The organism is Bradyrhizobium sp., from assembly GCF_027451485.1.
Classification (GTDB): domain Bacteria; phylum Pseudomonadota; class Alphaproteobacteria; order Rhizobiales; family Xanthobacteraceae; genus Bradyrhizobium.
Window position 1 is genome coordinate 1 of the sequence record NZ_DAIDJE010000114.1, and the last position, 55,121, is coordinate 55,121.

Annotated in this window: 59 protein-coding genes (1 of these 59 running past the window's edge); 26 read left to right on the forward strand and 33 right to left on the reverse strand. The window is 62.2% G+C overall.

The features are described from left to right. On the reverse strand, positions 1–1,643 hold a 1,643-nt coding region (locus NEZ08_RS14820), incomplete at its 3' end, for a TadE/TadG family type IV pilus assembly protein (protein ID WP_298108116.1). A 171-nt stretch (positions 1,644–1,814) separates the two neighbouring features. Here NEZ08_RS14820 and mutT point away from each other — a divergent pair. Continuing rightward, positions 1,815–2,225 (forward strand): 8-oxo-dGTP diphosphatase MutT, encoded by a 411-nt coding sequence (mutT, locus tag NEZ08_RS14825; protein WP_298108119.1) that lies wholly within the window; start codon positions 1,815–1,817, stop codon positions 2,223–2,225. Positions 2,226–2,352: 127 nt separating this feature from the next. On the opposite strand, the gene NEZ08_RS14830 is transcribed toward mutT, so the two are convergent. The 3 genes from NEZ08_RS14830 to NEZ08_RS14840 all read right to left on the reverse strand — a co-directional run bounded on the left by NEZ08_RS14830 (position 2,353) and on the right by NEZ08_RS14840 (position 4,634). Beyond that, on the reverse strand, positions 2,353–2,991 hold the full coding sequence (locus tag NEZ08_RS14830) for a TadE/TadG family type IV pilus assembly protein (RefSeq protein WP_367278418.1): 639 nt from the start codon (positions 2,989–2,991) through the stop codon (positions 2,353–2,355). Then, a complete protein-coding gene (locus NEZ08_RS14835; protein ID WP_298108121.1) occupies positions 2,988–3,515 on the reverse strand; it encodes a TadE/TadG family type IV pilus assembly protein in 528 nt (175 codons plus the stop codon). The genes NEZ08_RS14830 and NEZ08_RS14835 overlap by 4 nt, the downstream gene beginning before the upstream one ends. Before the next feature lie 249 nt (positions 3,516–3,764). Beyond that, positions 3,765–4,634 (reverse strand): methyltransferase domain-containing protein, encoded by an 870-nt coding sequence (locus NEZ08_RS14840; protein ID WP_298108124.1) that lies wholly within the window; start codon positions 4,632–4,634, stop codon positions 3,765–3,767. Positions 4,635–4,720: 86 nt separating this feature from the next. Between NEZ08_RS14840 and NEZ08_RS14845 the strand changes: the two genes are divergently transcribed. Together NEZ08_RS14845 and NEZ08_RS14850 are read left to right on the forward strand one after the other, a co-directional pair. Continuing rightward, on the forward strand, positions 4,721–4,921 hold the full coding sequence (locus NEZ08_RS14845; protein WP_298108127.1) for a hypothetical protein: 201 nt from the start codon (positions 4,721–4,723) through the stop codon (positions 4,919–4,921). An 81-nt stretch (positions 4,922–5,002) separates the two neighbouring features. Further along, complete coding sequence (locus NEZ08_RS14850; RefSeq protein ID WP_298108130.1) at positions 5,003–5,470, forward strand: GcrA family cell cycle regulator; 468 nt, start codon at positions 5,003–5,005, stop codon at positions 5,468–5,470. 5 nt (positions 5,471–5,475) lie between these two features. Here the strand turns inward: NEZ08_RS14850 and NEZ08_RS14855 are convergent, their stop codons facing one another. Continuing rightward, complete coding sequence (locus NEZ08_RS14855) at positions 5,476–5,754, reverse strand: hypothetical protein (RefSeq protein WP_298108134.1); 279 nt, start codon at positions 5,752–5,754, stop codon at positions 5,476–5,478. Positions 5,755–6,048: 294 nt separating this feature from the next. Here NEZ08_RS14855 and NEZ08_RS14860 point away from each other — a divergent pair, with 294 nt between their 5' ends. Genes NEZ08_RS14860 through NEZ08_RS14880 form a run of 5 tightly spaced genes read left to right on the forward strand, consistent with a single transcriptional unit; the run spans position 6,049 to position 8,984 of the window. Next, on the forward strand, positions 6,049–6,852 hold the full coding sequence (locus NEZ08_RS14860) for a ComF family protein (protein ID WP_298108137.1): 804 nt from the start codon (positions 6,049–6,051) through the stop codon (positions 6,850–6,852). 41 nt (positions 6,853–6,893) lie between these two features. Continuing rightward, positions 6,894–7,169 (forward strand): glutaredoxin 3, encoded by a 276-nt coding sequence (gene grxC, locus NEZ08_RS14865; protein ID WP_298108140.1) that lies wholly within the window; start codon positions 6,894–6,896, stop codon positions 7,167–7,169. Next, positions 7,166–8,044 (forward strand): carbon-nitrogen hydrolase family protein, encoded by an 879-nt coding sequence (locus NEZ08_RS14870; protein WP_298108144.1) that lies wholly within the window; start codon positions 7,166–7,168, stop codon positions 8,042–8,044. The genes grxC and NEZ08_RS14870 overlap by 4 nt, the downstream gene beginning before the upstream one ends. Further along, positions 8,041–8,526 carry a DUF1178 family protein gene (locus tag NEZ08_RS14875; RefSeq protein ID WP_298108148.1) on the forward strand — a complete coding sequence of 162 codons (486 nt, stop codon included), beginning with the start codon at positions 8,041–8,043 and terminating at the stop codon, positions 8,524–8,526. Before NEZ08_RS14870 ends, NEZ08_RS14875 begins: the two co-directional genes overlap by 4 nt. Before the next feature lie 17 nt (positions 8,527–8,543). Next, positions 8,544–8,984 carry an EamA family transporter gene (locus NEZ08_RS14880; protein WP_298108150.1) on the forward strand — a complete coding sequence of 147 codons (441 nt, stop codon included), beginning with the start codon at positions 8,544–8,546 and terminating at the stop codon, positions 8,982–8,984. Here the strand turns inward: NEZ08_RS14880 and NEZ08_RS14885 are convergent. The 3 genes from NEZ08_RS14885 to NEZ08_RS14895 all read right to left on the reverse strand — a co-directional run bounded on the left by NEZ08_RS14885 (position 8,981) and on the right by NEZ08_RS14895 (position 11,241). Beyond that, positions 8,981–9,880 (reverse strand): DMT family transporter, encoded by a 900-nt coding sequence (locus NEZ08_RS14885; protein ID WP_298108152.1) that lies wholly within the window; start codon positions 9,878–9,880, stop codon positions 8,981–8,983. The two genes, NEZ08_RS14880 and NEZ08_RS14885, sit on opposite strands and share 4 nt — an antisense overlap. Positions 9,881–10,008: 128 nt before the next feature. Then, the gene (ubiG, locus tag NEZ08_RS14890; RefSeq protein WP_298108155.1) at positions 10,009–10,764 is read right to left on the reverse strand and encodes a bifunctional 2-polyprenyl-6-hydroxyphenol methylase/3-demethylubiquinol 3-O-methyltransferase UbiG; all 756 of its coding nucleotides are present in this window, start codon (positions 10,762–10,764) and stop codon (positions 10,009–10,011) included. A 9-nt stretch (positions 10,765–10,773) separates the two neighbouring features. Next, positions 10,774–11,241 (reverse strand): PH domain-containing protein, encoded by a 468-nt coding sequence (locus tag NEZ08_RS14895; protein ID WP_298108157.1) that lies wholly within the window; start codon positions 11,239–11,241, stop codon positions 10,774–10,776. 150 nt (positions 11,242–11,391) lie between these two features. Between NEZ08_RS14895 and NEZ08_RS14900 the strand changes: the two genes are divergently transcribed. The 3 genes from NEZ08_RS14900 to prfA all read left to right on the forward strand — a co-directional run bounded on the left by NEZ08_RS14900 (position 11,392) and on the right by prfA (position 16,367). Next, positions 11,392–12,648 carry an aspartate kinase gene (locus NEZ08_RS14900; RefSeq protein ID WP_298108159.1) on the forward strand — a complete coding sequence of 419 codons (1,257 nt, stop codon included), beginning with the start codon at positions 11,392–11,394 and terminating at the stop codon, positions 12,646–12,648. Positions 12,649–12,948: 300 nt separating this feature from the next. After that, complete coding sequence (gene ptsP, locus NEZ08_RS14905; RefSeq protein ID WP_298108256.1) at positions 12,949–15,216, forward strand: phosphoenolpyruvate--protein phosphotransferase; 2,268 nt, start codon at positions 12,949–12,951, stop codon at positions 15,214–15,216. A gap of 65 nt (positions 15,217–15,281) precedes the next feature. Then, on the forward strand, positions 15,282–16,367 hold the full coding sequence (gene prfA / locus NEZ08_RS14910) for a peptide chain release factor 1 (RefSeq protein WP_298108161.1): 1,086 nt from the start codon (positions 15,282–15,284) through the stop codon (positions 16,365–16,367). Between the two features lie 25 nt (positions 16,368–16,392). Here prfA and NEZ08_RS14915 read toward each other — a convergent pair whose 3' ends face one another. Both NEZ08_RS14915 and NEZ08_RS14920 read right to left on the reverse strand, forming a co-directional pair. Beyond that, positions 16,393–16,878, reverse strand: coding sequence for a MarR family transcriptional regulator (locus NEZ08_RS14915; protein WP_298108163.1), 486 nt, complete (start codon positions 16,876–16,878; stop codon positions 16,393–16,395). Positions 16,879–16,984: 106 nt separating this feature from the next. Then, the gene (locus NEZ08_RS14920; RefSeq protein WP_298108165.1) at positions 16,985–17,446 is read right to left on the reverse strand and encodes a hypothetical protein; all 462 of its coding nucleotides are present in this window, start codon (positions 17,444–17,446) and stop codon (positions 16,985–16,987) included. Between the two features lie 276 nt (positions 17,447–17,722). Here NEZ08_RS14920 and NEZ08_RS14925 point away from each other — a divergent pair, with 276 nt between their 5' ends. From NEZ08_RS14925 to NEZ08_RS14940, 4 genes are all read left to right on the forward strand, one after another. After that, entirely contained in the window at positions 17,723–19,078 is a 1,356-nt protein-coding gene (locus NEZ08_RS14925) for a substrate-binding protein (protein WP_298108166.1), read from the forward strand. Between the two features lie 89 nt (positions 19,079–19,167). Then, on the forward strand, positions 19,168–20,043 hold the full coding sequence (locus tag NEZ08_RS14930) for a branched-chain amino acid ABC transporter permease (RefSeq protein WP_298108168.1): 876 nt from the start codon (positions 19,168–19,170) through the stop codon (positions 20,041–20,043). Positions 20,044–20,056: 13 nt separating this feature from the next. Beyond that, positions 20,057–21,925, forward strand: a complete 1,869-nt coding sequence (locus NEZ08_RS14935) for a branched-chain amino acid ABC transporter ATP-binding protein/permease (protein WP_298108170.1) — start codon at positions 20,057–20,059, stop codon at positions 21,923–21,925. Then, a complete protein-coding gene (locus tag NEZ08_RS14940; RefSeq protein WP_298108172.1) occupies positions 21,922–22,620 on the forward strand; it encodes an ABC transporter ATP-binding protein in 699 nt (232 codons plus the stop codon). Before NEZ08_RS14935 ends, NEZ08_RS14940 begins: the two co-directional genes overlap by 4 nt. A 25-nt stretch (positions 22,621–22,645) precedes the next feature. Here NEZ08_RS14940 and NEZ08_RS14945 read toward each other — a convergent pair whose 3' ends face one another. Beyond that, positions 22,646–23,071 (reverse strand): HIT family protein, encoded by a 426-nt coding sequence (locus tag NEZ08_RS14945; RefSeq protein WP_298108173.1) that lies wholly within the window; start codon positions 23,069–23,071, stop codon positions 22,646–22,648. A gap of 126 nt (positions 23,072–23,197) precedes the next feature. Here NEZ08_RS14945 and prmC point away from each other — a divergent pair, with 126 nt between their 5' ends. Next, positions 23,198–24,079 (forward strand): peptide chain release factor N(5)-glutamine methyltransferase, encoded by an 882-nt coding sequence (gene prmC / locus NEZ08_RS14950; RefSeq protein WP_298108175.1) that lies wholly within the window; start codon positions 23,198–23,200, stop codon positions 24,077–24,079. A 520-nt stretch (positions 24,080–24,599) separates the two neighbouring features. Further along, a complete protein-coding gene (locus NEZ08_RS14955; RefSeq protein ID WP_298108177.1) occupies positions 24,600–25,334 on the forward strand; it encodes a DUF4167 domain-containing protein in 735 nt (244 codons plus the stop codon). Positions 25,335–25,377: 43 nt separating this feature from the next. Here the strand turns inward: NEZ08_RS14955 and NEZ08_RS14960 are convergent, their stop codons facing one another. Further along, positions 25,378–26,121, reverse strand: a complete 744-nt coding sequence (locus NEZ08_RS14960) for a class I SAM-dependent methyltransferase (protein WP_298108179.1) — start codon at positions 26,119–26,121, stop codon at positions 25,378–25,380. Between the two features lie 117 nt (positions 26,122–26,238). On the opposite strand from NEZ08_RS14960, the gene gloB reads away from it, so the two are divergent. Continuing rightward, a complete protein-coding gene (gloB, locus tag NEZ08_RS14965; protein WP_298108181.1) occupies positions 26,239–27,006 on the forward strand; it encodes a hydroxyacylglutathione hydrolase in 768 nt (255 codons plus the stop codon). 17 nt (positions 27,007–27,023) lie between these two features. Continuing rightward, positions 27,024–27,455: a cupin domain-containing protein gene (locus NEZ08_RS14970; protein WP_298108183.1), complete on the forward strand. Its 432-nt coding sequence runs from the start codon at positions 27,024–27,026 to the stop codon at positions 27,453–27,455. A gap of 6 nt (positions 27,456–27,461) precedes the next feature. Here the strand turns inward: NEZ08_RS14970 and NEZ08_RS14975 are convergent, their stop codons facing one another. From NEZ08_RS14975 to NEZ08_RS14985, 3 genes are all read right to left on the reverse strand, one after another. Next, positions 27,462–28,331 (reverse strand): EamA family transporter, encoded by an 870-nt coding sequence (locus tag NEZ08_RS14975; RefSeq protein WP_298108185.1) that lies wholly within the window; start codon positions 28,329–28,331, stop codon positions 27,462–27,464. Between the two features lie 185 nt (positions 28,332–28,516). Beyond that, positions 28,517–29,242, reverse strand: a complete 726-nt coding sequence (phbB, locus tag NEZ08_RS14980; protein ID WP_298108186.1) for an acetoacetyl-CoA reductase — start codon at positions 29,240–29,242, stop codon at positions 28,517–28,519. A 221-nt stretch (positions 29,243–29,463) separates the two neighbouring features. Continuing rightward, positions 29,464–30,642, reverse strand: coding sequence for an acetyl-CoA C-acetyltransferase (locus tag NEZ08_RS14985; protein WP_298108187.1), 1,179 nt, complete (start codon positions 30,640–30,642; stop codon positions 29,464–29,466). Positions 30,643–30,926: 284 nt separating this feature from the next. Here NEZ08_RS14985 and phaR point away from each other — a divergent pair, with 284 nt between their 5' ends. Further along, positions 30,927–31,508, forward strand: a complete 582-nt coding sequence (phaR, locus tag NEZ08_RS14990; RefSeq protein WP_298108188.1) for a polyhydroxyalkanoate synthesis repressor PhaR — start codon at positions 30,927–30,929, stop codon at positions 31,506–31,508. A 1,296-nt stretch (positions 31,509–32,804) separates the two neighbouring features. On the opposite strand, the gene NEZ08_RS14995 is transcribed toward phaR, so the two are convergent. The 4 genes from NEZ08_RS14995 to NEZ08_RS15010 all read right to left on the reverse strand — a co-directional run bounded on the left by NEZ08_RS14995 (position 32,805) and on the right by NEZ08_RS15010 (position 35,808). Continuing rightward, positions 32,805–33,230, reverse strand: coding sequence for a GFA family protein (locus NEZ08_RS14995; protein ID WP_298108258.1), 426 nt, complete (start codon positions 33,228–33,230; stop codon positions 32,805–32,807). Positions 33,231–33,408: 178 nt separating this feature from the next. Continuing rightward, on the reverse strand, positions 33,409–33,621 hold the full coding sequence (locus NEZ08_RS15000) for a hypothetical protein (protein WP_298108190.1): 213 nt from the start codon (positions 33,619–33,621) through the stop codon (positions 33,409–33,411). A gap of 49 nt (positions 33,622–33,670) precedes the next feature. After that, the gene (locus tag NEZ08_RS15005) at positions 33,671–33,955 is read right to left on the reverse strand and encodes a hypothetical protein (protein WP_298108192.1); all 285 of its coding nucleotides are present in this window, start codon (positions 33,953–33,955) and stop codon (positions 33,671–33,673) included. Between the two features lie 161 nt (positions 33,956–34,116). Further along, positions 34,117–35,808: a bifunctional diguanylate cyclase/phosphodiesterase gene (locus NEZ08_RS15010; protein ID WP_298108194.1), complete on the reverse strand. Its 1,692-nt coding sequence runs from the start codon at positions 35,806–35,808 to the stop codon at positions 34,117–34,119. 288 nt (positions 35,809–36,096) lie between these two features. On the opposite strand from NEZ08_RS15010, the gene NEZ08_RS15015 reads away from it, so the two are divergent. After that, positions 36,097–36,369 (forward strand): hypothetical protein, encoded by a 273-nt coding sequence (locus tag NEZ08_RS15015; RefSeq protein WP_298108196.1) that lies wholly within the window; start codon positions 36,097–36,099, stop codon positions 36,367–36,369. Between the two features lie 14 nt (positions 36,370–36,383). Here NEZ08_RS15015 and NEZ08_RS15020 read toward each other — a convergent pair whose 3' ends face one another. From NEZ08_RS15020 to NEZ08_RS15030, 3 genes are all read right to left on the reverse strand, one after another. Then, a complete protein-coding gene (locus NEZ08_RS15020; RefSeq protein ID WP_298108198.1) occupies positions 36,384–36,995 on the reverse strand; it encodes a hypothetical protein in 612 nt (203 codons plus the stop codon). Positions 36,996–37,099: 104 nt separating this feature from the next. Continuing rightward, positions 37,100–37,282 carry a 50S ribosomal protein L32 gene (gene rpmF, locus NEZ08_RS15025; RefSeq protein WP_298108200.1) on the reverse strand — a complete coding sequence of 61 codons (183 nt, stop codon included), beginning with the start codon at positions 37,280–37,282 and terminating at the stop codon, positions 37,100–37,102. Positions 37,283–37,426: 144 nt separating this feature from the next. Further along, positions 37,427–38,104, reverse strand: a complete 678-nt coding sequence (locus NEZ08_RS15030) for a transglycosylase domain-containing protein (RefSeq protein WP_298108202.1) — start codon at positions 38,102–38,104, stop codon at positions 37,427–37,429. 252 nt (positions 38,105–38,356) lie between these two features. Between NEZ08_RS15030 and NEZ08_RS15035 the strand changes: the two genes are divergently transcribed. The 4 genes from NEZ08_RS15035 (at position 38,357) to NEZ08_RS15050 (ending at position 42,231) form a co-directional block, all read left to right on the forward strand. Then, positions 38,357–39,283 (forward strand): polyprenyl synthetase family protein, encoded by a 927-nt coding sequence (locus NEZ08_RS15035; protein ID WP_298108204.1) that lies wholly within the window; start codon positions 38,357–38,359, stop codon positions 39,281–39,283. Positions 39,284–39,289: 6 nt separating this feature from the next. Further along, on the forward strand, positions 39,290–39,973 hold the full coding sequence (locus NEZ08_RS15040; protein ID WP_298108206.1) for a DUF1345 domain-containing protein: 684 nt from the start codon (positions 39,290–39,292) through the stop codon (positions 39,971–39,973). A gap of 81 nt (positions 39,974–40,054) precedes the next feature. Next, the gene (locus NEZ08_RS15045) at positions 40,055–40,429 is read left to right on the forward strand and encodes a nuclear transport factor 2 family protein (protein WP_298108208.1); all 375 of its coding nucleotides are present in this window, start codon (positions 40,055–40,057) and stop codon (positions 40,427–40,429) included. Positions 40,430–40,626: 197 nt separating this feature from the next. Further along, positions 40,627–42,231: a Na+/H+ antiporter gene (locus NEZ08_RS15050; protein ID WP_298108210.1), complete on the forward strand. Its 1,605-nt coding sequence runs from the start codon at positions 40,627–40,629 to the stop codon at positions 42,229–42,231. 270 nt (positions 42,232–42,501) lie between these two features. On the opposite strand, the gene NEZ08_RS15055 is transcribed toward NEZ08_RS15050, so the two are convergent. From NEZ08_RS15055 to NEZ08_RS15090, 8 genes are all read right to left on the reverse strand, one after another. Continuing rightward, entirely contained in the window at positions 42,502–43,245 is a 744-nt protein-coding gene (locus tag NEZ08_RS15055; protein ID WP_298108212.1) for an alpha/beta fold hydrolase, read from the reverse strand. A gap of 172 nt (positions 43,246–43,417) precedes the next feature. Beyond that, positions 43,418–44,788: an MmgE/PrpD family protein gene (locus NEZ08_RS15060; protein ID WP_298108215.1), complete on the reverse strand. Its 1,371-nt coding sequence runs from the start codon at positions 44,786–44,788 to the stop codon at positions 43,418–43,420. 100 nt (positions 44,789–44,888) lie between these two features. Further along, positions 44,889–45,377 carry a DUF2867 domain-containing protein gene (locus NEZ08_RS15065; RefSeq protein WP_298108217.1) on the reverse strand — a complete coding sequence of 163 codons (489 nt, stop codon included), beginning with the start codon at positions 45,375–45,377 and terminating at the stop codon, positions 44,889–44,891. Positions 45,378–45,722: 345 nt separating this feature from the next. After that, positions 45,723–48,278: a TonB-dependent receptor gene (locus NEZ08_RS15070; protein WP_298108219.1), complete on the reverse strand. Its 2,556-nt coding sequence runs from the start codon at positions 48,276–48,278 to the stop codon at positions 45,723–45,725. Between the two features lie 16 nt (positions 48,279–48,294). Further along, entirely contained in the window at positions 48,295–49,017 is a 723-nt protein-coding gene (locus tag NEZ08_RS15075) for a TonB family protein (RefSeq protein WP_298108221.1), read from the reverse strand. Next, entirely contained in the window at positions 49,014–49,448 is a 435-nt protein-coding gene (gene exbD / locus NEZ08_RS15080) for a TonB system transport protein ExbD (RefSeq protein WP_298108224.1), read from the reverse strand. The genes NEZ08_RS15075 and exbD overlap by 4 nt, the downstream gene beginning before the upstream one ends. A gap of 3 nt (positions 49,449–49,451) precedes the next feature. Further along, complete coding sequence (gene exbB / locus NEZ08_RS15085) at positions 49,452–50,219, reverse strand: tonB-system energizer ExbB (RefSeq protein WP_298108226.1); 768 nt, start codon at positions 50,217–50,219, stop codon at positions 49,452–49,454. A 220-nt stretch (positions 50,220–50,439) separates the two neighbouring features. Next, complete coding sequence (locus NEZ08_RS15090) at positions 50,440–50,814, reverse strand: DUF2946 family protein (protein ID WP_298108228.1); 375 nt, start codon at positions 50,812–50,814, stop codon at positions 50,440–50,442. A 440-nt stretch (positions 50,815–51,254) separates the two neighbouring features. Here NEZ08_RS15090 and NEZ08_RS15095 point away from each other — a divergent pair, with 440 nt between their 5' ends. Next, complete coding sequence (locus NEZ08_RS15095; RefSeq protein ID WP_298108232.1) at positions 51,255–51,506, forward strand: hypothetical protein; 252 nt, start codon at positions 51,255–51,257, stop codon at positions 51,504–51,506. A gap of 209 nt (positions 51,507–51,715) precedes the next feature. Here NEZ08_RS15095 and murA read toward each other — a convergent pair whose 3' ends face one another. The 3 genes from murA to gyrB all read right to left on the reverse strand — a co-directional run. Then, on the reverse strand, positions 51,716–53,011 hold the full coding sequence (gene murA / locus NEZ08_RS15100; protein WP_298108234.1) for a UDP-N-acetylglucosamine 1-carboxyvinyltransferase: 1,296 nt from the start codon (positions 53,009–53,011) through the stop codon (positions 51,716–51,718). Positions 53,012–53,068: 57 nt separating this feature from the next. Then, positions 53,069–54,388, reverse strand: a complete 1,320-nt coding sequence (locus tag NEZ08_RS15105) for an LLM class flavin-dependent oxidoreductase (RefSeq protein ID WP_298108236.1) — start codon at positions 54,386–54,388, stop codon at positions 53,069–53,071. A 306-nt stretch (positions 54,389–54,694) separates the two neighbouring features. Next, positions 54,695–55,121: the 3' end of a DNA topoisomerase (ATP-hydrolyzing) subunit B gene (gene gyrB, locus NEZ08_RS15110; protein ID WP_298108238.1), read on the reverse strand. The gene runs 2,009 nt beyond the window's last position; 427 of the gene's 2,436 nt are visible here — the last part of the coding sequence; the start codon falls outside the window, past its right edge; its stop codon occupies positions 54,695–54,697.

The window sequence follows — 55,121 nt, forward strand, 5'->3', positions numbered from 1 at the left end:
GATGTGGCCGTGAAAAAGAAGTTCGGCGATGCGCAGGACTGAAGGCTGGGTGGAATATTGGGAATATTCGCGTTCGCGACGTTATCCTCGTTATTGTAGATCGTCGTTGGATTCTGAATCGGCTCGTAGGGAATATAGAGCACGGCAACGGTGATGCCGCGGTTCTTGAGCGGTTGGCAGGGAGACGATGTCCCCGAAGCCATCACGGTGGCGCTGTTGCTTCCCGAGAAACCGCAGCAAGTTTGAAAGTTCTGCGCGCCGTCAGTCACGAGAAAAACGAATGGCTTCGTATTCGTGGGTGAGCTGCCGTCTCCGACTTGGCCGCCACCGGAGGGTGGGATCGTCGTATTCATGGAGGGAAAGGCGTTTTCAAAATGCGTCCCGCCGGAGCCGAGGCCGAGGTTCGGGCTGTTTCCGGTATCAAGCAGCGTGGCAAGGTTGGCCGCCGCATAGTTGATCGTGCCCGGAGTGGTGGGCGAGGCATTGATGGCGGAAGTGAGCGGAGAATAGGCGTAGAGATATCGAATGAACGGGTAGAGCCCGATGCGGAATTGATCGGGGACAACCTCGTTCTTGTTGGCCGTCGCGAACAATCCGTCTACGCCTTGCGTAGCCATTGTGGCGTTCAAGGCGGTGCCGACCGCGTCGGCGCGCAACTGGATGCAGGCGTCCGTGCCTTCCGTGGGGCAGGATGTAACTGCCGTCAGACTATTCGACATGCTCTTGGAATTGCCAGTCAGGAGCGAATTCGGGCCAGTAAGCGACGAGGTCACGTTCGGAAGCATCGCAGACGGCAATACCTGGCCGCCCTTCATGGGATATTGGGTTTTTGTCTGGGAAGTAATTGATGAGTTGAGAAGAGCTTGGTACCCGGACTGACTGACGCGCGTGATGAGATAGCCCAGACAATAGCCGTTCGTTGGATACGCTGAATATGCGGGGAGGACGCCAGAACTGGCCGTTTGGCCAACAGGCGGAGCGGTGCACGATCCTTGCGACTGGAAATGGCACGCGAAGGTACAGCCATTGGGGTAGGAGCGGAAGTTGTCCGGGTTGATCGCGGCCAGCCGGGTTTGTTCAGCATTGGTCGACGGCAACCCCATCGACCCCGAAACATCCAGCATGACGTAGAAATCCAGATACATGGGCAGCGACGAGCTTGCGCTCGAGCTGCCCGATACCGTCAGCGACTTGAACCCAACCACGTTCATGAAGATGGTTGGCACCGTGGCGTTGAAGGTAACCGTCGAGGTCAGGTTCACACCCGTCTTTGTGACGACGGCTGTGGTCGGCGGCATGTTCAAGGTGAACAAATTTGCGCCGGGATTGGGATTGCCGGGATTGTAGACGTTGTTGATGTTGCCTAAAAAGATATTCATGGCGTCCGTCTGAGCGGTAGCGACGGTGCCGTTGCCGCTCATCTGCGATGCGGCTAGCCAGCCTTGCGAGTTCTTCGAGATCGATGCGACCGCCGCAGCGTCCGCCGCTGATTGCAGCTTGGCCCTCATTCGTGACGCTTCCGAATAGTCGACGCCGCAGCCGACGGCCGCGAGAACCGGTAGGCAGGCGATCCCGAAGATCACGGCGATATTGCCGCGCTTGTCCTTGCAGAAGCGGTTGATCAAGGCCGAGAGGGTGCGCATGGGTCATGCCTGTGTCGATTGACTCCCGTACTGATCTATTGGCGGAGAATTAAATTCGGCTTATTGCGATTGAAGAATCGCGCGCCTAATAGAGTTAACAAACCCTTCCCGCGCTCATCGAGCCAGCGGGCTCGGCTCTTCTCAATCAATGGCCAGTGAACGCCGGCAATCATGAGCGACATCAAACTGACCCTGGTCGTGGCTTGCGCCTTGATCGACACCGACAACCGCGTGCTGATCGCGCAGCGGCCGGAAGGCAAGGCAATGGCGGGCCTGTGGGAATTTCCCGGCGGCAAGATCGAGCCCGGCGAACGGCCGGAAGCCACGCTCATTCGCGAACTTCACGAGGAACTCGGCATCACCGTGAAGGAAGCTTGCCTCGCGCCGCTGACCTTCGCGAGCCACGCCTATGAGGCGTTCCATCTCCTGATGCCACTTTACATCTGCCGGCGCTGGGAAGGTGACGCGATCGCGCGCGAGGGACAGAAGCTTGCATGGGTCCGCGTCAACAAGCTGCGCGACTATCCGATGCCGCCTGCGGATATTCCCCTGATCCCGCATTTGGTCGATCTCTTGATGTGACCGACGCTGCAGGCTTGAGCCGCGCAGACATCATGTTCGAAAAGGGCTCTTGCGAAGAGAACGGATTGCCGGGTCAAGCAGGCAACAAAGCTTGTCTTGCCTTGACGGGGTTCAATTCAGGCCGCAGTCAGGATGTCGGGCAGGTCGCAGGCGATGGCGTCGAAGGATAGAACACGCAGGTCGACTGCCGCGGCAAGGCATAGGCGACATCGCTCAGCGTTATGGCCGCAGTCATGGTCCCAAAACTGCCAAGTGACGGCGTGTAAACGGTGTTGACCTCGCTGAAAATGATATATTGGTTCGCTATGATCGCGTGCGTCGTCGGATCCGTTGCGATCATGCTCTGCGGAATCGGAACCTGGGAGCTGATGGAACGCGGTGCAGATCCCACGCTCCATTGAACCCGTGCGATGCCCGACGAGGGATCAATGTACAACTCCGAAATCGTCATGTTCGGCGCGGGATAGGCGGGTTGCACATAGGGCACCATGATCAGGTTGGCCGCGCCAAAGAAATTCGTCAAATCGGTATCGGAAGCGCTCGCCCCCTGCGACGTCAGGTTCGCGATGGTACGTGCCACCAGTGAAACCTTGCGATCTACCGCCAGGCCAGAACAAACTTCCACCGTGCTGAACAACAGCACCAGCATGATCGGGACAATCACGGCGAACTCGGTCGCTGCGATGCCGCGGCAATCACGAAAGAATGCGGCGATCACAGAGCACCCGCGAATACGGCGTTTCATCGGTCCTTTGGCAAGGCTCATGTCGAGCAGGCCCCCGCGTAAGGCTCGTTGCGGAACGCCGCCGTTGCACTGAGCAAGCGGATATTGCCCTTCAGATTTGAGATGTTGTAGCCGAGCCCGGTGACGAACATCTGCCATGGATAGTACAAAGTGAGCGTGACGACGCTGCAGGATCCGCCAGGATTGAATTTAAGCTTGGTGGGATCGAAACTTCCGTTGGTCACCGGGTAGGCGATATTCAGATTGGAGAATTGGGAGGGATCGCTCTCGACATCGACACCTATGCTGTTGCAGTTAAGCACTGGCTGGGACTGGTTGCAGACGACGTTAGTTATGAACGTTGCCGCAGTGTTCCCGGCGGCCTGGGATTGCCCGGTCATAATCTGGCGAGCCGACTCCTGCGCAACGGTCTCGAGGATTTGACTCGCAAAGAACATCAATCCCGTCTCGATGATCGCAAACAACAATGCGAAAAAGACCGGCGCGACCAGCGCAAATTCGACAGCTGCCGAACCGCGGCGGTTGCGGCCAAATCGGCGAAGCATATCTCTGGCAAAGGCTGTTCGTGCAGCGCGTGACGACATCAAGAGAACTCGCACAGGTGACGGTTGGCCGGTCATCCAACAGTAGTGAAGAGTTATTGTCGAAATGTTTGCGGCAATGACGCGGGGCCGAAAGTCCCGTTAACGGCGCGTTAATCTTTTGCGCCGCGTAGCGTGGGCGGCCAGCCTTGATGCGCTCGTCACATGCGGGCATAGCCCTTTGAAGAACCGCCTCGCTTCCGCGATCCGGAGTCAGGTCCTGGTCGCGTTCCTCACCGCCTCTTCCAAGCTGACTTTGGCCGATCCCGGCTTGAGCGGCTTGGGCTGGCTTTCATGCGGCGCCCAGCCTGACAGCCAGACGATATCGAAGGTGGCGCGAATGCGGCCATCGGGATCGGCAAAGCGTTCGCGGTAGATTTCCGCCATTCGCAACATCGTGGCCCGGCGGGTCGGCGTTCGCCGGCGTTCCACCAGGACGTTGGTCGCGCCCATCCTCCGCAGGTCCTGCATCAGGTCGAATGCGCTGTCGTAGCGCACGACGATGCGGTCGACATCGGCGACGGGAAGAGCGAATCCTGCGCGCTGCAACAGCGCGCCGACATCGCGCAGGTCGGCAAACGGCGCGACGCGCGGCGAGACGCCGCTCTCCAATTCGGATTCCGCTGCCGCGAAAGACTGCCGCAACTCGACGAGCGTATCGCCGCCCATCATGGCCGCCATCAGCAATCCGTCCGGGCGCAACGCGCGGCGGATCTGCACCAGAGCGCCGGGCAGATCATTGACGAACTGAAGGGCGAGCGCGGAAACCGCAAGGTCGAGCGATCCCGCATCAAGAGACAGCGGCTCGGACTCGCGCTCCGGCAGATCAATGCGCGCATAATGATCGAAGCGGTGGGCGAGCGCGCGACCGACCTGCTCACCTTGCGTTCCGACCTCGGCGACGTCTCTGAAATCCCGCAACACCGCACTCAGCCGCTCCGCCATGTCGCCGGCGACGCGGTCGAGCAGAAAGGTTGCCGGCCCCAGCCGCTCTGCCCGGTCAAGTCGGGCACGCAGCAAGGCGCGGTCGAACAGGACAGGGGAAGCCGGGGCGGAAACCATACCGGTAGGTACGCGCACCATCCCGGGCTGACAAGCGGCCCCTTTTTGGTGTAAATAGACTCTTAATAGATACTTTTCAGTACCCGCGTGAGAGGCTAGCGTTTTGCATGGCCACAGAAAAAGCCGAAACCGACCGCGTTCCAGTCACGTTGGCCCTTTCGACCATCGCGTATCTTGAAAAGCTGGTCAGACAGGGAACCCACGGAACAAGTGTACCTGGCGTAGCGAGGACCCTGATCGAGGAAGGCATCCGTCTCGCCATCAAGGACGGGCTGCTTTCGATCCGCGACAACGGCAAGACCCCGTAAGAAGCGGCATTCGGGACGGTTTGGCGACTGGGAGGCCTATGGGGAAGCCGGCGTGACCGGCTCATAGTTTGGGACTTTCAAATGCCCGCCAACGAACCGACCTGGACCACGGAACGCATCGAACTTCTGAAAATTCATTTCTCGGCCGGCCTGTCCTGCCGTGAAATCGCCGGCGAAATCGGGGTGAGCCGCAATGCCGTGATCGGCAAGCTCTCGCGCCTCAACCTGACCCGGGAAAAGAAACCCGAGATACGACGGGCGAGCAGCAAGACAAATCGCCCGCGCTCGGTACCGCGGCTGCAATACCGGATCCTGCGCAAATTGTTTGCCGAACCGGTGCCGGCGGAAGACGGCGAGGCGATCCACAGCGAACGGCACTGCTCGTTGCTTGAACTGAGCGAGGAAAGGTGCCGCTGGCCCATTAACAGTCCCGGCGAAGAGGACTTCTGCTTCTGCGGCAACCGGCCGCTCGGCGGATTGCCCTATTGCGCCGGCCATAGCCGGCTTGCCTATCAGGCCAGCTCCCGCCAGCGTGTCGCGCGGGGATAATCGTCCTAAATTGACGAGACGCCCCAGGCGAGAAATACCCGGGTGGCCCGCCAGAACCACGTCTTGCCGTCGCGGGCCGCTTGCAGGCTGAGGACTCGCGTATTCCAGGCGGGGTCATGGCGGAAGCGGATGTTTTCAATCCTGAAATCATCCTGCCTTCGCTTCCACTCCGTCACCCAGGCCAGGTGCACCTCATCGAGGTGCCGGCGAAGCTTGACGAATTCGGTCTGACGAAGACTGGAGACTTCGATCTGGTAGGGGCGAGGAAAAATAACCCTGAGCATGGCGATCCGGCTTCACGGCAGATCATTCACGACCCCAGTTCAGCTAACGGCAGACAATGGGTTCAGCAAGGCCGCCCGATGTCTTCTAGTGGTCCGATTCTAACATTCGCTTTCCTTCTCAGCGGCCACTTTTGCGAATGTTAGAATCGCAGGACCACTAGCAAATATACGTTTCTAGTGGAGTTCAGGATTTGACATTCGCTTTTTTGAACTCGCGGCCAGGTGGGTAGCGAATGTCAAATCCACTCCACTATCCGCTTGAGCCTTCGCCGGGTCGACGATAGCGTTTGGTCCATGGACGCTGAGCCCTCCCGTTCCATCGCCTCGCATTTCCTCGGCGCGTTCTCGGCATGCCGGGGGGCACTGGCGCATGCGGCCAAGCTCGCACTCGACATCGCATTGCCAACCCTGTGCGTGGCCTGCCGCGAGCCGGTCGAAGGCGAAGGCGTCTGCGCCACTTGCTGGGCCAAGCTGTCGTTCATCGCGCCGCCGTTTTGCCCGCGCCTCGGCATTCCCTTTGTCTACGATCCCGGGCCCGACATGCTCTCGATGGAGGCGATCGCCAATCCGCCAGCCTATACACGGGCCCGCGCCGCCGTGCGCTATGACGACGTCGCGCGAAAGCTGGTGCACGCGTTGAAATACCAGGACCGCACGGACCTGGCGCCGCCGATGGGCCGCTGGATGGCGCGGGCTGGGCGGGAACTGCTGGACGGCGCCGACGCACTCGTGCCTGTCCCGCTGCATTGGCGACGCGGCTGGAGCCGCCGCTACAATCAATCGGGGGCGCTGGCCCGCATCATCGCACGGCAGTCTGGCGTTACGGTCGCTACCGAGGCGCTGCGCCGGATCCGTCCCACCGAGCAGCAGATCGGCCTGTCGCGGCCGCAGCGCGCCAGCAATGTGCAGGGCGCATTCAAAGTGGCACCCGATCGGGAGCACCTGATCGCCGGCCGCCGGGTGGTGCTGATCGATGACGTGCTGACGTCAGGCGCAACGGTGGATGCCTGCGCGCGGGCGCTCCTGCGCGCGAAAGCAGCCGCTGTCGACGTGCTGGTCTTTGCCCGGGTTGTGGATAGCCACCGAACTCCCATATAATCCATCATTCTGGTCACCTTTTGCATCGGTCCCAACGCGACATGCCTGCTGCGATCGAAATCTACACCCGTCCCGGCTGCGGATATTGTACCGCGGCCAAAAGCCTGCTGGCGCGGAAGAATGCCGCCTTCAAGGAGCTGAGCACCGCGTCCGACCCGGACGTTCGCCAGCAGATGTACGACCGCGTCGGAAATGGCGCGACCTTCCCGCAGATTTTCATCGGCAAAACCCATGTCGGTGGCTGCGACGAATTGTATGCGCTCGATCGCGCCGGCAAGCTTGACGCGTTGCTCGCTGGCGAAGGGGCCAGCTTATGAGCGCCGATCGCTCCTTTACCGCCGCCATGGTGCAGATGCGGACGGGCCTGTTGCCTGAGCCGAGCCTTGAGCAGGGCATTAAATTGATCAGGCAGGCCGCGTCCCAGGGCGCCGATTATGTGCTCACCCCGGAAGTGAGCAATATGATGCAGCTGAACCGAAAGGCGCTGTTCGATCATCTTGCGGAGGAGGCCGACGATCTTTCCCTGAAGGCTTATCGTGCCCTCGCCGCCGAACTGAAAATCCATCTGCACATCGGATCGCTGGCGCTACGCGCCTCCCCAGAGCGCGCGGTCAATCGTTCGTTCCTGATCGGTCCGGACGGCGGCGTGATCGCCAGCTACGACAAGATCCACATGTTCGACATCGATCTGCCGGGCGGCGAAAGCTACCGCGAATCCGCCAACTACCAGCCTGGCGAGACCGCCGTGATTGCCGACCTGCCCTGGGGGCGCATCGGCTTGACGATCTGTTACGACGTGCGTTTTCCCGCCCTTTATCGCGCGCTCGCCGAAAGCGGCGCCTCGTTCCTCAGCGTGCCGTCCGCCTTCACGCGAAAAACCGGAGAGGCGCATTGGCACACGCTGCTGCGCGCCCGCGCCATCGAGAATGGATGCTTCGTGTTTGCGGCCGCCCAATGTGGTCTGCACGAGAACAAGCGCGAGACGTACGGCCATTCGCTGATCATCGCGCCCTGGGGCGAGGTGCTGGCCGAGGGCGGCGGCGAGCCCGGCGTCTTCATGGCGAAGATCGATCCTTCGCTGGTCGAGACTGCACGCAAGGCGGTGCCGTCGCTGCAACACGGGCGGCGCTTTTCGGTCGCCGACCCGAAATCCGGCCCGGATTATCTGCACCTGGTGCGGGGATCGGCATGATCCATTACAATTTGTGCTGCAAGAAGGGCCACGCCTTCGAGAGTTGGTTCCAGAGTTCGTCTGCCTACGAGTCTCAGGAGAAACGGAAGCTCGTGAGTTGCCCGGTTTGCGGCTCGACAGACGTCGAGCGCGCGATCATGGCGCCGCGCATCGCCCGCAAGAAGGGCCGCGAGAAAACGGCTTCCGAATCCTTGCCGGTGCCGGCGCCGGCCGCTGAAGTGATCCCGCCTTCCTCGCCGACGCCGCTTTTGATGGCGCAGGAGCGTGAGCTCCGAGCCAAGCTCAAGGAGTTGCGCGACCATATCGTCAGCAATGCCGACAATGTGGGCGAGCGTTTTCCGAACGAAGCGCGCAAGATGCATTACGGCGACATCGAGCATCGCCCGATCTATGGCGAAGCTTCTCCTGATGAAGCAAGGGCCCTGCTCGAAGAAGGCGTCGAGGTCATGCCGCTTCCGACGCTGCCGGACGACCGGAATTAACGCGCAGGAAAACGTCCTTGCCGCCCGTTTCGCTTTCATCCTGGCAAATCTGGGCGCTGCTATCGGCGGTATTTGCGGCACTCACCGCGATCTTTGCCAAAGTCGGGGTCGAGGGCATCAACTCCGATCTCGCGACGTTGATCCGCACCGCTGTCGTGCTGATGACTCTGTCGCTCATCCTCTTCGCCACCGGACAACTCACCAACGCCGGGCCGATATCGGGGAAAAGCTGGCTCTTTCTGGTGCTCTCGGCGCTTGGCACGGGAGCATCCTGGCTCTGCTACTTCCGCGCCCTGAAACTCGGACCGGCCACGTTGGTCGCCCCGATCGACAAATTGAGCGTCGTGCTGGTCGCGCTGTTCGGCGTGACCTTTCTCGGCGAGCGGCCATCGATCCAGGGTTGGCTCGGCATCGCCATGATCGCTGCCGGGGCCGTTCTGATTGCCTTCAAGGGTTAGGCGGCTACGAGCAGTCCAACCCCGATCACGATCAGCACAATCCCGAAGAGTTCTCGCGCCGAAAACGGCTGCTTGAACGAGTAATAGGCCACGCCCTGCGCGAACAGCACCTCCACGAGCGCCAGTGTGCGCACATTGGCGGCCGCCGTCAGCGCAAATGACAGGAACCAGAACTGCGAGGCGAACGCCCCCATGAAGCCCGCGAGCAGCGAAGGCTTCCACATGCGCAGGATCGATTTCAGAACGTCCGGCGCGCGCACCAACAGATAGATGGTCAGGACCAGCGTTTGCACGAACAGCCCGAACACCAGCGTGTACGTCGCGGCTGTCACGAACGAGGCGCCGTGGATCGTGATGATCGCCCCGCGGTAGCCGTTGGCCGATAGCGCGAACGCCGCGGCGGAGACCAGCCCGATCAGTGTCGGCCGGAGATCTGTAAAGCTCTTATCGCCGCCCGGACGCAATGCCGTGATGACGACGCCAACGGTCGCGATCAGGATCGCGAGCACCTTCAGGGCCGTCAGATCGTCGCCGAGGAAGACGAAGCCGAAGATCGCGGTCTGGATCGCCTCGGTCTTGAGATAGGCCGTCGTCACGACGAAGGAACGCTCGTTCATCGCCACCAGCATCAGTCCGGTCGCAACGATCTGGCAGATCGCACCTAGCAAAAGCCACGGCCAGAAGGCGGTGGTCGGGCGCGGCAAGGCATCCCCAGTGCCGGCCAGCACGGCGGCGAAGAACAGGATGGCGAAGGGAAAGCCGAACAGGAAGCGGATGTTGGTCGCGCCCCAGGTCCCGAGCGGCCCGGTCAGTTGCCGCTGCATGGCATTGCGCGCGACCTGGCCCGCGGCGGCGGTGAAGGTGAAAGGAATCCAGAGCGAGGCGACGGTGAACATTTGGAGGGAATGGAGCCTTGAAGGACGTGTGGCACCGTGCCGGGCGCACTACGTGTGGTCAACCCACGCCGTGCATGACAGAGCTGCGCCCCGATAGCGTGCGTCCGTGCGGAAACAGCGCGATGCGATCACACCATGCCTTCCGCCACCACCATGTAGTTAACATCCATGTCGGGCGACAAACTCCAGCGGTCGGCGAAGGGACTGTACACCACGCCGGTCTGCTCGGTGATCGTCAAACGATTGTCGAGCAAATGACGTGCAAGCTCGTCGGGCGTGACAAATTTTTCCCATTGATGGGTGCCGCGCGGCAGCCAGCGCAGGATGTATTCGGCCCCGACAATCGCCAGCGCAAAACTCTTCCAGTTACGATTGAGGGTGGAAACCACCATCAACCCCCCGGGCTTGAGCATGGCGGCGCAGCGGCCGAGAAACAGGCCGATATCGCTGACATGCTCGACCACCTCCATCGCCAATACGACGTCGAAGCGCTCGCGCACGTCCATTTCCTCGACCGTGGTGCAGCGGTAGTCGATCGACAGATGACCTCTGTCAGCGTGCAATTTGGCTGCCGCGATATTGCTGGGGGAAGGATCGAGGCCGATCACCTGGGCCCCGAGCCGCGTCAACGGCTCGCAAAGCAGACCGGCGCCGCAGCCGATATCGAGGATGCGCAGACCCGACAGGCAGTTCAAGCTTTTCGCATTGCGCTCGAATTTCCGGCAGGCGGCATCGCGAATATAAGTGAGCCGCAGCGGATTGATCTTGTGCAGCGGCGCCATCTTGCCCTTCGGATCCCACCACTGCTCGGACAGTTTGGAAAATTTGGCGATCTCGGTCGGATCGACGGTCGAGGCGGCGGGAGGATTTGGCTGCACAACCATCTGCTGCTCCTAGCGCGCCGTGATGGCGCTGCGAAACGCCAGCGGGGACGCAATGGTTGAAATCGTTTGCCTGCCCTCGCCGACGCCCATGATGGTGACGTCGCCGTAATTGAAGATGCGGCCTGCAATGCTCTGTTCCACGTCGACGCTCTCGATTTTATCGAGCGCAATCTCGAACGTATGGCGGTTGATAAAGCCGGTCTTGTGTACCACCCGGCGATTGGTGACGTCGGTTTCGGTGGTGAGCCGGTGGAACCAGCCCCTTATCGCCCAGTAAAGCCCTGCCAGGGCGGCGATGGCGGAGGCGGACAGGCACAGGAGCACGATGCCGTCTGTCGTGGTCGCCCGCGACAGGATCAGGAGTGCCAGTGCCACGATCCAGGACACGATCGCCGGCAGGTAGAAGATCCAGTGCGCATTGGTCGAATACAGCACGTTTTCCCCCGGCTGCAGGATCTGGTCGATATAGCGCCCCATACAAACAGCCTCAATTAACTCAATTAGACGACGCGGAACCGGTTGCTTGCCCCCAACCGCGTCGCTATGTATACGCGCCTTTCAGGATAGGCGCCTGCGAACGTTTGCGCGGGCTACATTAATAATCCGCAGGGGAATAAACCAGTCGTCATGGGTCGCCTCGTGATGAAATTCGGCGGCACGTCCGTCGCCAATATCGAACGCATCCGCAACGTCGCCCGTCACGTCAAGCGCGAGGTCGATGCCGGCCACGACGTCGCCGTCATCGTCTCGGCGATGGCCGGCAAGACCAATGAACTGGTCGACTGGTGCCGCGAAGCCTCTCCGATGCACGACGCCCGCGAATATGACGCGGTGGTGGCCTCCGGCGAGCAGGTCACCGCGGGACTCCTGGCAATTGCCCTGCAGGCGATCGGCATTCAGGCCCGCTCCTGGCAGGGCTGGCAAATCCCGATCAAGACCAGCGATGCCCATGCCTCGGCGCGAATTCTTGACATCGATGGCACTGAACTGCTCAACCGCTTCAAGGAGCGCAAGGAGGTCGCCGTCATCGCCGGCTTCCAGGGCATCAATCCGCAAACCAACCGGATCACCACGCTGGGTCGGGGCGGCTCCGACACGTCGGCGGTTGCGGTCGCGGCCGCCATCCACGCCGATCGCTGCGACATCTACACCGATGTCGACGGTGTCTACACCACCGACCCGCGGGTGGTTCCGAAGGCCCGCCGGCTCGACCGGATTGCATTCGAAGACATGCTCGAACTGGCTTCGCTGGGCGCGAAGGTGCTTCAGGTCCGTTCCGTGGAACTCGGCATGGTCCACAACATGCCAATCTTCGTGCGTTCCAGTTTCGACAAGCCCGAGGATATCGACCCGCATGCCAACCAGCCGCCGGGAACGCTGATCTGCAGCGAGGAGGAGATCATGGAAAGCCACGTCGTCACCGGCATCGCCTTTTCCAAAGACGAGGCGCAGATTTCGATTCGCCAGATCGAGGACAAGCCGGGGGTGGCTGCTTCGATCTTCGGTCCGCTGGCGGATGCCAATATCAATGTCGACATGATCGTGCAAAACGTCTCCCAGGACGGCAAGACCACCGACCTGACCTTCACGGTGCCGGCCTCCGACTACGCCCGCGCCCGCGACACCATCACCTCGGCGAAGGACAGGATCGGCTACGCCCGGCTCGACACGGCCACCGATGTCGCGAAGGTTTCGGTGATCGGCAGCGGCATGCGCAGCCATGCCGGCGTCGCCGCCAAGGCGTTTGCGGCCCTGGCTGCGCGCAGCATCAATATCCGCGCCATCACCACCTCCGAAATCAAGTTTTCGGTGCTGATCGACACAGCCTATACCGAACTCGCGGTCCGGACCCTGCACACGCTCTACGGCCTCGATCAAGCTTAGAAGAGAGCAGCTTCTCTTAGCGGCCGCAACATGAGTTGGCCTAGCGCTACCGGCTGCGGTGTGCGGGTCTGTTGGCCATCTCGGCTGGCAGGCCTTTTGCTTGGCAAAATAAAGCCCAATTCGGTATACGGCCTGAACGCGAGCCCGATTGTGAACTGTGCCACTGATTTAGTGGCGCGATTCGCGCCATTAGCTCAGGGTCGGGATGCCGTAGAATAAATAAAATTGTTGCGTTTTAAGTCTAACGCCAGCCCCCGCCCTCACGGGTAGGCCGGCCTGGAGGAACAGGATTTGAACCCACTGCGAAGCGCATCGGGAGGCCCCCGCGTCCTGTTGAGACGGCTTCGCGAAACAATGGCGGAGCAGGTTTCAGCACAGGAGCGATTGGACAAGATCGTCGTGCTGATCGCCGCCAACATGGTGGCGGAGGTGTGCTCCGTCTACGTGCTGCGCGTTGACAACACCTTGGAGCTATACGCCACCGAAGGTCTCAATCGCGATGCGGTGCACCGCACCGTCTTGAGCGCGCATGAAGGTCTGGTCGGCCTCGTCGCGAGCGAGGCGACGCCGCTCAATCTCAACGACGCGCAAAGCCATCCGGCGTTCTCGTTCCGGCCCGAGACTGGCGAAGAGATCTACCACTCCTTCCTCGGCGTGCCGATCCTTCGCGCCGGCAACACGCTCGGCGTCCTGGTGGTGCAGAACCGCGCCAAGCGCACCTATGTCGAGGAGGAGGTCGAGGCGCTCCAGACCACCGCGATGGTGCTCGCGGAAATGATCGCCTCCGGCGAATTGTCGGCGCTTGCCGAACCGGGCGCCGAGCCGGCCGCTCGGCATTCCCAGCACAAGACCGGCGCGATCCTGTCTGACGGCATCGCGCTCGGCCATGTCGTGCTGCACGAGCCCCGCGTCGTTATCACCAACTACATTGCCGAGGACCTGCCGAAGGAAATCAAGCGGCTGGACGCGGCCTTGGCCAAATTGCGTGCCGACCTCGACCGCATGCTGGAACGCGGCGATGTTGCCGACGGCGGCGAGCACCGCGACGTGCTTGAGGCCTACCGGATGTTCGCCAACGATCACGGCTGGTCGCACAAGCTACACGAAGCCGTGGCCACCGGCCTGACGGCGGAGGCTGCCGTCGAGCGCGTCCAATCCGACACTCGCGCACGCATGCTGCGCTCAACCGATCCTTATTTGCGCGACCGCCTGCACGATCTCGAGGACCTCGGTTACCGGCTGATGCGGCAACTGGTCGGACAGGACCATGCGCCCTCGCGCGAGCAATTGCCCGACAACGCCATCCTGATCGCGCGCGCAATGGGCCCGGCGGCGCTGCTCGACTACGACCGCAAGCGCCTTCGAGGCCTGGTGCTGGAGGAAGGCACCGCCAACTCGCACGTCTCGATCGTGGCACGCGCGCTCGGCATCCCGGCGGTCGGCGAAGTTCCGAACGCGCCGGGTATCGCCGATCCCGGCGATGCCATCATAGTCGACGGCACGTCCGGCTCGATCTACGTCCGTCCATCGGCCGAGATCGAGTCGGCCTACGCCGAGCGCGTGCGCTTTCGCGCCCGGCGTCAAGCCCAATATCTGGCGTTGCGTGAAAAGCCCTGCGTGACAAGGGATGGCCAGCCGATCGAACTCTTGATCAATGCGGGGCTTGCGATTGACCTGCCGCATATCGACGACACCGGTTCGGCCGGTATCGGCCTGTTTCGCACCGAATTGCAGTTCATGGTCGGCCAGAGTCTGCCGCGCACCAGCGACCAACTCGCTTTGTACCGCACCGTACTCGACGCCGCCGGCTCCAAACCGGTGACGTTCCGAACGCTCGATATCGGCGGAGACAAGGCGCTGCCCTATATGGAGAGCGTGGTCGAGGAAAATCCTGCGCTCGGCTGGCGGGCGATCCGGCTGGGACTCGACCGCCCGGGGCTTCTGCGCGGCCAGATTCGTGCGTTGCTGCGCGCCGGCGGCGGCCGCTCCTTGCGCATCATGTTTCCGATGATCACCGAAGTTGCCGAATTCGATGCCGCCAAGAGCATCGTCGAGCGCGAACTGACCTATCTGCGCCAGCACGGGCATTCGCTGCCCGAACGAATCGACATCGGAACCATGCTGGAAGTACCTGCCCTGCTCTACCAGCTCGACGAACTCCTGAAGAAAGTCGATTTCATCTCGGTCGGATCCAACGACCTGTTCCAGTTCCTGTTTGCGGTCGATCGCGGCAATGCCAAGGTTTCGGAACGCTTCGATACCTTGTCGGCCCCGATCCTGCGGGTCCTGCGCGAGATCGTGCAGAAGGCCAACGCAGCAAAGAAATCCGCGTCGCTTTGCGGAGAGATGGCGTCAAAGCCGATCGGCGCGCTCGCCCTGATCGCGCTTGGCTACCGCTCGCTCTCGCTATCGGCAACCGCGCATGGTCCTGTCAAGGCCATGATCCTCGATCTGGATGCCAAAAAGGCCGAAGCCATGATGAACGCGCTGCTCGATGCACCCTCGGGCAGCGTGTCTATCCGCCAAAAACTGACCGAGTTCGCCGAGGCCGAAGGATTGGCGTTGTAGCGGGCCTGCTGCCCGACTCCGCCACCCCGTTTCGCCGAAAAGCACCTACATTCGAGATTCATCCGATGTCGACGCTCCCCGAAGCCAAATTGGATATTTTGCTGGCCCATCACGCCTCGCTCGAGGCGGCGCTGCTCGGCCAGGTGAATTCGGAAGACTATGTGCGCATCACGCGCGAGCTTGCCGAACTCAACCCGCTGATCGACGCCGTCAAGACATACCGCGCGGCACGCACCGAACTCGCCGATACCGAAAGTCTGATTGCCGATTCGGCGACCGATCCGGAAATGCGCAGCATGGCGGAAGCCGAGCGCGAAACCTTGCAGGCCCGCATCGGCGAACTGGAGCAGAAGATCCGCGTCGCGCTGTTGCCGAAGGACGCCATGGACGACCGCAACGTGGTGCTGGAAATTCGTGCCGGCACCGGCGGCGACGAAGCCTCGTTGTTCGCCGGCGATCTGTTCCGGATGTACGAGCGCTTCGCCAGCTTGCAGGGCTGGAAGGTCGAGGTGATTTCCGCAAGCGAAGGCACCGTGGGCGGTTACAAGGAAATCATCGCCGAGGTACAGGGCCGCGGAGCCTTCGCCAAACTGAAGTTCGAATCCGGCGTGCACCGGGTACAGCGCGTTCCTGATACGGAGACGCAGGGGCGGATTCATACGTCGGCGGCGACGGTCGCGGTGTTGCCCGAAGTCGAGGATGTCGACGTCGACATCAAGAACGAGGATTTGCGGATCGAGACCATGCGCGCGCAGGGAGCGGGCGGCCAGCACGTCAACAAGACCGAATCCGCGATCCGCATCACCCACATTCCGACCGGGATCGTGGTGATGATGCAGGACAGCCGATCGCAGCACAAGAACCGCGCCTCCGCGATGAACATCCTGCGCTCGCGCATCTACGATGCCGAACGCCAGCGCATCGATACGGCACGCTCGGCGGATCGCAAGGAAAAAGTCGGCTCCGGCGACCGCAGCGAACGCATCCGCACCTACAATTTCCCGCAAGGACGCGTCACCGACCACCGCATCAACCTGACGCTCTACAAACTGCCGCAGGTGATCTCGGGAGAAAGCTTGGGCGAATTGATCGACGCGCTGACCACCGAGCACCAGGCCGCACAACTGGCGGCGCAGGGCGCCTCGGCGTGAGCCATGGCGCGCCGATGGAACGGTATTAACGCTGCCTTTGCGCGCTCCTGAATTGACGCAGGATGCCGACCAGGGTGGGTCCAATCGCGCTGAGCTCTTCCAGGTGAATTGCCGAAAGCGCTTGCAGTCTGCGCTCGCCGCGCGCCGTCAACTGCAGGAGAACGCGCCGGCCATCCCGGGCATCGACGCTTCGCTTGATCAGGCCGAGCCTTTTCATGCGGGTGGCCAGTTCGACCGCAGTGTGATGCCGGATCAGCAGCGCCTGCGCGAGGTCGCCAACCGACGTGAGTTCGGATCCGGCAAACCCTTTGATCGCGAGCAGGGCCTGATGCTGTTGCGGCGTCAATCCCTGCCGCATCGCAGCCGTCGCGCTGAAGGCGAGAAACACCCGCAGCTGGTAGCGGAATCTGGCCAGCGCCTGGTAGTCCACTGCGCGAGCCTTTCCGTTGCGTCTCGTCTTGGTCCCGCCTGACCGTGCCGGCGCCTTGGCTCGCCGCCTGGATTTGGCCATGCCACCACCATCCCCACCATTTTCGACCTACCGGATCACGCGAACCGGCAATCAACGGTATCAGGGCTGAGGCAGCGGAACTATCCCGTTCACGCAGCTGGTTGCGTCAGGGGAACGGCGGAGGGTCGTAGGTCGAGCTCAATATCTCCAGAAGAATGATCTGGAAGGCAACCGGGATCCGGACGCTCTTGCGGCGAATCGACTTTTCCAAGGCTTCGGTGATTTCGGCCCGCGTGAGTTTTCCGGCCGACGCACGCGCCGCCAGGCTGCGCCAGACCTCGGATAGCGGCTTGCCACGATGGAGCGGTGACTGGATCGCGACTCCCCTGGCGAGAGCCCAGTCGATGATTTCCCGAGCCGTCTGCGGTCCGCAGTTGCGGGCGGTCGCCAGATGCCGGCCTGTCAGCTGTCGAAGAAGGTCATCAGGAGGCACCCAGGTGCCCTTTGGCGGCTCTTCGCCGATCAGTTCGGGCGCCAGTTCCTTCAGCACGTTGAGCGCACGAACGCTCAAACTCCCAGACGGCGAGGCGGAGGCCTTCTCGCCGCAGGGCGTGGTCGCTTCTTCCAAAGCGCTGTTTCGACTATCGGCCTGCCGGTTTCGGTCCATAGGCTCGCATTTGCGACGTGGGGGTGAGCATCGTTCAGCGGTGGAGTCGAGATATACCGAATGTTGATCTTATCGCAACGTCCTTCGACCAAAGTGACATTGACAGAACAGCTGGGAGCGCAATTCTAACGGCAACACAGCTGCGCCATGCAGCTCAGGATGCGAAAGCCGATCGCCGATACGGGCGGTGGGCTCGTATGCGCAACGATAATCACCAATCACGGAGGAGACCGAACAATGAATACGAAGGAGTTGCGCCAGCAAATGAGACGGGGCGTGTCGCGTCGGAGCTTGCTTCAGGCCGGAGCCGGTCTGGCGGGCGGCGCCCTGTTGCCGACTTCAATGGTCATGCCGGTCTATGCCGAGGACCATGCGGCGATCGGCACCTATCCAGCCGGCTCGTCGGGCTCTTCCGTATTCATCGGAATCTCCGTCCCCCGCACCGGGACGTATGCAGTGCAAGGAGAGGATGAGCTCAAGGGCTATCAGCTCGCGATCGAACACATCAACAGCGGCAACGAACTGATCAAGAAGATCTCGCCGAAAACCACCAAGGGCGTGCTCGGCAAGGAACTGAAGTTTGGTGTCGCCGACTCCGCCGCCAAGCCGAACGAAGCGGTGCAAGCGCAACAGCGCTTCATCAGCGAGAACAAGGCGATCATGATCACCGGCGGCACGTCCAGCGCGGTGGCGGTAGCGCTGAACAAGCTGGCGCAGCGCGAGAAGGTCCTCTTTGTCTGCGGCATCTCCGGCTCCAACGACACGACCGGCAAGGATTGCGTGCGCTACGGCTTCCGCCAGAATTTCTTCGGTCAGACCGCCGCGGCGGCGATTGCGCCGGTGCTGGTCAAGCAGTTCGGAAAGAACAAGAAGGCAGCCTATCTGACGCCGGACTACACCTACGGCCACACCGTCACCAAGTCGATGCAGGATCACCTCTCGGAGGCGGGCTGGACTACGGTTACCAACCAGGTTTCACCTTTGGGCGCGCCGGATTACTCGTCCTATCTCCTCAACGTCGCGAACTCCGGCGCCGACGTGCTGATCAACGTCAACTGGGGCCATGACGCAGTTCTCTCGATCCAGCAGGCGAAGCAGTTCGGCGTGCTCGACAAGATGAAGCTGGTCGTTCCCTATCAGGTGCCGTTCGTCGCGCGCGAAACCGGGGGCCTTATGCAGGGCGTCTATGCAGCAACTGACTATTGGTGGACGATCGAGGACAAATACCCGCTCGCCAAGATGTTCAACGATGAGTTCAGCAAGAAGTACGGCTACAAACCGGAATGGGGCGCCGAGAATGCCTACATCAGCTTTGCGCACTGGGCGCGGATGGTCGAGGAAGCCGGCACCTTCTACCCGCCGGATGTAATCAAGACCTATGAGAAGGGCGAAACTCTCCCCTCCTTCGTCGGCGACGTCCACTATCGCGCCGAAGATCACCAATGCATACGCCCTGTGATCATCGTCAGGGGCAAGATGGACAAGGACATGAAGAACAAGGAAGACTATTACGACATCATAGAGATCGTCCCCGGCGAGGGACTGATGCAGAAGCCCGACGCCTTCGGCTGCCATCTCGGCGATTATACTTGAGTTCGTTATCACAGCGACGCCGTGGGCAGATCGACACTGCCCACGGCGTTGCTTTGTGTCTGACGATCCGCGAAAGCGTGGATTGATTTATGATTAACTGGCCAAATTTCGTCTCGCAGCTTTTCAACGGGCTGGCGCTCGGCGCGCTGCTCGCGCTCATCAGCTCCGGCTTGACGATCATCTATGGCACGCTCGGCGTTCTTAACCTCGCGCATGGCGCGATGTTCATGCTTGGCGGCTACGCCGGGTACGTCGCTTTTGGATATACGCATTCCTTCATCATTGCCGTCATCGCCGGCTCCCTTTTCGTGATGGTGGTTGGCATCGTGATGGAGCGCGTCATCATCCGGCACTTCTATCAGCGCCCGCACGAAGATCAGCTGCTGGTGACCTTTGGTCTCGGCATCTGCTTCGTCGAGATCGTGCGCCTCCTGTTCGGCAGCCAGTCGCAGATGGTGCCTCCGCCATCCATGTTGCAGGGCATCACCTCGCTCGGCTTCATGTTTTATCCGACCTACCGCCTCGCGGTTGTCGGCATCGTTGCCGTCGCTCTCAGCGTCCTGTTCATCGTGCTGTACCGCACCAGACTGGGGATGATCGTCCGCGCCGGGATCGAAGATTCAGTCATGGTCGATTCGCTCGGCATCAACGTCTTCCGCGTTTTCATGATCGTGTTCGGGATTGGCGCGATGGCGGCGGGCTTTGCCGGCATCATCAACGCGCCCGTGGTGTCGCTGACGCCGGGCGTCGGCGACGACATCCTGGTGGAGACCTTCGTTGTGGTGGTGATCGGCGGTGTCGGCTCATTCCCCGGCGCGATTCTCGGCGGCCTGATCGCAGGCGAAATCATCAGTATCACCTCCATGTTCAACCCGAGCTATGCCTACGTCATGTTGTTTGCTGCAATGACGCTTGTGCTGGTGCTACGGCCGCACGGCCTGCTTGGTACACAGGGCCGCGAATGAGAGCGCTTTTGTCATGCTGAAACAGCGACCCTTCCTGATCGAAGCCCTGACGGCAGCCGGACTGATCGCCGCGCCGTTTCTGTTGCCGCTGATCGGCTTTGCGCCCAATACCGCCAACCGGATTCTGGTCTGGGGCCTGTTCGGGCTCGGCTTCGATATTCTCTTCGGTTTCACTGGCCTGTTGTCGTTCGGCCAGTCGGCATTTTACGGCACGGGCGGCTTTGTCGCCGCGTACCTCCTGACCCAGGCTGGATTTCCCAATGTCGTGCTGGCGCTCATCATCGGCATGATTGCAGCGGCGGCTGTCGGCTACCTGGTCGGCCTGATCGCGTTGCGCCGCACCGGCATCTACTTCGCCATGATCACCGTTGCCATCGCGGAGGTGTTCTTCTTCGTCGAATTCAATCCCCTGGCGGACTGGACGGGTGGTGAGAACGGATTGCCGGGCGTGCCGACACCGAGCTTCAATCTCGGCTTCACCACGATTCATTTCACGAGCGGCTGGTCGCTCTACCCATTCCTGGCGTTCTGCTACTTCGTTGGAATCGTCGTCGCGCTGCGTATTGTGCGTTCTCCGGTTGGCGCCGTCTTCCGCGCCATCCGCGACAATCCGCTGCGCGCGACCGCGGTCGGCCATAACATCCACGGCTATAAGCTGACGGCCTTCGTGATTGCCGCGGCCTATGCCGGATTTGCCGGCGGCCTGCTTGGCGTCCTGCAGGCGTTCATGCCGCCTGATGCCTTTACGTTCGATACCTCCGGACAACTCGTGATGCAGACGGCGATCGGCGGCCGCGCAACGCTGTTTGGCCCCCTGGTCGGCGCGGCCGTGTGGCTTTCCTTGCAGGATTTCCTGCAAGCTACTCTCGGGCTGGGTGCTGCCTGGAAGCTCGTGCTCGGCATCGTGTTCGTGCTGCTGGTCTGCTTTCTCCGGAATGGGATCATCGGCGGCATCGCGACCCTCTACGACGTTGCAACCGGCAAGCGTTCTGCTTCGCTGTCGAAGGAGGCGCTCCCCGCCACGAGCGAACCTGCCCGAGAAGAGCCTGTCGCCGAGGCGCGTCCTGCGCCGCAGCCGGATACGCCGCCGTTGCATCTTGAGGATCGAAACCCAGCCGAGCCCATCCTGCAAGCGAAGGGTCTGACCAAGCGTTACGGCGGCCTGGTCGCCAATAGCGATATCGACTTTACGGTCAACCGGGGCGAGTTGCGCGGCATCATCGGCCCAAACGGCGCCGGCAAGTCGACTTTCTTCAAGATGCTGACCTGTGAAGTTCCTCCGAGCTCCGGCACCATCCTGTTCGAGGGCCGCGATATCACCGGGATGACGGTCACCGATGTCTGCCAGCTGGGCTTGACCAAGAGCTATCAGGTCAATCAACTGTTCGCAGGCCTTACCGTCCGCGAAAACCTAACCATCGCAGCGCTTTCCGCGTTGCGGGGCAAATTTCGCCTCGACCTGTTCCGGACGATCCAGAACATCCCCGGGCTCCCCGAACGCGTGGAGCAAACGCTCGATCTGGTCAATTTGACGTCACGGCCGGATACTCCGGTTTCAGAGCTCGCCTATGGCGAAAAGCGGCGCCTGGAAATCGGGCTCGCGCTCGCCACCTCGCCGAGCCTGCTGCTGCTGGATGAGCCGCTTGCCGGCATGAGCCCGCGCGAGCGGGTGGAAACGGTGAAGCTGCTCAAATCGATCAGCCAGGGCCGCACCATGATCATCATCGACCACGACATGGACGCGCTGTTCGAACTCGCCGAGCGCGTAACGGTGCTGCAAGAGGGCCGCGTGCTGGTGGAGGGAACGCCCCAGGAGATCAAGAACAACACGACCGTCCAGGAGGCTTATCTGGGCGGGGTGCACGGAGTGCTCGCCGCATGAGCTTGCTCGAAGTCAATGGCTTGAACAGCTATTATGGGGATTCCCATATCCTCTTCGATGTCTCCATGCGGGTCGAGCGCAACGAGGTGGTGGCGTTATTGGGCCGCAACGGCGCCGGCAAGAGCACGACGCTGAAAAGCCTGATGGGCGTGGTGACGCCGAGGGCCGGTTCGATTGTCTTTGATGGCGCCGATGTGGCGGGCCGAAAGAGCCACAAGATCGCCCAGGCCGGTATGCAGCTCGTCCACGAGGAACGCCGCATCTTCGGCAGCCTGAGCGTCGAGGAAAATCTCGTGCTCGCCGGAATTACCGCTTCCAAGCGTTGGCCGCTGGAGCGGATCTACGAGATGTTTCCTCGCCTGAAGGAGCGCCGGGCCAATCGCGGCACCGACCTTTCGGGCGGCGAGCAGCAGATGCTCGCCATCGCCCGCGCCCTGATCCGCGATCCAAAGATCATTCTGCTCGATGAGCCGTTCGAGGGCCTGGCACCGGTCATCGTGCGGGATCTCATGACCGCATGCCGCAATCTGGCCGCCGCCGGTCAGACCATCGTTCTGGTTGAACAGAACCTTGCCGCGACCCTTGCGCTCGCCCAGCGCATCTACATCATCAACAATGGACATATCGTTCACGAGGGGCCAGCGCAGGAGATCAAGGCGCAGCCTGAGGTTCTGCAACGATATCTCGGAGTTTAGGCCCGGTCGGGTTGATTGCCTGAGCTCAGCTCCCTAGTACGGTGGTCAGGCGCGTCGCGTGTTCCTGCAGCGCCGCGGCTTCCGCTTTGTGGGTTTGAGCCGGCAACAGCGCGACCCCCGCCCTGACCGGCATCACATGCATATGCAGGTGAAAGACGACCTGGCCGCTGGCCGGCTCGCTGAATTGCTGGATGATGATCCCGTCGGCTCCAAACGCCTGCATTGCCGCTGCCGCTATCCGTTTCGCCGACCGGGCGACTTCCGCAAAATCCTCCTCGGAAACATCAAGGATACCGCGCGCCGGTGCTTTTGGAATGACCAGCGTATGCCCCGGCGATCGCGGCATAATGTCGAGAAAAGCAAAGGTGCGATCGGTCTCATAGACCTTGAAACAGGGAATTTCGCCGCGCAGGATCCTTGCGAAGATGTTCCGATCGTCATAGGCCGTCATTTGTCATTCCCGGCTGGAATCTAGCGGAATTTTACGAAGAGCATTCGCTGTGCCTCCATGCAAGCAATATCGACGCTGCAGGCCCTATCGGCCAACAACTGCCCCGGCGGCCGCCAAAGGATGCACGTGACAAGCCGGTTTGATGGACAGACTGTCGAAGATGCACGGCGTTCGCTGGCGTCCCATCTGAAATCCGCCAGCATCGCTTCGGCCGAGCTCGACGCCCGCTTATTGGTTGGGGAGGCGCTTGGGCTGGATCTGACGGGCATGATCGCCAGGGCAAGCCGCCGGCTCACGCCGGATGAGGCACGTCGCATCGAACAATTCGCGGCGCGGCGCCTGGCCGGGGAGCCGGTCGCCCGCATTCTCGGCGTCAAGGAATTTTGGGGACTTTCCTTGCAGCTTTCTCCGGCAACTCTGGTGCCGCGGCCCGATACCGAAACTGTTGTCGAACTCGCCCTCGAACTGGGGCGCAGCGAACTTGGTATCCAGCCACGCCGCATCCTCGATGTCGGCACCGGATCCGGCGCAATCCTGCTGGCGCTCTTGTCCGAATGGCGCGAGGCGACCGGTGTCGGCACCGACATCAGCCCGGCGGCGTTGCAGACCGCACAAGCTAACGCCGGGCGCCTCGGTTTTGCGTCGCGGGCGGTGTTCGTCGCCTGCGACTACACGGCAGCGCTGTCGGGAACATTCGACCTGATCGTGTCCAACCCGCCGTATATCCGCTCGACGGACATCGAGGAACTTGAGCCCGAAGTACGCGACTATGACCCGCGTGCCGCGCTGGACGGCGGAGCAGACGGCCTTGATGCCTATCGCAGGATCGTTGCCGACTCGGCCCGTCTGCTCGCGCCGGGAGGGGCCCTGATCGTGGAAGCCGGATGCGGCCAAAGCGGCCCTATTTCGCAATTGATCGCGGCATCAGGGTTAATGCCGGTAAGCCCGCCGAAGGCCGATTTGGCGGGAATCCCCCGGGCCGTTGCAAGCCGGAAACCGTCCCGATAAAGCCTGATGGGAATGCAAAAAAACCTCTTGGAATATTGCCCCGGAGCGACTACGTTCCGGTCAACATCAGTCCAGGGTTACTGGCCCCGTAGACGGATACGGGTTGAGGCCAGAGTTCTCGAAACGAGAGCCAGCCCCGGGTAAAAGGTTCCAAAACGCAGGTCCTTTTGAGCGCGATGGCTCGGCAAGCTGCGCTGCTCCCGACCGCAAAGTGAACGAAAGCCTGATATTGCGCTTGAATAATCACGCTCGAAACCGGTGCTTGTTTTGGCAGGCGGACTGACTTGATGCGGCCGGCGGTGCATGCCGGGCTGATGGGGAACGCGTCTTTTGTTGACTGCGACGTACAGCAAATCTGTAGGGAAATAGGCGGCTTCGGTACGGTGCGCGATCAAGACACGCGGGCTGGGATCAGGCGGCGCGTCAGAAGTGGAAGAAAACGTGAATGCTCCCGAGCCCGCCGATAGCGGCGCGAGGGGGGCGAGACAGGGCAATTTTAGGGCTGGATTAAAGGCACGATATGAGAAACGGTCAAAACAACAAGCGGATGCGTAACCGGAACAATAATAACAATAATAACCGGCGCGGCCAAAACCCGATGACGCGGGTGTTCGAATCTAACGGGCCGGATATCAAGATCCGCGGTACTGCGTCCCATGTTGCCGAGAAATATCTGCAACTGGCGCGTGATGCGCGCTCCTCCGGCGACCCTGTCGCCGCGGAAAATTATTATCAGCACGCCGAACATTACTTCCGCCTGATTGCCGCGGCCCAGGAACAATTCCGCCAGAATCAGCCGCAGCCTCGGCCGGATGCCGAGGTGATCTCGGAGGAAAGTGACGAGGAGGATGGGTTCTCGAGCTTCGGCCAGGAGCCGGGATTCGTCCCACAGCAACAGCAGCCGTTCGTGCCGCGCGATCGTGACAATGCCGGCCAGCGCGATCACCAGCAATCCTATCAACCGCGCGATCGCGAGCAGCACCAGCCGCGCGAACATCGCGAGCAGCGCAGCCAGCCGCAATATCAGGCGCAGCCGCAACCTTCCGTGCCGGATGGTGGCGGCGTCGATCGCCTGCCCTCCTTCATCACCGGACCTCAGCCTCAGATGAATGGCGGCCACGGCGGCTTCGAAGGCAATGGCGGCGAACGCGAGCGGTTTCCGCGCCGTCGCCGCCGCCCGCATGGGCCGCGTCCGGAAGCCGTTGCCGCTGCACCGGCCGCGCCTAGTGACGATTTCAATTCGGGCAGCGAGTAGCTGAGTCCCCGAGTTTTCTTGCGCCGGACTTAGGGTAAGGCTTCTATCTGTCATCCCGCTGGAATGACGACGGCACCAATACCGGCGGCAGCGCCGGTATGAGGCGCGTTCGCTCCCGGTGCGCCGGGATCGCGCGATACACCTGCTTGGTCGCTTCAACGATATGAACGCCCGCAAACGGCATCGATATAGCCGCTCCGATGCGCTCCCACGCCATCGCCGAGCGTAAAAACCAGCCGGCTCCGACTGGCGGCACAAACAAGGCCTCGCCCCAGCCAATTGGCGTGAACCAAGTCTGGCGCAATAACTGCGTGATCTGCGAGCGTGAATAGGGCCGGCCGTGGCCGAACGGCGTGTTGTCGGTGCGCGTCCACACTCCCCGCCGGTTCGGAATCACCGCCATCATCCGGCCCGAAGGCGCGAGCACCCGCCATACCTCGCGCAACAGCCCCTCGGGGTCGTCACACATTTCCAGCGCATGAACCAGCAGGATACGGTCGACGGCGGAGTCCGGCAGCGGCAGCGAAAATTCGTCAACGAGCGCCGCGAGCGTCGGCCGCGATGTCGGCCATTTCAGCACGCCCTGCGCAGCCGGCATGAAGGCAATGCAGCGTTCTGACGAATCGCGAAACAGGCCGAGATAGGGCGTGGGGTAACCGATCCCGAGCACGCGCTGGCCTTCGGCATCCGGCCAACGGGCGCGAATGCCGCGGTTGATCAGTCGGCGCGCCACGATGCCGAGGCGCTGCGAATAGAAATCCCTCAAATCGATGACATCGATCGACATAAGGGCAACCTACCACGGCAAGCCCGGCAATTGGGCCCGCAATCGCGCATTGCTCATTCGGCGTTAACGCCCTATTTCAGGGCTAAAGGAAGCGCCTGTCAGAAAACCGGAGGTATCATGGCCGCCGAAATTCGCCTGTTCCCCTGCCTGTCCGATAATTTCGGCTACCTGATCCACGATCCCGCGACCAAGGCCACCGCCTCGATCGATGCCCCAGAAGCCCAACCCATTATCGCGGCGCTGGAGCGTGAAGGCTGGCAGCTCACCGATATTCTGATCACCCATCACCACCACGATCACGTTGGAGGCGTCGCCGAACTCAAGCAGAAATACAACTGCCGCGTCGTCGCGCCTCACGACAAGTCGGCCAAGATTGCCAACGTCGACCTTCGCACCGGACAAGGCGACGTTCTCAAGGTCGGCAGCCTGCTCGTGCGGGTACTGGAAACGCCCGGCCACACGCTCGACCACGTGGCTTACGTCTTCGACAACGAAAAGGCGCTGTTCGCGGCCGACACGCTGTTCTCGATCGGCTGCGGACGGGTATTCGAAGGCACCTATCCAATGATGTGGGAATCGCTGCTCAAGCTGCGCGCGCTGCCCGACGATTTCAAACTTTATTGCGGCCATGAATACACCTCAGCCAACATTAAATTCGCGCTGACGATCGAGCCGGAGAATTCCGTGCTGAAGGCGCGCGCCGAGGAAGTGAAGCGGCTTCGAGCCGAGAACAAGCCGACCATCCCGACGCTGCTTGGCGAGGAAAAGAAGGCCAACGTCTTCCTGCGAGCGGACGAACCGGCTGTCGCCGCCAGCGTGCGGATGAAGGACCGCAGCGCGGCCGAAGTGTTCGGCGAGTTGCGCGAACGCAAGAACAAGTCCTGATTCCGGGGATTCGCTCGATGGCCGTGGCGCCTTCCGCTGCCGACATCATCGCCGAGCTCGATCTGAAACCGCATCCGGAAGGCGGTCACTATCGCGAGACGTTCCGCGATTCGGCTTGTGATGGCGATGGCCGCTCGCGCTCGACCGCGATCTACTTTCTGCTCGCTCGCGGCGAGCGTTCGCACTGGCACCGGACAGATGCTGTGGAGACTTGGCATTACTATGCCGGCGACGCACTGACCTTGCGGATCGCCGACGGTCAAGGCAGGCGCTGTGTCACGCTTGGCCAGGACATCGTTGCCGGCCATAGGCCCCAAGCCGTCGTGCCGGCGCATGCCTGGCAATCCGCCGAGAGCACAGGCGACTGGACGTTGGTCGGCTGCACCGTCGCGCCGGGATTCACGTTTGCGCATTTCGAACTTGCGCCAAACGACTGGGAGCCGAATTAGCATCCTTCAACGCCTGCGAAACATGTCCTTTGCCGCCATCAATCCGCCGCCGGCGATCAGCACCGCGGCGAGTGCGATGTTGGCGCTGGCCTTGGCAAAACCTGCCAGGATCAGGAATGCCGTCGACAGCAGCGGCGTCGCGTAGGACGCGGCACCCAGCACGCGGATGTCGCCGCGCTTCATGCCGATGTCCCAGGTATAAAACGCCGCCCCCACCGGCCCTACCCCGAGCGCGATGACGGCGAGCCACTGCCCTGGCGTCGCCGGCCAAACCGTGCGCTCGATCAGCGCATGCATCAGCGTGGCAAGCAGCGCCGTGACCAGGCAAAAGCCGGCGACCACGTCGGTCGGCACGGCCTTGAGCCGGCGCGACATCACCGAGTAAGTCGCCCAGACGAAGGCGGCGACGAAGGCGGCAAACAAGCCGGGAAGCTCGCCGGGCGCAAAACCAGACAGGCCGTTGCCGGCCAGCAGCAACACCGTGCCCGCGAGACCTGCCAGAGCGCCGATCAAATGGTGCGGCGCCAGCCGCTCGCCGGGCGGTAACGATGAGAACAGCACGATCAACAGCGGCCACAGGTAATTCAAAAGTCCGGCTTCTGCCGGCGGCGCGAAACGTAGCGCCAAAAAATACAGCGCGTGATAGCCGAACAGGCCGCCGACACCAACGGCCCATACCAGTGGCGGCTGCCGCAGTGCCGACAACGCTTGCGGCCGCCGGACAAACGTGGACAGCCCGACCAGCCCGCCGATCGCAAAGGTGATCGCCGCCAGTTGGAACGCCGGCATCGTGCCCGATGCAACCGTCAGCACGGCGAGCAGCGACCACATCAGGATCGCGGAGAGTCCGATCAGGGTCGCAGTGCGGGAAGTCATGGCGGCCGCATTATTTCTCCGTCAGGGCCGGGCATAGCCGTTCGAAGAACGGCCTCACCTTCCGCTCGCCTATGACCCCGACCATTACGCCTCACGTCTACCACCAAAGACATGGATGCCCGGCACAAGGCCGGGCACGAGGAGATGTTTTCCACGATTGGCGCGGCTGCGCAACGCAGGCGTCATCAAACCATATATTGCCCGCCGTTGATCGTCAGCGTCGAACCGGTGATGGCGCCGGCGTCGTCCGCCGCGAGAAATACCACCGCGCGCGCGATCTCTTCCGGTTCGCCAAGCCGGTTGATCGGGATCTGCGGCAGGATGCTTTTTTCAAGAACGTCCTTCGGTACCGCCTGCACCATTTCGGTATTGATGTAGCCCGGGCAGATAGCATTCACGGTGATGCCGCCCTTGGCGTTTTCCAGCGCAAGCGCTTTGGTGAATCCGATATCGCCAGCCTTGGCGGCGGAATAATTGACCTGACCGAACTGTCCCTTCTGGCCGTTGATCGAGGAGATATTGATGATGCGGCCGAACTTTCTCGATCGCATACCCTCGATCACCTGCCGAGTGACATTGAACAGCGACCCGAGATTGGTGTTGATGACCGCGTTCCACTGCTCGATGGTCATCTTGTGGAAGGCACCGTCGCGGGTGATGCCGGCATTGTTGACCAGCACTTCGACAGGACCGAGATCGGCCTCGACCTGCTTGACGCCGGCGGTCGACGCTTCGAAAGAGCTCACGTCCCATTTGTAAACGGGAATGCCGGTCTCGGCCTTGAACTTCCCGGCAGCCGCATCGTTGCCGCCGTAATTTGCAGCAACCTTGTAACCGGCGGCCTTCAAAGCCTTGCTGATCGCAGCACCAATGCCTCGCGTTCCCCCCGTCACCAATGCAACACGTGCCATCTCGGAACCTCCCTTGGACTCTTGAAGATGCTTTTTATGTAGCTTCGAATTATGCGAGCCAATTGACGAACATCAAGAACAAAACGCCCGGCGTGAGCCGGGCGTTTCCACTAGATAAGTCCTGTGCGCTTGCGAAGGAAATATAAGTGGCAGGGGCTGAACCTCTTTTAGACGCGTGCAACGCACATGCCTGCGATTCAATCACCCGCGATTTCTGCGCTTCAATTGCGCTCCACGCACATCGCAATGCCCATGCCGCCGCCGATGCAGAGCGTGGCGAGCCCCTTCTTGGAGTCGCGCTTCTGCATTTCGTGAAGCAGCGTCACCAGCACGCGCGCGCCGGACGCGCCGATGGGATGACCGATCGCGATCGCGCCGCCATTGACGTTGACCTTGGAAGTGTCCCACCCGAGGTCCTTGTTGACGGCGCAGGCTTGCGCAGCGAAGGCCTCGTTGGCTTCGATTAGATCGAGATCGCCGATGCTCCAGCCGGCCTTCTTCAGCGCGGCGCGCGAGGCGGGAATGGGCCCCGTGCCCATGATCTTCGGATCGACGCCGGCATGCGCCCACGACACGATGCGTGCCAAGGGCTTCTTGCCTTCCTTCGCCGCCTGCTTGGCGGTCATCAGCACGACGGCGGCGGCGCCGTCATTGATGCCGGACGCATTGCCGGCGGTCACCGTGCCGTCCTTCTCGAAAGCGGGACGCAGTTTGGTCATGGCATCCAGCGTGGCGCCGTGCCGCGGATATTCATCCTTGTCGACGACGATGTCGCCCTTGCGGGTCTTGATCGTCACCGGAACGATTTCTTCCTTGAAGCGGCCGGACTTCTGCGCAGCTTCGGCCTTGTTCTGCGAGGAAACCGCAAACTCGTCCTGCTGCGTGCGGGTGATCTGATATTGCTTGGCGACGTTTTCGGCCGTGTTGCCCATGTGATAGCCGTTGAAGGCGTCCCACAAGCCGTCCTTGATCATGGTGTCCACGAATTCCAGGCTGCCCATCTTGACGCCGCCGCGCAGGTATTGGGCATGCGGCGCCATGCTCATGGATTCCTGACCGCCGGCGACGACAATGTCGGAATCGCCATTGACCAGCGCCTGGTAGCCAAGCGCCACGGTGCGCAGGCCCGAACCACAGAGCTGGTTGACGCCCCAGGCCGGACTCTCCACCGGAATGCCCGCCGCGATCGAAGCCTGGCGGGCCGGATTCTGGCCCTGGGCCGCGGTCAGGATCTGCCCCATGATGACTTCCGAAACCCGCGCGGGCTCAATACCGGCCCGCTCCAGCGCGGCCTTGATGGCGACGGCGCCAAGATCGTGGGCGGGCAGCGTGGCGAAAGCGCCGTTGAAGCTGCCGACCGGGGTGCGGGCGGCGCTGACGATGACGACATCGTCTGACATGGTTCTTCTCCTGAGCTTGAGGTTCTTTTTGGGGCGGACGCCGGTTTGGCAGGCCAGTCTCGCCCCGCATCCTGTTAACGTCGTTGAGGCATGTCAACGGCACTGCACTCAAAATGGTGATCCCTGTCCTTTCCTCAAGCCGCCTCCGTGCCTTGGAATTAACCGTGCCGCACAAAACGGTAGCGGAACCGCATTGAAAATGCTTACCTTTGCTGCGATGCGCTGCCTTTAGCCCTCGGGCACCCGCAGGGTTCCCTTTTTTTCGCTCTTTCCGTGTGAGCCCCATGGCGAAATCAGACCAGCCCACCACCATCAAGAAATATGCAAATCGACGGCTCTATAATACCGGCACGAGCACCTATGTGACGCTCGAGGACCTGGCTGCCATGGTCAAGCAGGGCGAGGACTTCCTTGTCTACGACGCCAAGACCGGCGACGACATTACGCGATCGGTGCTCGCGCAGATCATCTTCGAGCAAGAGAACAAGGCCGGGCAAAACCTGTTGCCGACCACCTTCCTGCGGCAGCTGATTCGCTTCTACGGCGACAGCATGCAGATGGTGGTTCCGAAATACCTCGAGCAGTCGATCGACACGCTGACGCGCGAGCAGGAAAAATTCCGCAAGCAGATCACCGACGCATTCAGCGGAACTCCGCTCGCGCCGCTGGAGGAACAGGTCCGCCGCAACATGGAGCTGTTCCAGCAGACCTTCTCGATGTTCAAACCGTTCGTGCCGCCGCGGGCCAGCGAATCGGAAAAAACGGAGCCCGCCGCGGACGACAACATCGACGATCTTCGCAAGCAGATGAAGGACATGCAGGATCGCCTCGACCGCATGTCGAAAGAACCGAAGAGCGACGAGTAGGTCTCCTTCCCCGGATGTTGCGCAGCATGATCGGGCCTGCGCATCGCGCGGCCCGATCGGATGATGCGCTGCTGATCCGGGACCCATCATTCGATTTTCCATAAATTCCTGCGTCCCGGCTCTGCGGCGCAGCGCTGTCCCGCGTTCGGGACACGCCGCTTCCTTCCCGCCGCACGATCCGCGCCCGAGCTGTTGCGATCAGGTGCTCCCTCCAAACTGAGGGCGCAGGGAATGCCGGGCGCCGATGCACCCGCAGCCTCGTATGCATGTAAAAAGCATACGAGTTAGTCACCACAGGTTCACCGGAAAACACCGGCATTCCCTGCGCGAATGGTTGAACGGCTTACTCCGCGCTCTCCCTGGCGAACCGGGCTTTCTTGCCACCATCATCAGCGCGGATACCCGAAAGCATCCTCGCCGACTTGACACCAGCGTCGGGGTGTCAGGACCACACGGCTTGGCCGTCCGCCCGTCCTTCGCACGCCTTGTGAAGAAACCGGCGGCCATCGCCTCCTGCCCCGCGTTCGTGGCGATCGCGAGCCGCCCCTCAGTGATGGGGCAGGATGCGCGAGGGTCTACAAATGATTTGCCCGACGGCACAAGGGCGAAGTTTGCGCCACGATCGGCGCATGCCGTTGCAGATTCGAGCGCGATGCGGTCGGAAGATGTCGCTCTTGAGAGCGGACAGGCCTGACGTTCGAACGCTGTTAATCCCGTCTTGCGCCTGGGGCTACCATGCCGGACTACAATTCAGAACCGATGCCCAGCGTCCATCGGGTTCTCACTTTCCTTCCCGCTCGATCTTGTCTCTTTCCTTTGCGTTCATGTCCTTGACCGTCGGGTCCTGATCGGTTCGCCCCGTGGTCTGCGTCCGCGAGGCCGGGGGCGCGCTGTTCGGGACAGAACTCTGCTCCGGGCCATTTGGAGAAGGACGAGTCGCTGTCGCCGGCGGGGTGTTGTTCTGGGCGCTCGCATTTTGGACGACAAGCAGGGCGCCGCCCGCCAGAAGAAATAATGCGAACGTCCCGGACTTCATGCACATGACCTGTACTCCTCGCTCGCAGCAGTGAAGCGGGCGAATATTGCGTTCCGCTCATACTGCTCGCTGTTCGTTCACCGCAAAGCGAGGACATAACCCGGCAGCACGTTTGATGTTTCCATCAGCAGCCGATGGTCCGCTGAAACCTTCTCCTACCCGGCAATTTCTGGATCCAGAATGCGCCGCCGGTGGTCGGCTATGGCTGACCGAAAACCGTCAGGCGGCGTTCAACGCAGCGCTCCTGCGGCGGACAGCCACTACTCGGCGATCTGCTCGCCTGATCCGCCGAACTCCGCCGGAAAATCCCTGAACTTCGGAAGTCCATCTTTGATGGGAAGGACAGTCTCGGCATAGTTCACGTGAACGCCAGGTGCGAATTTGAGCGTCGGCAGTGTAGCCGAGAATACGTCCACCAGTCCCAACGGAGGGTGATTGGTCATCAAATGGCCGCCGCACTTCTTGCAGTATTGCCGCTCACTGACCGGCGTCTTTTGGTACACCCCGACGTGTTCGGCCCCCTCGGTGATCTTCACAGCCTCCGGCTTCCAGAGGGTGAAGGCATTGACCGGCCCGCCCGACCACGAACGGCATGATCGGCAATGGCAATAACCCATCCCTTCGGGCTCTCCGGAGACCTCGACGCGCACGGCGCCACAAAAACACTCTCCGGAATATCCCGCCATGGCCGTCATCCTCCCTTTGCCGAGCTTGTGTTCGTTTGTTGGATGATCGCATGGAGCCACCCCTTTGCGTCAAGGGCGTGAGAGCGACATGTCCAAACTTTGGCACAAACCGGAGGTCCGTGCGACTTCGACCTGACCTGTCGCGCGGCTTCGCTGCTGCGCAACAGGTCGCCTCAGGCTACGCCGCGCGTTCCTTCTCCAACTGTGCCTCGGCGGTCGCCTCGCTTTCCTGCAAGCCCTTTTCGTAGCTGCCCGCGAACCTCTCGATGCTGTCGGCCCACATTCTCAGCATTGTGGCCTGAAAGTGCATCATGGGCTTCAAACTGTTGAAGCCGATTGCTGTTGCTGCGCTGATGTTTCCTTGTGGGTTGAAGATCGTCTTCTCTGCCATGCTTTTCGCTCCTTCCGCTCTGGATTGTAGTCGAAAGCCGGGCGCCGGGTTACGCGCCGGGCGATTGCGCATTCTGTGATTGCAGACAGTCGGCTAAAGTCTGATCAGCCGCGAGTCTTGCACCGCGGTCGTCGTGCAATTCATCCAGCTTTTTCAGATAAGTGACCGCCGCAATTTGCAGGAGATCGAAATCATACCCGCCGGCGTCACGGACGTTGCTGACATAGCGATGAAGGGCGGAACGCCTGTTGTCGTTCTCACTGATGCCGCTGTGGAGCAGCAAGTAATTCCGCCAAGCGAATGCGCACGCGCTGTCTACTGCCTGAGTGGTCATGGGCACCTCCCCAAAGCCAGAGAAAGGCTGAGGAGCCAATTCGTTCCGCGACATTCGCAGCTGTAATAATGTTCCGTATGTGCGCTGCCGCGAGCGCCCTGCCGCTTGATCGCCCGGCGCGCCGATATTGGTTATCTGCTTTGCATCCGCTTGTCGGGACTCTATCCCGCCGCCGGCACCACGGCCTCCGCCGGCCGCTGCCATGGCCGCCGCAACGAGGCCAGCCCGATCAGCCGGCCCTGGATGTAGTCGCAGCCCCAGTCGCGCAGCATCCCCGCAGCTTCTTCATCCTGCACCCATTCGGCGACGGTCTTGATGTCGAGCCGTCGCGCCAGATCGATCAGCGTCTGCACGAAGGCGCGGTCGTCGGCGGAGCGCGCGATGTTCTGCACGAAGGCGCCATCGATCTTCACAATGTCGACCCCAAGCTTGCGCAGGTTCCGGAACGAGGTGTAGCCCGCGCCGAAATCGTCGATCGCAATCCGGCTGCCGAAATTTTTCAGTCGCGTGACGAAGCCGCGGACGTCCTCGACATTCTGGATCGCCACCGTCTCGGTAATTTCGACGATCAGCCGCTCGCCGACGCCCGGATGGGCGCGCATCAGCGTTTCGATCGACGTCCACCAGTCCGGATCCATGGTGGTGTCCGGCGAAATATTGAGGCTGAGCTCGACCTGAGGCGATCCCGCGAGCTCGGCGACCACCAGCTCGAGCACGCGGTGATCGACCAGGCGGATCAGCCCGAGGCGTTCGGCGACGGGAACGATGTCGGGTGCAAGCAGCACCTGGCCGTCATCCTGCTCCATGCGGACCAGGCATTCATAGAAAGCGGCATCGCGCGCCTTCGCGCTGACCACCGGCTCGAAGGCCATGGTGATGCGGCGCTCGTTGAGCGCAGTGACGATCTCGTCGGTGACGCGAATATTGACCCGGCGCTGCGCGTCGCGCTCGACATTCGGCCGCCACAGCGCAAACGAGCCGGCGCGGCGGCTCTTGCAGGCTTCCAGCGTTTCCTGCGCCCGGTTGATCGCTTCATCGGCGCTGCGCGCATAGCGCGGCACGGTGACGCCGCCGATGGAGGCGGTAACCGAAACCGGACCGGATCTGGTCGGCACCACCTCGTCGCGGATCGCGGCAAGAAAGCGCTCGGCGGCGACGCTCATGTCGTCGATGGTGCAGTTCTTCAACACCAGTCCGAACTTGTTGCCGGAAAAGCGTCCCAACACGTCGCCGCCGCGCAGGCGCGCGCGAATCCGCCCCGCCACTTCGCAAATCACCGCGTCCGCGACGTCGAAGCCGAAGGCGTCGTTGATACGCGCCAGATGATCGATGCCGATCAGCATGAAGGCGCAATTGGTGCGGAAGCGCATGGCTTCCTCGATCACTTCCGCGAGCGAGGCGATCAGATGCGTGCGGTTGAGCTCGCCGGTCAATGGATCGTTTTGCGACAGCTTGAGGAGTTGCTCGTCGCGGGCATGGCGCTCGTTATTGACGCGGACAATGCCGTGGGCGCGCGCCGGCCTGCCGTCGGGCCCGGCAAACCAGCAACCGGTCTCCTCGATCCATTGCACTTGTGCCGACGTATTCGCCCGCACGCCATATTCGATCCGGTAGGGCGCGCCGTCCGGCGACTGCGCGGCGGGCGAGGCGAGCGCGTCTGATCGAACCGACGGCTGCGGCTCGATCAGCTTGGAGAACTCCGCAGCCGTGGCGAGCCTTTCGCGCGGGATATCGGGAAACACGGCGGCGACATGCTCGCTCCAGATTATTTTATCTGCCGCGATATCCCAGACGAAGGCGGCCTGGCCGAGCGAGGCGAGGATTTGATCGGCCGGGGGAAGAATGTCGTTCACGGTCGCCTCGTTTCGGGACAGTTCTTTGCTTTGCGCCTGATCGGTTCGGAAAACCGGTTCCCGCTTTTTCCGGATCAGGCGCGGATGAGCGGACTGACTCTTCGGCCACAAAGACTGGCCAATCGAGCTTCAACCTTATGTAAGCTTCATAAATATTCCGGAAACCACGTCGGTTTCCGAAAACAGGAGCGAAACATCTCGGGCCGGCATGACCCTTGCGAGGACGACTGTAACAGAGGACCGCGCTGTCCCAAAATGTAACAGTCCAGCAGAGAAGCCGTTGTGCCGATGCCCGCCGATCGAACCGAAACGACCACGCGAGAAAGGCCCACAAGCCGCGCGTTGGTGCCGCTGTCAGGCTTCGTTGAACGACGAGCCCGCCGGCGCTGGTACCGCTGGGCGCCCGACCCGATCTTTGTCACGCATCTGATTGCCCAGGCCGAACAGGTGCCGCAGACGCGCCAGTCGCGGCGCGCCAGCACGGCGGACGCCCAGGCCGCCTATCGGCCGCGCCAGAGCGCACCGCAGAGCGCGGGCAGTCGGATGCGGCAGGTGGTATAGCCTGCGAAGGGGAATTAATGCGCCTCAGGCGGCAACGGCGCGCCGGCGGGTTTCGCCTCCGCATGATGCTCAGGCGCCGGTGCGACAGCGGGGGTCTCGGGATGGGTGAAGGCCGGCGCGGAAGGCGCCGCTGCAGGGCTCACGCTTTCGTTGGCCGACGGCACTGCGCCGGCGCGAGAATCACGAGAATCAACAGGCTCGTAGATGACTTCGGGCGCAGCGCGACGCGTCGCCCGTGATACGCCTGCCACGGCCGGCGTACGCCGCACGCGCAGCGCCACGCTGGTGAGGAAATCGACCAGCGCCAGCAGCGTGAGCAGGAAGTAGGTCGAATTGGCGAACCTCGGCCACAGCAGAAATTCGGCCGCGGCCGCGCCAAACACGATCAGCGACAGCAAATGATCGGTGAGGAATTTTGCGCCCGGGCGCGCGCCCTTGATGACCTCGAGCAGCAGCATCAGGATGGCGAGCGCGAGCAGGATATCGCTCAGCGCGACCGGCCATTCCGCCCCCGACGTCACCAGCGGCACCTTCACCAGCGTCTCGGTGAGCGAGACGGTGGGCATCAGGAACACGATGATGTTATAGACCGCGAGCGGGATCAGAAGCAGCGGGAAACCGACCATCGGCAAGGCCTCTCAAGTGTTGCCGGGGCCCAACGACCAAGCGCTTCGCCGCAACAACCATCTTGCCCCGCCTGCTGACCTTGACCGGTCAACAGGCTTTCGGATCAGGATTCCTTCTTCTTCAGCACCTGCCGGCCCTTGTACATGCCGGTCTTCAGGTCGAGGTGATGCGGACGGCGCAGTTCGCCCGAATCCTTGTCCTCGGCATATGCGGAGCGCTTCAATGCGTCCGCCGAGCGGCGCATGCCACGCCGTGACGGCGAGGTTTTCCTTCTGGGAACAGCCATATCGGTGTCCTTCCAATTGTCCCAATTCCGAAAAGTGGCATCGTCCCGCAACGGGCGGCAGAAGCGTCTGGGGCGCAAGCTCAAAATGCCGATGAGGCCGCGCTTATAGAGGATGCTGCCGTGCAAAGCTAGGTTGAAAATGGCTTAAAAGCGCCGATTTTCGCTCCAACAGCGCTGCAAATCCACCCCTTGGGCTCGTCTCACGTAAATCCCGGCCAGACGCCGCAAGCCAGGTCCGGGGTTGCGGGCGCTGCGGACATGCGGATTCGGCAGGATGGCCGCCAGCAGCGCCGCCTCCCGCGGCGTCAGGTTGGAGGCGCCATGGCCGAAGGCATAGAGGCTGCCCGTCTGGGCGCCGAACTGCCCGCTGGGGCCAAGCTCGGCGACATTGAGGTAAATTTCGAGAATCCGGGTCTTCGGCAGGACGAAGTCGATCCACAAGGCCAGCGGCAGTTCCAGCGCCTTGCGGACCACGCTGCGGCCTGGCCACAGGAACAGGTTCTTGGCGACCTGCTGGGTGATCGTCGAACCGCCGCGGGCAGGCTCGCCCTCTTCCGCATCATCGATCACCTCGCGCAAGGCGCCCCAGTCGACGCCGCGGTGGGTGCAGAACCTCGCATCTTCCGAGGCAACCACCGAGCGCGGCAGGGCCGTGGCCATGGCGGGAAGGTCAACCCACTGTCGCGATACCGGGGCACCCGTCAGATAGCGCCAGGCCATCAGTGTCGAGGCGGGATGACCGGTACGGTAGAACGGCGCCACCAGATAGGGCAGCAAAAGCACGGCCAAGAGGATCAAAAACAGGGTTCGGGCAATGCGCAAAATCGACCGTTTCTGGCTGAACAAAATCGACCGTATCTGGCTCGATGTCTTGGCTTGCCCTATCTGGCGGGCAATCCTTCATTTTTTCAACGGTTTTAAGGCATGCCCTTGACTGACCGGGCGCAATTGACGCGGGCTCGCTCATCAACGATTGTCCGGCCCATTCGGCAGGCACCGCCGATCTGAAGACCCCGCACCACAAGCGGGGTGCTGCGATCGAGACGAACTTCGGAAGTGGGCACGAGGAGCTATATGACGACAACGACGCCACCACAGGATTTTGCGAAGCGGCTGGACCAAACCGCCGAGGACACCGAAGCGCTGCTCGCAAAGCTTCTTGCCGATACGCTGCTCGCGGACGAGATCGCGCGGCCGAAGCGGCTGATGGATGCCATGCGCTATTCGACGCTGGGCGGCGGCAAGCGGCTGCGGCCGTTCCTGGTGGTGGAGAGCGCGGCAATCTTCGGCGTGGCGCGAGAGGCTGCCCTGCTCGCCGGCGCGGCGCTGGAATGCATCCACTGCTACTCGCTGATCCACGACGATCTGCCGGCCATGGACAACAGCGATCTTCGCCGCGGACGGCCGACGCTGCACAAGAAGACCGACGACGCGACTGCGATCCTGGCCGGTGACGGCCTGTTGACGCTCGCCTTCGACATCATCACCCGCGACGAGATCCACCAGGACCCTGCGGTGCGCCTTTTGCTGACGCGCGCCCTGGCGCGTTGCGCCGGCATCGGCGGCATGGTCGGCGGCCAGATGCTGGACCTCGCCGGCGAAGGCCGCTTCGGCGACCGCGAACCGGTCGACGTCGCGCGGTTGCAGCAGATGAAGACCGGTGCGCTGCTGCGCTTCGGCTGCATTGCCGGCGCCCTGCTCGGCCAGTCCTCGCAAAAGGAATACCAGGCGCTCGACGATTACGGCCGCGCGCTCGGCGAAGCTTTCCAGATTGCCGACGACCTGCTCGACGTGGAGGGCGACGCCGCCGCGCTCGGAAAGCAGACCGGCCAGGACGCTGCCCTCGGCAAGACCACTTTCGTCACCCAGCTCGGGATCGACGGCGCCAAGCAGCGCGTCCGCGATCTTCTGGCGCGCGCAGACCAGGCACTGTCGATCTTCGGACCGCGCGGCGACGTCTTGCGCGCGGCCGCGCGCTTCGTCGCGGAGCGGAAGAATTAGCGCGGAATGGCGAACGGAGATTTCGAAGAAAGACTCGTTCGCTTCCGGAAGCTGCCGAGGGCTGTCCGCCTCGTTTACGCGCGCCCGCGCACCTCGTTCTCGATTGCGTGCGCCATCGCCGCGTTCTTCCTGCTGCCTCCATCGCTCCGGCTGGTGACCCGCCTGCTGATCGGCTGGGATACGTTCGTCGCGTTCTACATCGTTCTGGTCTACGCGATGATGCTGCGAAGTTCGCTCGCAACCATCCGCCGCATGGCCGCGCTCCAGGACGACGGCCGTTTTCTGATTCCGCTTTTGACCGCGCTCGGCGCGTTCGCCAGCCTGGCGGCGATCGTGTTCGAGCTGGGACAGGGCCAGCACAAGCCGGCCGAGCTGATCTTTGCGACGGCAACCGTCGCGCTGTCCTGGGCAGCGGTGCATACCGGCTTCGCGCTGCACTATGCCCACGAATTCTATCGCGGCGACAAACCAGGCGGCCTTCAGTTCCCGAGCGGCGGCAAGGAGGATCACGCCGACTATTGGGACTTCGTCTATTTTTCGTTCGTCATCGGCATGACCGCTCAGGTCTCCGACGTCGGCATCACCGACAAGACGATCCGCCGGATCGCCACCGCACACGGAATCATCTCATTCGTGTTCAATACTGCGCTGCTCGCGCTGATGGTCAATATCGCCGCCAGCGTGATCTAGCGCATGATCCGGAAAAGTGTGCATCGGTTTTCCGATAAGATCATGCGCAAATCATAAAACAGTCAAACCGGGAGCAAGGCCATGAGCTACGATCGTTCCAGCGTCGAAGCCGTCGTGCAGAACTATTTTGACGGCCTCTATGAATGCGACACCGAAAAGCTCGGTGCGATGTTTCATCCCTCCGCCGACCTGCGCTGGCTGGAGAAGGGCGAGCTCAAGGTCGTCAGCGTGCCCAATTGGCTGGAGCGCCTCAAAAAGCTGCCCTCGGCCAAGTCGGAAGGCAAGGCGCGCGAGGATTTCATCGTGACGATCGACCGTTCCGACGAGAACACCGCGTTCGTCAAGGTGCGATGCCAATGGCCGCCGCGCTATTTCACCGATTATCTGGTGGCGATGAAACTGCCCGACGGCTGGCAGATCGTGTCCAAATCGTACCGATACGATCTGAAGGAATGAGCGCGGCTCAGGCGCCCGTACCTGACGGAAGCACCTTTCCGCCCGGTGACCGGCGCCGGCCAAGGTTCTCCCGGAGAGCGCGCTCGCCTGTTGGCAAACTGACCATTGTCCGATTGCAGCATTCGCTTTTCCGCCTCGCGCGGCCGCTTGGTCAGAGAATGTCAAATCCACTCCAACGAGCGTGAATTGAGGCGAGCGTGGAAGCGAATTTTCAGCTGTTTCTGATTCTGCTGGCGGTGCTCGCCGGAACGGCGTTGCTCGCGCGGCGCCTCGAGGTCGCGCCGGCCATCCTGTTGCTGCTCGCCGGCATCACACTGGCCTTCGTGCCGGGCATGCCTTCACCCGAGCTGCCGCCAGAACTGATCCTGTTGCTGGTGCTGCCGCCGCTGATCTATTCGGCCGCCGTCGCCATGAGCTGGCGCGAGTTCAAGTTCAATCTGCGTCCGATCGTTCTGCTCTCGGTCGGGTGCGTGATCTTTACCGCCTTCGCAGTGGCGGCTGCGACGCACTACCTGCTCGGGCTGCCCTGGAACGTCGGCTTTCTGTTGGGCGCGATCGTCGCGCCGCCTGATGTCGTGGCGCCTCTGGCGGTGGCCCGCAAGCTCGCCATTCCGCGACGGATCATGGTGGTGCTGGAGGGCGAAGGACTGGCGAACGATGCCACCGCGCTCATTCTCTATCGTTTCGCGGTCGTCGCCATTTCGACCGGCGCATTCTCGCTGCCGAAGGCCGTGGGCGAATTTTCTGCGATCGTGGTCGCCGAGACGCTGTTCGGCGTCGCCGTGGGATGGCTGTTTCTGCGGGCCAGGCACTGGGCGCGCGATCCGCAGGTCGAGATCACCCTGTCCCTGCTCACGCCCTACGTCGCCTACTGGCTGCCGGAACACTTCGGCGGCTCCGGCGTGATCGCGACCGTCGCCTGCGGTCTGTACATGAGCTGGAACGGGCCGCTCTGGATCTCGGCCGCGACCCGCCTGCAAGGCGTCTTCTTCTGGAATTTGGTGATCTATCTCATCGAAGGGATGCTGTTTCTGCTGACGGGCTTCCAGATGCGGCTGCTCTACGAGCATTCCAAGCAGTTTCCGCTAAGCGGAATCCTGATCGCAACGGCGCTCGTCACCGCGATGATCGTCATTGCCCGCTTCGCCTGGACATTTCCAGCTATCTACCTGCCACGCATGATCAGGCGCGTACGCCTGCGCGATCCGGCTCCGCCATGGCAGTGGGCATTCGTGCTCTCCTTCACCGGCGTCCGCGGCGCGGTTTCGCTGGCAGCGGCGCTGGCGCTGCCCTATGCGCTGCCCGACGGCGGCTCTTTCCCGGAGCGCGACCAGATCCTGTTCGTCACTTTCGGGGTCATTTTTATCACGCTGGTGGGATTTGGCTTGAGCCTGGCGCCGGTGGTGCGCTGGCTCGGGGTCGCGCAGACCGGCCGCAGCGAGCGCTTTGCCGAACTTGAGTCCGAGGTCAGCGCGCGGCGCGAGGCGCTCGATGCCGCGCTCAAATCGCTTGAGACGATCACCGAGGACCGGGACCTGTCGGAGGAAGTGATACGCCTGCTGCGCGCGCGGCACGATACCCGCGTCAGCCAGCTGCCGAGTTCGCTCGATCCGGATGCGCGGCTGCTGTCGGCGACGGGCACCGATCTGACCCGTGAGTTGATCGCGGCTGAACGGAAATTCATCCACGTCCTGCTGCGGGACGGGAAGATCACCGACGAGACGCGGCGGCACATCGAGCGCGATCTGGACCTGGAGGAAGCGAGCCTTGCGAACCGCGAGTTTCGCAGCGACTTGCCGTGAGAGTGGCAAAGCGCCCATGAGAACGGCAAAAGGCCCGCATGGCGAACCATGCGGGCCTTGCTTTCGCGCGTATCGGTCCGATTGCGGCGCCCTACCAGGCCACAATCCCGGTGACCACCGCCAGACCCACGGCAGTCACGACGGGAAGGGCTGCAAGCGTGCTCAATGAGAGCACCACAATCTCGCGCTTTGTTTCCTGATCCATCTCAAGCTCCGTTCGCAGGTCGTATAACGCCCGACCCGCCTGGTGGTTGCGATGGAACCTGGTGCTTACCTGCTCAATTCAGAGATGCTGATCAACATGCCGGCCAATTCATCCGGCGCCGACACCATGGCGTCATGGCCGGTTGCGATTTCGGCCCAACGCCAGCCCGCTTGCGCCTTGACCCAGTCGCGTGAGGCCTGCAGCGCAGCGTAGGAGGGATTGGTGCAGTGGATGTAGGTGCGCGGCAGGTTGTTGCCGACCGGACCCTTGATATTCAGCTTGCTGGTATAGGTCGAGAGCGGATGCGGCGTCAGCCGGCGCCTGACCCATTCGGCATCAGCGGGCTCCAGAACGCCGAAGGCCGACGGTGCCGGCGTCGGAAAGCTCAAGCCGCCACTCGATTCCTCGGCCGCCTTGCGGCGCGATGCCGCAACATCGGCCGACAGATTGCCGAACGGAGCCCTGCCGCCCTCGACTATCAGGGAATCCAGATAGACGAGATGGCGAATTCGCTCCGGCATCCTGTCGGCCACGCCGCTGATCGCGTTCCCTCCGAAGGAATGCCCGACGAGCACAATGTCGTTCAGTTCCTCGGCCTCGACGACATTGGCGATGTCGGCAATGAACGTGTCGAGCGTGATGTCTTTCGAGAGCAGATGTCTGCGCTCGCCCAGCCCGGTCTGCGTCGGCGTGAAGACCCGCTTGTCCGCCGCGCGCAAGCGATCGGCCACCCGGCTCCAGCACCAGCCGCCGTGCCAGGCGCCGTGAACAAGCACAAAAGTTTGTCCCGATATCCGCGCTGCTGTCATTTGCCGCTGCCCGCCATTCCCACAGCCGCTATTGTCCTTCGCTCTCGTGTCCCGGACGCGGTGCGGCGAGAGAGTGCCGCTCCGCAGAGCCGGAACATATGTTGCAAAATGGACCCGGCTCAGCAGCGGATCACGCAAGCGGCGCGCCGCGCAGCGTCGGGGGAACGCCGCCTTACTGCCGTCCCAGATGCGTCGCCTGATCGATGCGTTCAAATCGTTCCAGCGAAAGGATCGCATCGGCAAGCTGATCGGCTCGCCCGTTGAGCACGGGACGCGCGAGGGTCAGGAACTTCTGCGCCATCGCCTGTGAATCCGGAAATGAATTCGGCTCGCCGGAGGGATCGTCATGGATCCGCTCGTGGATGCCATCGTCGGTGGTGATGCTGACGCGGGCGCCGAACGGATGCTTGCGGCCGGTCTCAAGGCGGTCATCCTGCACGACATCGAACTTGTCGGCCAGGGCATCGATGGCGGCATCGCCGAGCCGGTCGTAGTCGTCCCAGCCGAAGCGACCCTGGTCGAGCGCGACCGCGCCGGTGAAAAACATCGAGAACTGGCCGCCGACCACCGAGGTCGGATGCCGCTTGGTCGCGGCATCGCCCGTCAGCGTGATGCCGTTGCGGTGCAGCCCGATCTCGACGCGCTTGATCTGGTCCGGTGTCAGGTTGTGCTCCCGGCGCATCGCGATCAAGGCATCGAGCGCCGCGTGGGTGTAGCGGCAGCTCGGATAGGGTTTGACGCCGATCTTCATCGTCTCATAGACCTTGCCGAGATCGGCAACTGCCTTTTCGGGATGCGCATTGTCGCTGTAGCCGACCAGCAGGCCATGCTTGCCTTCGATCGACTCTGTCGCACCGACAAAATCGTTGCGCGCGAGCGTCGCGGCAATCACGCCGTTCATCGCCGCGGCGCCGACCTGGTAACGCTTGTTCCAGGCACCGTTGACCAGAAATTGCAGCGAACCCGCAGCCTGGCTGCCGGCGACGCCAAAGGCGGCGATGATCCGGTCCTGCGGCAGCTTGAACAGCTTGGCCGCAGCTGCCGCCGCGCCAAAAGTCCCCGCGGTCGCGGTGGGGTGAAAGCCGCGGGCATAATGCGAGGTCGGATCGAGCGCGTTGCCGAGCCGGCAGCAGACTTCGTAGCCGGCGACGATCGCCGTCAGCACCTCGCGCCCCGAGGCGCCGACGAGTTCGCCGACGGCAAACGCAGCCGGCACCACCGGCGCGCTCGGATGCAACGAGGAATCCGCATGCGTGTCGTCGAAGTCGAGCGAATGGCCGAGCGCACCATTGAGCAGCGCCGCAATCGCGGGGCTCCAGGCTCTCGTATCGCCGAACACCGTGGATTCGCCGCGGGCATCGAGCGCCAGTGCTTCAAGTGTCTTGAACAGCGTCGGGGTGGATTCCGCGTCGCGCCGCGCCCGGATCGCGCTGCCGAGAAAATCCAGCGTCAATGCCTTGGCGCGCTCGCGCACCTCCGGCGGGATGTCCTTGAATTCCAGCGCGGCGACATAGCCGGCAAGTCTGGCGGTTTCCTCAGCCATGGTTAGTCCCTTACCCTGATGGTTCGCGATTTGCCTTGAGCCTAAGTCGACGGCAGGTCTTCTTCAATGGCCGCCATCGCATGGCCGCGCGGCAGCATCGCTATTGCGGCGCCGGCAGCCGGCAGACCTGCCTGAGCAGGGTTTTAACGACCCTGCGATGGAACGGCATGATGGCGGCGAGATAGGCGCGCCCGAGCCAGTTATGGGTGAGCACCAGGGTGGTCGCGGTCACTTCCCGGCCGCTTCCGGCGGGAAGGACATCGATAACGACCCGGAAATCCAGGTGATGGTCATTAAAACCCGCGACCAGCCGCTCCGGCGTTTCACTGAGGACGGGGAACATTCCGACCAAGCCGCCGGACTTCGCTTCGCGCTCGGCGGAGGTCTTCAGGCCCAATGGCGCAACGATCTTGTTGCGGAGGTCGAGCAGCGCTTTGACCCAGCGCGGGCTCTCGGAAAATATCCGCATCGCAGCCGTCCGCGCATCGAGTCCCGCGTCCGGAACCGTGACGCGGAAAGCGTCGGCGAACTGCGCTCCGGCCAGCAGGGTATCGCGATCGACCTCGGGCCTGATTTCGCGGATCATCATGGCAGGGCCGGATCTTGCGCACCTGATGGGACGAAGGCAAGAGACCAGACTGCGAACATATCGCGCGGTTCAGGGAATAAAATTCGGTGCGCTGCCAGTGGTCCGATTCCAACATTTGCATCCCGATGCGGCGGGCACCATTGCGAACGTCGGAACCACAGGACCGCCAAGGCTTACAGACAATAGAGTGTGTCCGCTTTGCCCTCAACAGGAGACCAGGTGCGCGGCGCCTTCGGGCCAAAAAGCGATGTTTGACGCTACTCAGACATTTTGAGCCCGCCCGCAAAGACAGGCGCGCATAGATGGGGCATTGTTCGATCAGCCCGACGGCACAAGCTATCGCCTCTATATCTTTTTCGATATGCCGAGATAGATGCCGAGCCGCGGCCCGAATTGTGGTGCGAATACGCCGATGCCGGTCCCATCCCTGATTTCGTAGATGCGGTCGAACAGATTGACGACATCCAGGCGGATGGTCATCGGCTTGGGGTCGTTCGGGAGCAGGAATTCACGCTGGATGCCGAAATTGACCTGCGTGTAGGGCGGCACCGTCGAGATATTGGCGTCACCGTTGCGAAGGCCGCTGCCGTAAATCGCGTCGGCGCTCAGCTTGATACCGCACCACGAGAAGCCGTGGTCGCCGGACATTTCCGCTGCGGTCGCTGGCCGGCCGCAGAACTGATAGAGCGCGCCGGCCGACGCGGTGACGAACTGGTTATGGTCGGTATAGATAAAGTGCGTCTGAAGGTATTGAAGTTCGGTCATGCCACCGAGGTCGGCCAGCGGCGTGGTGTTATCGAATAAATACTGGTTCGAGACCGGATCGTTCGCGCGCTGTTGCGCGATGGCGAGGTTGCCGTAGGCCTGGAAGTTGCCGCTGGTAAACTTGGCCTTGAATTCGATGCCCTCATTGTAGCCGCGCGCATAGTTGAAGGCGTCGAGCACCAGCGCCTGGCCGAACAGGCCGTTGTCGATGAGGTCCTGCGCAATCTTGTAATAGGCGTCGACACCGAGATCGAGGCTGGAGCAGCCTTTCCCGTCCGAGCCGCATCCGAATTTGAATGTCTGGTCGGCGCCGGCATCGAAATAATGCGAGCGCTCCGGCAGGACGGGACTACTCTGGCCGGACACCGCACCTGTAGTGTTGTTGAACAGCGCGAGATTCGTGGGCGCCGCCTCCACCAGCACCGGCGGGGTGAAGTAGCGCGCATAACCGGCGTGAAACGTAGTGTTCTCGAACGGCTTATAGGCGAAGCTGAGACGCGGACTGAACTGGTTGGCGCTGACGAACTGATCCATCTGATCGAAGCGCAGGCCGGTATTGATGGTGAACTTGTCCGTCACCTTCCATTCGTCCTGCACGTAGATGCCGGCGAGCCATCCGAGCTTGGAGACGTTGTCGGTGATGTTGAAGGGAGCGTCTATAGGGTTGCCGGCGAAGTCGACGGGCTCGACCAGCGACGTGTTTCCGACGAAGGCCTGCTCGCCGCTAAAAGAGAAGCCTGCCCGCAGCGTGTGCGCATTGCTGAGCTTGTAGGAGCCGTCGCCCTGGAGACCGTTGGTGAGGGAGGTGCGGGTGACGTCCGAGGCGACGCCGTTGATCAGAAGATCGCCGATCGGATCCGGTGAGAAATGAAGAGTGTTGTAGCGGCTGAAATAGGAGAGTTGTCCGTCAAAGCCGTCATAAGACTTTTGCACGGTCAGCACACTAAATTGCGTGTTCTCGACCTGGTTCTCATTGAGCAGCAATGAATTGAAATCGGTGACGCCGAAGGCGCTCATCACCGGCGGACTTCCCATCATGCCGACCGGTTGGCCGGGACGGTCAGGAATCTGGAAATTGTTGGTCGCCGTGCCGGCGATCAGGCTGACGCGCGTCGTTGGGTCGACGAAGGCGGACATGTAGGCAAAACCCCTGTCCTGCTGCGAGAAGTCGTGAAACGCATTGTAAGTCGGGGTTGCACTTTCGATGCCCACCGTGTTCTGAAGATAGCGCCCGGTGAAGTAATATTGGACGCCTGAAAAGCAGTCGGTGGCGGAAGCAGGCGCCTTGTAGGCCCCGGGCGTAGTGGTCGCAGGGCAGTTGTTGCCGAAAGTGCCGCCATATTCGAAGCTCGGCTGCACCGTCCCAAAGCTGCCGCCGTACATACCGACGCTGCCGCTGTTGTTGAACAGGTCTGTGCGCGTCGTGATGTCGACAAGGCCGACGGTGCGCAAGCCATACTCGGCCGGCAGCGCCCCGGTGACGAGCGACATGCTGCCGATAAAGCTGGTATCGAAAATGCTGCCGAAACCGGTGACGCCGTCCGGTAACAGCACGCCGTTGATCCGGTACTGGAGGTTGGCGTGATCGTTGCGGACATGCAATGAGCCGTTGGCGGCCGAATCCTGTGTGACCCCTGGCGCCTGCAACAACACTTTCTCAATCGTGGCGTTATCGCCTTGCGGCAGATCCTGGATTGCGCCGTGGCTGATCGTGTCGGAGGTCGTGCCGGCGGTCGTAAAGATGTTGCTGCGTGCTTGATCGAAGATCGCATTCTTTGCAGCGATCCGGGCCTCTGCCTGCGCCTCGGGTGAAAGCGGCGCTTGCGGGGGCGGCCCGGCCTCGCGGGCGACCGCGCGCGGCTTCTGCTTCGGACGCCTCGCCGCCTGCTTCGGCGCCTGAACGCTGGTTTCCGGCAGGACCGTGGCCGGTGCAGTTTCATCGGGTGCCGCTTGTGAAGGTTGATTTTCGACAGGTCCCGTTGGCGCATCCTGCGGTGCTGCTGCCGGATTTTGCGTGGGCGCAGGTGGCTGGGCTGGCGTCTCCGATTGGGCTGTCTCAGCGAGCCCACAAATCATGAGCGCGGCAAACCCCGAGGCCAGGATATGTTTGCTCGATACTGCTTGTACGATTGGCATTGTCCCACCCGCCTGATCAGCGCGAGAAGTGCATCGGCCAGAGATAGCTCGCTTGCGTACCCGGTTTAGCAGCAGGAAATGGCGGGAAGGGGCTGGCGCGGCGCAGGATAGCCAGCGCCTCGCGATCGAGCACGCTGTTGCCTGAAGATTTCGAAATGTCACTCGAAATGACCTCCCCGGCGCGGTTCAACGCGAACCGCACCATCACGGTGCCGGAAGAGCCGTGCGCAGCGGCCGGATAGCGCTTGAACTTCTCGAGGTGACCAACCACCAGCGCGTTGTAGGCGTTGGAGCCGGCCTCGGTGAACTCGCCGATGCGCGAATTCTTCGGCAGCGCGCGCGTCTCCGGCGCAGGAGCCACGGGCTGCGGCTCCGGCTTCTCGACCTTTTGCTCCTCGCGCGGTAGCGTGACGTCCGCCTGTTGCTGCGGCGGTGGCGGCTGCACCACCTGTTCCAGCGGCTTTTCCTCGACCTTGCGTTCCTCCTTCGGTACGGCTTCCGCCTGTTGCATGGTTGGACCGACCGCAATGTCCTGATCCTGGATCGTCGGCGCGGAGGCCTCCACCGGCGCCATCGTGACGGCGATCGCCGGGACTATGTTTGGCTCGACAGGTTGGTGCGTATGCCAAAACCCTATCGCGCCGATCAGGGCCCCGTGCGCCGCGAGAATAATCGCGGCGGCGAGCATCCATCGGGAGAATCCATGCCTTTCCGGCAAATAGAGCGCGAACGCAGTCATCGTTTTGTCGTCGGGCTCTCGAGACCGACCAGCGCGAGCTTGAGATAGCCGGCGTCGCGCAAGACGTTCATCACTTCCATCAGCTGGCCATAGCTAATTGACTTGTCGCCGCGGACGAAGATCGTCTCGTCCTTGTGAGCGTTCGTGGCTGCCTCGAGGGCGCTTGCAAGCTCCCCGCGCGGTACGATCGTCTCCCCGATCGCAATCGTCGCGTCCGGCTTGATCGTGACGAACACCGGCTTGTCCGGCCGCGGCTGCTCGGGTGCGCTCGATGCCGGCAGATTGACGCCGATATCGACGGTCGCGAGCGGCGCCGCGACCATGAAGATGATCAAGAGAACCAGGATCACGTCGATGAACGGCGTGACGTTGATCTCGTGCAGTACGTCGAGATCATCGCTATTCGAACCTGAGGAGAGACGCATGCCCATGAATTACTCCGCAGCATCTGATAACGCCGGAGGGCGGCGCAATTGCCCGCGGCTGATGATGAGGAGCAGTTGTGCGGATGCGTCGCCGAGCAATGTTCGGTAGCCGCTGATCACCCGCGCCAGATGATTGTAGATCACGACTGCCGGGATCGCGGCGACGAGACCAAACGCGGTCGCGAGCAAAGCTTCCGCAATACCCGGTGCCACCACCGCGAGGTTGGTGGTGTGGGATTCGGAAATGCCGATGAACGAGTTCATGATGCCCCACACCGTGCCGAACAGGCCGACGAATGGTGCGGTCGCGCCGATGGTGGCAAGGATGCCGACGCCGCGCGACAAGTTCCGCGCCATGGCGGCCTCGACGCGCTCCAGCCGCAGGCTCACGCGCTCCTTGAAGCCGTCGTCGATGATGCCATTGGACAAGTCGGCTTCGCGCGCGGTGGAGAGGATCAATTGCGCGACGGCGTCCCTTTTCTTCGCGCAAGCCTGCGTGGCCTCTGACAGGCTGCTCCCACGCTCCAGCATGGCCAGACGGCGGCGCGCCAGCCTTTTTGCGACCTGGAGTTCAAAGGTTTTGGCCAGCCAGACCGTCCAGGTCACGAGCGAGGCGAACGCGAGCCCGACCATCACCGTCTTCACCACAATGTCGGCGTGAAGGAACATGCCCCATGGCGACAAGTTGTGGGGCAGCAGCGGATTTGGTTGCTGCGCAAGCGCGGCCTGCGGGAACAGGGCGAGAACTGCGATTGGACTGATAACGACTGCCGACATTCGCAAACGCCGGATTTTGCCATGCTGATGGCTCGTCTGACTGGATTGCATCCTGATCTCTTTTCGCTGCATTGATTGCGCCGCGCGCATGGGTTGCGTTGACGCGGAACGAATTCCGTCAAGCCAAGGCTACGGGTATATTCGGTGGTGAATGACCTCTCTCCGTCCGTGCGTCAGCGTTGCTCAGCAAGCTGCGCGGGGTGGAGACAAGGGATCGATGTCAGGAAATCGGCGGTCCGCGCGATTGAAACGCCGCAGTCGGCGGCCCAGCGAAGAGTTGAGAAACTTCGGTCGGCTGGTCAAGGCTGACGACGGCAAATTCCACCGGGAGCGAGGGCGGTGCGGAAATGACCGCATTTGCAATCGCCGAGACGGCGGTACAGATAGGACAGAGATAGTCAGGCTGGCTCTCGTCGCGATGACCTTGCGTTCGATCGCTATGAGAGAACGCGGCTCCGATCAGCGAGACCAGGCCGCTCTCGGCGTGCTTGCCGTCGATTGCGTGAACGTGACCAAAAGACAAGGCAAGATTGACGACGAGCGCGAACAGCGCAAGCCATGATCCACGCCTTTTGTTGCCCCGGATCCAGCGCATCGATCTTTAGCCGCAACTCTCCAACCGTTTCAGCAACTCGCCCTATCTTATCCGGGCCTGCCACAACGTCAAACATGAACGTGGCCTCATTGCGTCCTGATCCGGCAATATCACGGAGGTGTCCGCAACCAAGGCGAACACCGTTTCGTTTCGATCCATTGGGACGAGACCTTCTTGCTTTTGCTCAAAAAGCGCGCGATTGAGCCTGGCATTGGCAATCGCTGCTGCAGCCGGATCAGATGGCACTATTTCGCGCCGAAGTGGCCATCGGTTCGGGCCAGAACTGGACCGGCGAAGGCCGCGGCAGATTGTCATGCCTGCCGCTTCGTCGATCTTTGACAAGTGTTGCGCAGACGTAACAGTTCTACCGTCCAGCATGCGCTAACGTATCTGCCTGATTTGGAGCAACGTCCATGCGCCTTGTCTTCGTTACGGCCGCGATGGCGGTCATGCTGCTTTGTATGCATCATGCATCTGCCTTCTCCACGGATTCCTCATTCGGCACGGCCGCCGACGGCTCATCGAACTATGCCGATCCCGATGAGCAAATCCGTTCCATGTGGGGCGGCAAAGACGATGACAACCATGATCTTGGCTACGATGCCAAATCGCACCGCATGAAGCAGCCGGCGCAGGAGATCATAAACGGTCAGGGTGTGCTGATTCCCTTGACGGTTCCCTCCAGCCGCTGAAATCCTCCGAGAGGAACAGCCACCCGACACGCTTAAACCGCGCCGGATCACCATCTATCCGAAAGGCGTGCTTTGGCTCCAAAAGCCATCAATAACCACCAAACCAGGCGTCTTCCGCTTCGCCACGAGTAGCGGACCTCGACTGGCGTTCAGGATCGACATTCGGTGGCCGGCTTTGCGGCCCGGTTGGGACTCTCAGGTCCGCTCCACTAGCCGCCGCGCTCGGGCACGCGGGTGATCCTGGCGCCGAGCGCGTTCAGCCGCTCGTCGATCCGCTCATAACCGCGCTCGATCTGGTCGGCATTGTTGATGGTGGAGACGCCCTCGGCGCAGGCCGCCGCGAGCAGCATTGCCATGCCGGCGCGAATGTCCGGCGATGTCATCGGCGCGCCCTTCAGGCGGCTTGGGCCGGCCACAATCGCGCGGTGCGGATCGCACAGCACGATACGGCCGCCCATCGCGATCAGCTTGTCGACAAAGAACATCCGCGATTCGAACATCTTTTCGAACATCAGGATGACGCCGGCGCATTGCGTGGCCGTCACGATCGCGATCGACATCAGGTCGGCGGGAAACGCCGGCCAGGGCTGATCCTCCAGCTTCGGCACATGGCCGCCGAAATCGTCCTGTATTTTCAACGTCTGGGAATCGGACACGATGAGATCGTCGCCTGCGATTTCGCAGACGATGCCGAGCCGTTCAAAGCCCATCCGGATCGAGCGCAAATGTTCGACGCCGGCCCGCGCGATGCGAAGCTTTGAGCGCGTTACTGCAGCAAGCCCGATCAGCGAGCCGACCTCGATATGGTCGGGGCCGATCGCGTAGGTGACGGAGCCCAGCCTGGCGGGCCCGTACACGGCCATGGTGTTAGTGCCGATGCCCTCGATGTTCGCGCCGAGCGCGACCAGAAAATTCGCGAGGTCCTGCACATGCGGCTCGGACGCCGCATTGCGCAAGTAGGTGGTGCCGTGGGCCGCGACCGCCGCCATCAGAGCGTTCTCGGTCGCGGTGACGCTTGGCTCGTCGAGAAAGACGTCTGCGCCCTTGAGGCGCGGACAGCGCAATTCCAGCCTCGCCGAGGCCGTCACCGTGGCGCCCAACTGCTCGAACGCCAGGAAATGCGTATCGAGCCGGCGGCGGCCGATGACATCGCCGCCGGGCGGCGGCAACACCACCTCGCCGCAGCGCGCCAACAGCGGACCGGCGAGCAGGATCGAGGCGCGAATGCGCGCGCATAACTCCGGATCAAGATCGGCGGCGCGAATACTCTTGGCGTGAATGGCCAGCGTGTTCGGCTTCTGCCACTCCGCCGAAGCACCGACCGAGCGAATCAACTCGACCAGCGTTTCGGTGTCGCGGATACGTGGAACGTTCTCCAGCGTCACCGGGTGTTCGCTCAGCAGCGCCGCCGCGATGATCGGCAGCGCGGCGTTCTTGTTGCCGGACGGCTGGATCGTGCCACTGAGCCGATGGCCCCCCTCGACGGTGTACTGAATCGGCGGCACTGAGCGTGTCCTCCCAACGAAAACGGCTTTCCAGCTACTCCGGTTGGTCAGGTGAAATCAACCAAACCTGACGTCCGGACGCGACAACCCGAAATGCGAGCGCAGGGTTTCACCTTCGTAACACTCACGAAATAAATTGCGCCTGCGCAGGAGGGGCACGACTTCCGCGATGAAGAGATCGAGCTGATGCGGCAGCACCGGCGGCATCAGGTTGAAGCCGTCGGCGGCGGCGGTCTGGAACCAGTCCTGCATGACGTCAGCTATTTTTTCCGGCGGTCCGGTGACGGTGAAATGTCCGCGCGCGCCGGCAAGCTTGGCGAGCAGCTGCCGCAGCGTCGGCCGCTCGCGTGCCACCAGCGCAACCACGGCTTCGGTGCGGCTGCGGGACGCTTCATTCGTGCTCGGATCGGGAAAGTCTCCCACGGAAAGTGGCTGATCCAGCGCGAGATTGGAAAAGTCGTGTCCGCCGAAGCGCTGCGACAGGCGGTGGCGACCGACTTCGGGATCGGAGAGTTCGTCGAGCTCGGCCGCATATCGCTCGGCTTCCGCTTCCGTCGAACCGATGACCGGATTGATCCCCGGCAGAATGACGACAGACCCGGGATCGCGGCCTTCGGCGGCGACGAGTTGCTTCAGGTCCGCATAGAACGCCTGTGCCGCCGCCTTCTCGAGATGCGCGGTGAACACCGCCTCGGCATGGCGAGCGGCAAACCGTCTTCCCGTGTCGGACGAGCCGGCCTGGACAAAGACCGGACGCCCCTGCGGCGAGCGCGGCATGTTGAGGGGACCGAGCACCGGATAATTCGGCCCCTTGTGGTCGATTGCCCTCACCCGCCGGCGATCGGCATAGCGTCCGCTTGCGCGGTCGTCGAGCACGGCGTCATCGGCCCAGCTGTCCCAGAGACCCTTCACGACGCTCATGAACTCCTCGGCCCGTTCGTAGCGATCGGCATGGGCGAATTGTCCGATATGGCCGAAATTGGCGCCGGCCTGCGGCGACCAGGTGGTGACGATGTTCCACCCCACGCGGCCGCGGCTGATGTGATCGAGAGAGGCAAACTGGCGGGCCAGATTGTAGGGCTCGGTATAGGTGGTCGAGCAGGTGGCTATCAGCCCGATGCGGCTGGTCGCCATGGCGACGGCAGCAAGCGAGGTGATCGGCTCCAGCCAGTTGAACGGCGTGCTCTCGACGTCGTTCCAGAGGCCCAGAACATCGGCGAGAAAGATCGAATCGAACTGGCTGGCCTCTGCCTTTTGCGCCAGCTCTACCGTGTAGCGGATGTCGGTGAGCGGCAGGCGTGAGGATTTCGGATGGCGCCAAGCCGATTCATGGTGTCCGCGACCCTGGATGAAGAGATTGATATGCATGTGCGGCATCGGACACCCCTCACAGCGCGCAACGATACGTTTGAGAACAATTTACCGCAATCAGCAGCCGCCTCGAACAACATCCTCCAGAAGCCTTCAAACAATCCGCGCGACAGAGGGAATGCGCAAGGCGAGCGCAGCGTCATAACGCACGACCGACAGCGTAACGGCGGCGCGCCGCGCATCGATGCCGCTCTTGCGTTCCACGCCTGATTGGTGACCCGGGAAAGCATGCGGCCGCCCTGACCTCGGCCGCATGGCGGCCTATCTCATCGAGCGATTCGAGGGACGATTCGCGCGATGAGGGGGCCATCATCACACGTCGACGTTCGCACTCAGCGAATTATCCTGGATGAACTCGCGGCGCGGTTCGACCAGATCGCCCATCAGCTTGGTGAAGATGTCGTCGGCCTCGTCGACCTCCTTGACCTTCACCTGCAACAGCGAACGCGCCTCGGTGTCGAGCGTGGTTTCCCAGAGCTGTTCGGGATTCATCTCGCCGAGACCTTTGTAACGTTGCAGATTGAGGCCCTTGCGGCCGGCGTCGGTCACCGCTTCGAACAGGCTGACCGGACCATGGATGGCGGTCTCGCTGTCCTTGCGCCGCAGCAGCCCGGGGCGGGGATATGCCTCCTGCAATTTCGCGGCGTATTCGTCGAGCTTGCGCGCATCGGCCGATCCGAGCAGCGCATCGTCGAGGATCGCGACATCCTTGACGCCGCGCACGGTGCGCTCGAACACG

Bases quoted from the DNA above. Each gene is read 5' to 3' on its own strand.
- NEZ08_RS15090 (WP_298108228.1), bottom strand. From the start codon at position 50,814: ATGCGCTGGATCCGGGGCAACAAAAGGCGTGGATCATGGCTTGCGCTG.
- NEZ08_RS14935 (WP_298108170.1), top strand. From the start codon at position 20,057: ATGCTGAAACAGCGACCCTTCCTGATCGAAGCCCTGACGGCAGCCGGA.
- exbB (WP_298108226.1), bottom strand. From the start codon at position 50,219: ATGTCGGCAGTCGTTATCAGTCCAATCGCAGTTCTCGCCCTGTTCCCG.
- NEZ08_RS15040 (WP_298108206.1), top strand. From the start codon at position 39,290: ATGGCGAACGGAGATTTCGAAGAAAGACTCGTTCGCTTCCGGAAGCTG.
- NEZ08_RS15065 (WP_298108217.1), bottom strand. From the start codon at position 45,377: ATGATGATCCGCGAAATCAGGCCCGAGGTCGATCGCGATACCCTGCTG.
- NEZ08_RS15035 (WP_298108204.1), top strand. From the start codon at position 38,357: ATGACGACAACGACGCCACCACAGGATTTTGCGAAGCGGCTGGACCAA.
- NEZ08_RS14885 (WP_298108152.1), bottom strand. From the start codon at position 9,880: ATGTTCACCGTCGCCTCGCTCTGGATTCCTTTCACCTTCACCGCCGCC.
- grxC (WP_298108140.1), top strand. From the start codon at position 6,894: ATGCCTGCTGCGATCGAAATCTACACCCGTCCCGGCTGCGGATATTGT.
- phaR (WP_298108188.1), top strand. From the start codon at position 30,927: ATGGCGAAATCAGACCAGCCCACCACCATCAAGAAATATGCAAATCGA.
- NEZ08_RS14975 (WP_298108185.1), bottom strand. From the start codon at position 28,331: ATGACTTCCCGCACTGCGACCCTGATCGGACTCTCCGCGATCCTGATG.
- NEZ08_RS14960 (WP_298108179.1), bottom strand. From the start codon at position 26,121: ATGTCGATCGATGTCATCGATTTGAGGGATTTCTATTCGCAGCGCCTC.
- mutT (WP_298108119.1), top strand. From the start codon at position 1,815: ATGAGCGACATCAAACTGACCCTGGTCGTGGCTTGCGCCTTGATCGAC.
- ubiG (WP_298108155.1), bottom strand. From the start codon at position 10,764: ATGGTTGTGCAGCCAAATCCTCCCGCCGCCTCGACCGTCGATCCGACC.
- NEZ08_RS15075 (WP_298108221.1), bottom strand. From the start codon at position 49,017: ATGACTGCGTTCGCGCTCTATTTGCCGGAAAGGCATGGATTCTCCCGA.
- gloB (WP_298108181.1), top strand. From the start codon at position 26,239: ATGGCCGCCGAAATTCGCCTGTTCCCCTGCCTGTCCGATAATTTCGGC.
- prfA (WP_298108161.1), top strand. From the start codon at position 15,282: ATGTCGACGCTCCCCGAAGCCAAATTGGATATTTTGCTGGCCCATCAC.
- NEZ08_RS15060 (WP_298108215.1), bottom strand. From the start codon at position 44,788: ATGGCTGAGGAAACCGCCAGACTTGCCGGCTATGTCGCCGCGCTGGAA.
- NEZ08_RS14875 (WP_298108148.1), top strand. From the start codon at position 8,041: ATGATCCATTACAATTTGTGCTGCAAGAAGGGCCACGCCTTCGAGAGT.
- phbB (WP_298108186.1), bottom strand. From the start codon at position 29,242: ATGGCACGTGTTGCATTGGTGACGGGGGGAACGCGAGGCATTGGTGCT.
- NEZ08_RS14860 (WP_298108137.1), top strand. From the start codon at position 6,049: ATGGACGCTGAGCCCTCCCGTTCCATCGCCTCGCATTTCCTCGGCGCG.
- NEZ08_RS14940 (WP_298108172.1), top strand. From the start codon at position 21,922: ATGAGCTTGCTCGAAGTCAATGGCTTGAACAGCTATTATGGGGATTCC.
- NEZ08_RS14930 (WP_298108168.1), top strand. From the start codon at position 19,168: ATGATTAACTGGCCAAATTTCGTCTCGCAGCTTTTCAACGGGCTGGCG.
- NEZ08_RS14925 (WP_298108166.1), top strand. From the start codon at position 17,723: ATGAATACGAAGGAGTTGCGCCAGCAAATGAGACGGGGCGTGTCGCGT.
- NEZ08_RS14900 (WP_298108159.1), top strand. From the start codon at position 11,392: ATGGGTCGCCTCGTGATGAAATTCGGCGGCACGTCCGTCGCCAATATC.
- NEZ08_RS14945 (WP_298108173.1), bottom strand. From the start codon at position 23,071: ATGACGGCCTATGACGATCGGAACATCTTCGCAAGGATCCTGCGCGGC.
- NEZ08_RS14845 (WP_298108127.1), top strand. From the start codon at position 4,721: ATGGCCACAGAAAAAGCCGAAACCGACCGCGTTCCAGTCACGTTGGCC.
- exbD (WP_298108224.1), bottom strand. From the start codon at position 49,448: ATGGGCATGCGTCTCTCCTCAGGTTCGAATAGCGATGATCTCGACGTA.
- NEZ08_RS14850 (WP_298108130.1), top strand. From the start codon at position 5,003: ATGCCCGCCAACGAACCGACCTGGACCACGGAACGCATCGAACTTCTG.
- NEZ08_RS15070 (WP_298108219.1), bottom strand. From the start codon at position 48,278: ATGCCAATCGTACAAGCAGTATCGAGCAAACATATCCTGGCCTCGGGG.
- NEZ08_RS15045 (WP_298108208.1), top strand. From the start codon at position 40,055: ATGAGCTACGATCGTTCCAGCGTCGAAGCCGTCGTGCAGAACTATTTT.
- NEZ08_RS14830 (WP_367278418.1), bottom strand. From the start codon at position 2,991: ATGAGCCTTGCCAAAGGACCGATGAAACGCCGTATTCGCGGGTGCTCT.
- NEZ08_RS14870 (WP_298108144.1), top strand. From the start codon at position 7,166: ATGAGCGCCGATCGCTCCTTTACCGCCGCCATGGTGCAGATGCGGACG.
- NEZ08_RS15005 (WP_298108192.1), bottom strand. From the start codon at position 33,955: ATGACCACTCAGGCAGTAGACAGCGCGTGCGCATTCGCTTGGCGGAAT.
- NEZ08_RS15095 (WP_298108232.1), top strand. From the start codon at position 51,255: ATGGCGGTCATGCTGCTTTGTATGCATCATGCATCTGCCTTCTCCACG.
- NEZ08_RS15055 (WP_298108212.1), bottom strand. From the start codon at position 43,245: ATGACAGCAGCGCGGATATCGGGACAAACTTTTGTGCTTGTTCACGGC.
- NEZ08_RS14995 (WP_298108258.1), bottom strand. From the start codon at position 33,230: ATGGCGGGATATTCCGGAGAGTGTTTTTGTGGCGCCGTGCGCGTCGAG.
- NEZ08_RS15000 (WP_298108190.1), bottom strand. From the start codon at position 33,621: ATGGCAGAGAAGACGATCTTCAACCCACAAGGAAACATCAGCGCAGCA.
- NEZ08_RS15105 (WP_298108236.1), bottom strand. From the start codon at position 54,388: ATGCCGCACATGCATATCAATCTCTTCATCCAGGGTCGCGGACACCAT.
- NEZ08_RS14915 (WP_298108163.1), bottom strand. From the start codon at position 16,878: ATGGCCAAATCCAGGCGGCGAGCCAAGGCGCCGGCACGGTCAGGCGGG.
- NEZ08_RS14840 (WP_298108124.1), bottom strand. From the start codon at position 4,634: ATGGTGCGCGTACCTACCGGTATGGTTTCCGCCCCGGCTTCCCCTGTC.
- NEZ08_RS14970 (WP_298108183.1), top strand. From the start codon at position 27,024: ATGGCCGTGGCGCCTTCCGCTGCCGACATCATCGCCGAGCTCGATCTG.
- NEZ08_RS15015 (WP_298108196.1), top strand. From the start codon at position 36,097: ATGCCCGCCGATCGAACCGAAACGACCACGCGAGAAAGGCCCACAAGC.
- NEZ08_RS14855 (WP_298108134.1), bottom strand. From the start codon at position 5,754: ATGCTCAGGGTTATTTTTCCTCGCCCCTACCAGATCGAAGTCTCCAGT.
- rpmF (WP_298108200.1), bottom strand. From the start codon at position 37,282: ATGGCTGTTCCCAGAAGGAAAACCTCGCCGTCACGGCGTGGCATGCGC.
- NEZ08_RS15020 (WP_298108198.1), bottom strand. From the start codon at position 36,995: ATGGTCGGTTTCCCGCTGCTTCTGATCCCGCTCGCGGTCTATAACATC.
- NEZ08_RS14895 (WP_298108157.1), bottom strand. From the start codon at position 11,241: ATGGGGCGCTATATCGACCAGATCCTGCAGCCGGGGGAAAACGTGCTG.
- NEZ08_RS14955 (WP_298108177.1), top strand. From the start codon at position 24,600: ATGAGAAACGGTCAAAACAACAAGCGGATGCGTAACCGGAACAATAAT.
- NEZ08_RS14985 (WP_298108187.1), bottom strand. From the start codon at position 30,642: ATGTCAGACGATGTCGTCATCGTCAGCGCCGCCCGCACCCCGGTCGGC.
- NEZ08_RS14835 (WP_298108121.1), bottom strand. From the start codon at position 3,515: ATGCTTCGCCGATTTGGCCGCAACCGCCGCGGTTCGGCAGCTGTCGAA.